Origin of the sequence: Clostridium chrysemydis (assembly GCF_015234215.1) — a bacterium.
Lineage (GTDB): Bacteria > Bacillota > Clostridia > Clostridiales > Clostridiaceae > Clostridium > Clostridium chrysemydis.
Genome location: NZ_JADEKP010000004.1, coordinates 172295 through 229965 on the forward strand (window position 1 = coordinate 172295; position 57671 = coordinate 229965).

The window sequence follows — 57671 nt, forward strand, 5'->3', positions numbered from 1 at the left end:
ATGGAGAATTTTTTACAAAGGAAGAATTTAAAAATAGTGATAAATCAGAGGGAATATATGCTGTTAATTTAGCAGATAAAGAAGAAGTTAAGATTTTAGATGAAGAAATCTCAAAAAGAGGGAAGACTTATGTACCTAATGGTGAAATTATAATTCCTGAGAAACTATTTTATAAAAATTCAAAAGAGAAAGATTTAAAACTTAATAATAGAGAGTATTTAGTTACAATACATGGTAATGAAAAAGAGATAGAAAATGGAGTTAAAGGCTTAGAGAAACTTATAAATAATAAATACAAAGGGACTATTATGGAAGTTGATGGTGCAGTATCTGATGTAAACGGAGAGGAAACAAGATTATTTAAAAATTTAGTTTTTGCAGTTATTGTTATAGTCACTTTAAACTTAGTAGGAACATCATATCTTTTAATTGAAAACAGAAAAAAAGATTTAGTTATAAGAAAGGTATGTGGTGCTACAGATGAAGCTATTTTTAAGTTATACTTTAAATATTTATTTAAAACGACTATGATTTCTTTCCTTATATCGATAGTGATTCAATTTATCATTATAAAAATAACTGGAGGTACTATAGGGGATATAGACATTAGATTTGCTAGTAATACTATACTGTATTCGTTCTTGATTTGTATCGCTTTTATCATTATAAATATACTGCCAGTTTATTCTAAGTTAACTAAGATAGACTTAGTAGAACTTTTAAAGGAGGTATAGGGAATGTATAATGCTTTAAAGTCAATTAAATCTAAAAAGTTTATTATATTTCTTATGGTAGTTCAGTTTGCATACGGTATAACTATCTTAAATGAAATTTATGGATTAGTTAATATAGCAAAGGATAAAAAAGCAAATTTTGAAAAAGTTGTACCTAGTTATAATTCTTATATATTAGGAGTTAAAGGTGGACCTGATATTTATAATTATTATGGTGAACTTGAAAATATGTATAGCAAAATACTTAAGGAGACAGAGAATTCAAGATATATAAATAAAATATATATAGCCCACCCATCTCTTGTTTATAGAGAAAATTATTGGGACGAAGAGATAGGTATGAAGTACGAATCAATAAATCCGTTAGGTATAGATGTATCTGATATAATAATAGATAGGAATTTTTATGAAAAATATGATTTTAAAGTTGTTAAAGGAAGAACTTTAAAAGAGAGCGATTTTGATAAAGATTATAAAAAAGAAAATATACCTATACTTTTAGGAAATGAATATATAGAAAAGATTGATATAGGTCAAGTGCTTGAAAGAAGTAATGTAGCTTGGGTTGATAGAAAGAATTTGAAGGATATAGAAAAAGCTTTAAAAATGGAAAATGTGAAATTTGAGGTTGTTGGGATTTTAGAAAAAAATCCAATTCCTATCCCAACAGAATCTATAAGCAGTATTTCATCAACAGTGTTCTATTCAAATGCAATTTCTGTAATACCATCTGTTAAAGGCTATATGAGTTATAATGCAGGAGAAGGGCTTGGAGGAACAGGCGTATATATTGAAGCTAAGGTTGGTGCAACGGACTCAAATATACAAAAAGAAATAGAGAAAATCATAAATAAGTATCTAAAAGAAAATAAAATTTCAGCTTCATTATCAGTTGAGTTAATAAAAATTGATAAAGCAGGGATAGAGTTAGGATTAGATAAAAATATAAATAATGCTAAAATGCTTGGTGGAGTTATGGTATTACTAAGTTTACTAGGTATAACAATTACTATGGTTGGAGATGTCAAAAAACGTAGGAAAGAGTTTGGAATAAAGATATCTCAAGGTGCTAGTCTTAAAGATTTATGCCTAGAGATTATGTTTGAAATAGGGATACTTATAAGTATCGCGATTATAATATCTTGGGCATTTATAATAAGCAGATATGGAATAGAAGCTATCACAGTGAAAACAGCACAAAATAGTATTTTAGTAATAGTTATATCATCGATAATAACTTCATTACTACCGATATATGAAATGAAAAATTTAGAAGTTAAAGATCTTTTAAGGGGTAAATAATTATGAGTATTATAAACATTAAAGGCGTTAATAAAATTTATGGGAAAGATATATATGAAACTTATGCTTTAAAAAATATTGATTTAAAAGTAGAGAGTGGAGATATGATTGCTATTATGGGAACTTCAGGTTCTGGAAAATCAACTTTACTTAATATAATTGGTATGATAGATAAAGCTACTAAGGGAGAGTATAAGCTTCTTGGTAAAGAGGTTAAAAATCTAAATATAAGAGAAGTACCTAAACTTAGAAATAAAACTATAGGTTTTATATTTCAGGAATTTAATTTACTTAATAATCAAGACATAGTATATAACACTATGATTCCATTACTATATTCAAACAATAAGAAGAAAATGAAAGAAAGATGTATAGAAGCTTTAAATAGCGTAGGCTTATCAAAGCATTTGCATAAAACCCCTAATGAATTATCAGGAGGGCAAAAGCAAAGAGTTGCTATAGCAAGAGCCATTGTAAATAAACCAACAATAATCTTAGCAGATGAACCTACAGGAGCCTTAGATAAAAAAACAAGTGAAGAGATTTTAAATATATTCCAAAATCTAAATAATGAAGGACAAACTATAATAATAGTAACTCATGACATAGATGTAGCTAATAGATGTAAAAGAATAATAAATATAGTTGACGGAGAAATTAAATAAAAATCGGGTAGGAAACTACCCGATTTTTTTTCTTCTCTTTTTGATATTTATTTCTTTATCAGCTGGTACTGTATATAAAAACTTTAAGTATCTTTGAACCGAAGGGTGTGATTTTAATCTTTTAATAGTAAATAATCTTGCAGATAACTCTCTGTTATTAAATAAAGCATGTACCTGTCTGTGGCAAGTTTTACACATATGAGCAGTTTTAAACTCTTTTCCCCCTTTTTCTTTAGGGATAAGGTGATGCTTTGTAATTTCGTTAACTTCTCTTTCGCATAGCTCGCAAATATGAGTTATGTTTTCTTTAAATGTATTATTTATTGAAATCACCTCACAAATCATATCTATACTATTATTATAATATAATTTTATGCTTTAGTTAACTTCCAAATACTACAAATACTAAAAAGAGATTCATAAAATACGCTATTGGTATTTTATGAAATTATAGAATATAAAAATTAATCATTATGATTCAATACAAAATATGGTAAAATTTATAATATAATCAATTTGTTTTGGAGGTAGTATGTTTCATTTTGAAACTCAATTGAGTAAATTAAAGCATGAAGTTCTAGCAGAAGTTGCTAGGTTATCTAAAGATGGAGACCTCACTAAAGAAGAAATAGAAGGAATACCTTATAAGATAATTACAGGGGATAAACCTATTTATAGATGTTGTATCTACAAAGAAAGGGCGATAGTTTTAGAGAGGGCTAAACTTGCAGGAGGATTTATGTCTAACGGTGATGTAGTAGATTGTGAACTTATAGATATAAGTCCTGATGAGCAGATTATTTATATTATTGAAGCAGCTTGCGATAGGTGCCCTATAAATAGGTATTCAGTTACAGATTCTTGTAGAAACTGTATAGCGCACAGATGCAAGGAAGCTTGTAATTTCGGAGCTATTTCAATTGTGAATGGACGAGCTTATATTAATCAAGAGATATGCAAAGAATGCGGAATGTGTAAAAAAGCATGCCCTTATGATGCAATTTCAGAAGTTATGAGACCTTGTAAGAGAGCTTGTCCGACTGGTGCATTAGATATAGGGATTGAAGATAGGAGAGCTGTTATTAAAAGTGACTTGTGTGTAAATTGTGGAGGATGTATGAAAGCTTGTCCTTTTGGTGCAATATCAGATAAGAGTTTTATAGTGCCGGTTTCTAAGATACTATCTAAAAAAGAAGAAGTCTATGCAATAGTAGCGCCAGCTATAACAGGTCAGTTTGGAAACAAAGTAACTTACGGGCAAATAAAAAATGCTATAAAAAAACTAGGGTTTAAAGATATGGTAGAAGCTGCTTGTGGAGCAGATTTAGTTACAAAGGCTGAGTGTAGTGAATTTAAAGAAAGAATGGAAAACGGTGAAAAGTATATGACAAACTCTTGCTGTAGAGCTTTTGTTGAGTATGTGGAAAAGAAATATAACACAGAAAAAGATAAGATATCAAATACAGTTTCACCTATGATAGCTACAGGAAAAGTATTAAAACATAAGTATAAGGAATGTAAAACAGTATTTATAGGACCCTGTACAGCTAAAAAAAGTGAAGGAATAAAGTTTGGGAAAGACTCTATAGATTACGTTATAACTTTTGAAGAGTTATTTGCACTTTTAGATGCATTTGAGATAGATATAGAATCATTAGAAGACGATATAGTAGAAGATGGGACTATATTTGGAAGAAACTTTGGAATGAGCGGAGGGGTGTCTACAGCTATAGAGAATTATATAAAAGAAAATAATTTAGAGATAGATTTTACTCCAGTTAAGGTATCTGGTGGGATAGAACTTAAGAAAACTTTAGCTATGGCTAAGTTAGGAAAGCTTAATGGAAACTTTATTGAAGGAATGATGTGTGAAGGCGGTTGTATTAATGGAGCCGGAGTTATAGTTCCAAGTAATAGAGCTAAAGCTTCTTTTATAAAGTTAAATAAAGTAAATTCTAAAGAAAACGCACTAGAAGTAGAGGGTATAGACTTAGAAAAAGAGAAAGATTAAGGGGAAATTAAGTGGGTGTATTAGGATTAAAAAATAGTGGCGAGAGAAAAGAATTAACAGTAGAACAGATGATAAACTTCTTTTTATATACGTTAATATATTTATTACCCTTTATATATAGCCCTTTTGGAAGTGAGAGCTATTACTTTCCTAAAGCTATATTTCTTTGGATAATAAGTTTAATAATATTAATATTATTACTTAAAGATAGAAAGGTAAAATTAGATACTATAACAAAGATAATTATAATCTTTTTAGGACTTATAGTTATATCAACTATATTTTCTATGGATTTAACTAAATCAATAGTAGGGGGAAGAAGAAGGTATGAAGGGTTACTTAGCTTTATATCTTATGGGGTATTATTTATAGCAGCTAAAAATTACTTGAAGATAACTAAGAGAAGTATAAATATAATGATGATACTAGGTGCAATAATGTCTATCTACGGAGTTTTTCAATTTTACGGGATAGACCCTATTCCTAGAGATTATTTTCATAGTACTTTAATTTAGTGTTACGGGTTTATAGGACACAGAAATTTTTTTAGTAGTTATCTTTTAATATTGCTTGGAATATCTATAAGTGTATTTATTTTTTATGATGTAAAAAAATATCTTTTATATTCTTTAATATTTTTCGCAGCCTTAGTTGGAACTATGACTAGAGGAGGATGGTTAAGTTTAGCGGCATTTTGCTTTATAGGTTTATTTTTTATCCTTAAAAGGAAAAATGCCTTAAAGAGGGCTATAATTATAGTTATATCCTTCATGTGTATATTTTTTGCTATGAATTACTTTAAAGGTGGAGAGATAAAAGATAGATTTGAAACTATAAAAGATGATATTAGTGATGTTACGCATAGTTCTGGATCTGGAAGGGTTGCAATTTATGAAGCTTCTACTTATATTATAAAATCAAAACCGTTACTTGGAACTGGACCTTCAAACTTTTGGGAAGGAATAAAAGAATTTGCACCTAGTTCTGGATTTTGGTGGAACGAGCAACCAAACGTAATAGTAGATAAGGCTCATAATGAATACTTAAACATTGCATCAACTACAGGAATTCCATCCTTAGTTGCATATATTTTGTTAGTTATATTAATACTAAAAAAGGTATTTGAAAATAAAGATGACGATAAATTTAAAGTTTTATTAATAGTTATTTTAGGGTATTTGATACAAGCTTTATTTAATATAAGTGTTGTTAGCGTTGCTCCTATATTTTGGATAATTTTAGGGGTATCATCTAACCCTAAAATTATTAAAGAAATAAAATAAGAGGTAATAAGATTAAGAAATTTAGAGTAATATAGAAATATATTGCTCTAATCTATTGTAATTAGAAATATTATTTAAAAATTTCAAGAAAAAAAGTTTGAAATAAATAAATATTAAATATATCATAATATTAGAGTTTAGCACTCTAAGAGTAAGAGTGCTAATAAAAATAAAGGAGGGGTACTTATGAATATTAAACCTTTAGGTGACAGAGTTGTTATTAAAAAATTAGAAGCAGAAGAAAAAACTAAAAGTGGAATAGTGCTTACAGGAACTGCAAAAGAGAGACCGCAAGAAGCTGAGGTTGTTGCAGTTGGCCCTGGTGCTATAGTTGATGGCAAAAGAATAGAGATGGAAGTTAAAGTTTCAGATAAAGTATTATATTCTAAATACGCAGGAACTGAAGTTAAATATGATGGAGAAGAATATATAATATTAAAGCAAGAAGATATACTTGCAATAGTTTATTAGGAGGTATTTTTTATGGCTAAGATGATTAAATTCGGTGAAGAGTCTAGAAGAGCTATGCAAATAGGTGTAGATAAATTAGCAGATACAGTAAAAGTTACACTTGGACCAAAGGGAAGAAATGTTTTACTTGAGAAAAAGTTTGGAGCACCTCTTATCACTAACGATGGTGTATCAATAGCAAGAGAAATAGAACTTGAAGATCCTTACGAAAATATGGGAGCTCAATTAGTAAAAGAAGTTGCAACTAAAACTAACGACGTTGCAGGTGATGGTACTACTACAGCAACTCTTTTAGCTCAAGCTATAATAAGAGAAGGGCTTAAAAACGTAACAGCAGGAGCTAATCCTATGCTTATAAGAACAGGTATAAATATGGCTGTAGAAGAGGCTGTTAAAAAGATAAAAGAAATATCTAAACCTGTTAATGGGAAAGAAGATATAGCTAGAGTTGCAGCTATTTCAGCGGCAGATGAAAGCGTAGGTAAACTTATAGCTGATGCTATGGAAAAAGTAGGTAATGAAGGAGTTATAACTGTAGAAGAATCAAGGTCTATGGGAACTGAACTTGATGTAGTTGAAGGTATGCAATTTGATAGAGGATATGTATCACCTTATATGGTTACAGATACAGAAAAGATGGAAGCTATTTTAGATAATCCTTTAATACTTATTACAGATAAAAAAATCAATAGCATTCAAGAAATCTTACCTGTACTTGAGCAAATAGTTCAAGCTGGTAAAAAACTTTTAATTATAGCTGACGATATAGAAGGAGAAGCTATGGCTACTCTAGTAGTTAACAAATTAAGAGGAACATTTAACTGCGTTGCTGTTAAAGCCCCAGGTTTTGGAGATAGAAGAAAAGAAATGCTTCAAGATATAGCGATTCTTACTGGAGGTAGTGTAATTTCAGAAGAATTAGGTTATGACTTAAAAGACGTAACTTTAGAGATGCTTGGAACTTCAGAAAGCGTAAAAATCACTAAAGATAACACTACTATTATAAACGGTAAAGGTGATAGTGAAGAAATAAAAGCTAGAGTAAGCTTAATTAAAAATCAATTAGAAGAAAGTACTTCAGAATTCGACAAAGAAAAGCTTCAAGAAAGACTTGCAAAACTTGCAGGTGGAGTTGCTGTAGTTAAAGTAGGTGCAGCCACTGAAACAGAACTTAAAGAAAGAAAGTTAAGAATAGAAGATGCTTTAGCTGCAACAAAAGCTGCTGTAGAAGAAGGTATAGTTCCAGGCGGTGGAACAGCTTACGTTACAGTTTTAAATGATGTATCAAAATTAACATCAGATATATACGAAGTTAAAGTTGGTATTGATATAATTATTAAAGCACTTGAAGAACCTATGAGACAAATTGCAACAAACTCAGGAGTTGAGGCTTCTGTAATAATAGATAGAGTTAGAAATAGTGAAATAGGAATAGGATACGATGCTTTAAGAAATCAATATGTAAATATGATTAAACAAGGTATAGTAGACCCAACTAAAGTTACAAGATCTGCCCTTCAAAATGCAGCATCAGTTTCTGCTACATTCTTAACAACAGAAGCTGCAGTTGTTGATATAAAAGAAAAAAATGCAGCTATGCCAGAGCCTGGAATGGGTATGGATGGAATGTATTAATTAAAAAAATAAAAAAATTTTTATTAAAAAGCTTAGCAAATTTTTTGCTAAGCTTTATTTTTTTTAAAGCTTTCATTAAATAATATAGAAAAAAGCTAATTTATAGTTAAATAAAAGGGTTAATAAAAAGAAAAGTTTATTAACGGTATATGTATATTATAAAAATAAAATAAAAAGTAAAAATATTGTCATATTATATAATAAATACATAAAAGGAAAAACTTTTCAAATAATCAGATGTATTATATAATAACGGTATAGAAAAATGGCAGGTGTGAGGTATGAAAAAGAAAAGGTTAGGGGATATACTAGTTGAATCTGGAAAAATTTCTCACGAAGTTTTAATGGATTCTTTAAAAAAACAAGCTATGACTGGAAAGAGGCTTGGTGAAATATTAGTCGAAACTGGGGTTGTAAAAGAAGAAGATATTTTAAAAGTTTTAGAATTACAACTAGGTATAAAAAGAGTAAGTTTAGAATTCGAAGAAGTTCAAATTGAAGCTATTAGAAGGGTTCCTGAAAGGCTTTCTAGAAAGCATTCTATTATGCCAGTAGAGATAAGAGGAAACAACATAGTTATAGTTACATCAGACCCTTTTAATCTTATGGCAGATGAAGATATAAGGCTTGCATCAGGTATGAATTTAATAAAAGTTTTAGATACTAAAGATTCTATTTTAGATAGTATAAATAAATATTATTCTAAGCAGATGGCAGAAAAGGTTGCAAGTGAATTAGGGGCGGAGGCTAAAGCTTTTGATAAAACTGTAAAAAAGGAAGAAGTCTTAGAGGAAGCTTCAAGTGACGCACCAGTTGTTAAACTTGTTGATACTATAATAACTAATGCAGTTAGGATGGGGGCAAGTGATATACATATCGAGCCTTTCGAAAAAGATATAAGAGTTAGAGTAAGGGTTGATGGTGAACTTCAAAATATACTAACAGTTCCTAAAGAATCACAATCTACTTTAACTACAAGAATTAAGATTTTATCTAATATGAATATAGCTGAAAAGAGAGTTCCGCAAGACGGAAGAATACTAAAGGTTATAGATAATAAAAAAATAGATTTTAGGGTATCTTCTCTTCCAACAGTTAACGGAGAAAAGGTAGTTATAAGAATACTTTCAACTTCTATGGGAGTTATGACTAAAGAAAATTTAGGGATGAGAAAAGACGATATGGAAAAGCTAGTTAAAATAATGCAAAATCCATACGGAATAATCCTAGTAACAGGACCTACAGGGAGTGGTAAATCTACCACACTTTACACAATACTTAGCGAATTAAATACTATAGACAAGAATATAATTACAGTAGAGGACCCGGTTGAATTTATGGTTGAGGGAATTAATCAGGTAAACGTAAACACTAAAGCTGGGATGACATTTGCATCAGGTCTTAGATCAATACTTAGACAAGACCCAGATATTATAATGCTTGGGGAGATTAGAGATAGTGAAACAGCAGAGATTTCTATAAGGGCTGCAATCACAGGACACGTAGTTTTAAGTACTCTTCACACAAACGATGCACCGTCTACTATAGCGAGGCTTTCAGATATGGGAATAGAGCCATACTTAGTTGCAACATCAGTTACAGGAGTAGTAGCACAAAGGCTAGTTAGAAAGGTTTGTACTCATTGTAGTGAAAAGTATGAAGCTAATGACTTTGAAAAGAGAGTCTTAGGAATAGATAGCTTTGAAAGAGTTTACTTAAGCAAAGGAGAGGGTTGCCCTTTATGTAATGGGACAGGCTATAAAGGGAGAATTGGGATTTATGAAATAATGGAAGTTTCAAGAGCTATGAGAGAAGCTGTTACATTAGGTGAAACAGCAGATAAGATTAAAGATATAGCTATAAATGAAGGTATGAAAACTTTAAATAAAGCTTGCAGAGAACACGTAATAGAAGGTGTTACTACTATAGATGAGCTTATGAGGGTTGCATACTTAAGAGAGTAGAGTATGGGAGGAGTTGATATAAAGTGCCAGTTTATAGTTACCAAGCAAGGAATATTCAAGGAACTATTATAAACGGAACTTTAGATGCACAAACGAGAGAAGAAGTAGTAAATAGCCTTAGGCAAAGAGATTATTTTCCTTTGAAAATTGAAGTAGATAAAAAGGAAAGAGATATAAATATAGATTTGTTTAATAAGGTTACTTTAAAGGACTTATCGCTATTTTGTAGGCAGTTTGCCTTTGTTATACAATCAGGAACGCCTATGCTAAGAGCGGTAGAATTATCTATGCAACAAACTGAGAAAAAGAAGATGAAAGAAATCTTAGGAAGAGTTCACGAAAAGATTCAAAGAGGTAGAAGTTTTTCGGATTCTTTAAGGTTTGAAGAAGATATTCCAGATCTTATGATAAATATGATTGAAGCTGGTGAAGCTTCAGGAAAATTAGATTATATAATGAATGAACTCTCAGAGTATTATAAAAAGCAATATAAACAAAAGCAAAAGGTAGCACAATCTACCCTTTATCCTAAAATAGTAATAGTTTTTGCGACTGTTATAGTAGGGTTTTTATTAGTTTATGTAGTGCCGGATTTTGCAAATAACTTAGCAGCAGCTGGAGGAGAGTTACCTATCTTTACAAAGCTTTTAATTTCTTTTGGAAATTTAGTTTCAAAGATTTGGTTATTAATTTTAGCGGCACTTGCAGGATTATATGGATTTAAGAAACTAGTTTTAGATAAAGATTTAAATTACAGAATTAATAGTGGGAAAAGAAGTTTAAGTGGAAGGATGTTTGGAAGTATAAATAGGCAATTAGTTGCAGGGAGATTTGCAAATACTTTTGCAGTTCTTACTTCTTCAGGGGTAAGTGTATTAAGTGCAGTAGAGATAACCTCTAAAGTACTTGAAAATGCTTATATAGAAACTAAACTAGAAAAAGCAAAAGAGGATATTAAAAAGGGTCACCCAATAGGAAAAACTATAGAAGACCTTAATATTTTCCCAGTTATGCTTACTCAAATGATAACAGTAGGTGAAGAAACTGGAGCTTTAGAAGATATTTTAATAAAAACTTCAGAGTATTATGACGGGGAAGTGGAAGCAGCTATAGAAAAGCTAGTTACTTTAATAGAGCCTATATTAATTATGGTTCTTGCAGTAATAGTTCTATTTATAGTAGCAGCATTACTTTTACCTATGTTTAATATGATGGATGCTATAAATGGGATGTAGTATATGAATAAGATAAAGAAAACTAGGGGTTTTACACTTTTAGAATTAGTAGCTGTTATAGCTATTATATTAGTTCTAGTAAGTATATTTATGCCAAAGATTCAAGGGTATTTTTTAGAAGCTAAAAAAGTATTAGTTATAGATCAAGCTAGAAAGATAAGGATGTCAGTTGTTACTTTTGAAGAAAGTAATAGTAAAGAGTTTAAAGACATTTCTGTATCAGGATTTAATAAAAATACAGTCGGAGCAGTTAAAAATTATTATGGGACAAGCAAACTATTAGAAGGCCAAGAGATTGAAAAACTTTCAGATGATATAAGTTTAGATATAATTTATGAAATTGTTGAAAATAGACGGGATTTTAAAGTTAACTCTTCAGGTGAGTTTGTAGAGTTAATTTAAAATAAATAAATTTTTGGAGGTATAATAATGGTTAAGTTAATCAGAAAGGGAAAGAAAAAGAAAGGATTTACACTAATTGAATTAGTAGCAGTAGTTGCAATTATAGGAATACTTGCAGCAATTTTAGTACCAAAGATAACAGGATATATGCAAGAGGCAAAGAAAACAAAAGTAATAGATCAAGCAAGAAAAGTGTTACTTGCAGTAGAAACATATAATATGAAAAATGATACTGCTTTTGCTGGAACAACTGTAAAGAACTCTGTTGATAATGCAAGTATAAGAGAATTTATACAGCCTGGAGCGGCTGATGGAGCAGCTGTAATGGGCAGTACATTAGATAAGCTTACAGATGGTATGACAATTGTTCAATGTAAACAAATTGTTGAAGAGAGAAAAGATTTTAAATTAGGGACTGATGATAAGTTTTCAGCGATGATAGCAACAACTTAATAAATAAAGCTCCTTTAAGGAATTAAAGGAGCTTTTTAAAAAAGAAAGGGATAGATATGGAGTTAATTTTAGGAGTTATAATTTTTTGTTTTGGATGTATTATAGGTAGCTTTTTAAATGTTTGCATTTTTAGGATTCCAAAGGAAGAATCTATTGCATTTCCACCTTCACATTGCGGGTATTGTAAGCATAAGTTAGGTCCTAAAGATTTAGTTCCTATATTTAGCTTTTTATTTTTAAAAGGGAAATGCAGATATTGTAATACGAAGGTATCAAAACAATATCCTTTAGTAGAAGCTTTTACGGGGGTATTATTTTTAGTTTTATTTATTAAATTTGGACTTAGTTTAGAGTTTTTAAAGTTTATTTCTTTAACAGCAATTTTGATTGTTATAGGGATTATAGATTATAAGACTCAATATGTTTATACAAGTAACATAATACTTGGAGTTATATTTGGAGTTTTATTTATTATAATAAAACTTTTTATAGGAGGAGATATAAACCTTATAAATATAGCTTTAGGGGTTATAATTCCAGCGCTTATTCTTTTGATTATAGTTGTTACAACTAACGCTATGGGTATGGGAGATGTAGAAATTATATTTATGGTAGGGTTTTTCTTAAATATGAAGTTAAACTTACTTAATTTATTTTTATCTATAGTACTTGGAGGGATAGCAGCTATTTATCTTATGATAAGTAAAAAGAAAAGTGGAAAAGAAGAAATGGCGTTTGGTCCATACATAGCTATAAGTACCTACATTACTATATTGTTTGGAAATGATATTTTAAACTGGTATTTTGGCACGTTTTTTTAATGTAAAGGGGTGGGAGTAATGTTTGAGAAGGACTTAGTGGCTATAGATATTAATGAAGAAAGAATAGCTATTTTAGTAGGGCAGAAATATAAAATTTTAGACGGTATTATCTTAGAGACACCGAGTGAAGCTTATAGTGAAGATAAAATTTTTAGCGTAGAAAAGCTTACAGAAGTTATTAAGCCTTTTATAGAGAAAAAGGCTAAGGTTAATGATTGTATGTTTGTAGTTCGTGGAAGTGATATTGTATCTAGACATGTAACTATGCCTATGGCAAAAGAAGAGGCGATGAGAGATTCAGTAGAATTTGAACTTAAACAATTCGTAGGTGATAGGATTGAGGAATTTTATTTTGATTATGAAGTCATTCACTACGATAAAAATGAAAATAACGGTAATGCAAATGTTTTAATAGTTGCAGTTTTAAAAGAGAAAATTGATGCTTACATAGATTTGGGAAGAGCTCTTAAATTAAATGTTAAAGCTATAGATATATATGCAAATGCCTGTGCTAGAGTATTTAGGAATCTTAAAAATAATTTTAATAAAAAGATTAAATCATCAGGAGTTTTATGTATAGACGGGCATTCAAATTCAATGATTATAACAGAGTGGAATAAGCTTAATATTGAAAAATATCAAAGCTATGGGTTATATCAATCTACAGATAAATATATAAATAATCTTATAGAGTATAAAGAATATTTAGAATCAATAGATCTTATAGAGGTTCGTGAAGAAGAAGAAAAGTATGATAGATTTTTTAAATCATTAGTAGATCAATACAATTCTCTTATTCAGTTTTACACATCAGGTAAAGTAAAAAAGAATCTAGATAGGATATACGTTTTAGGAAGCTCAACTATGATTAATGGTGTAGAGCAGTTTTTAGAAGTTAGTTTTAATACTAAAGTTTCAGCCCTTCCAAGCTTTAATGATTTGAAATCTAGTGTCAAAGCACCTAAAAAAATCAATTTAAAAGACTATTTTTATGCTTATGGGTTGCTTTTAAGAAAGGAGTAATGTGATATGAGAGAACTTAATTTAGTACCACATACCTATAGTAACCAAAAGAAGCTTATAGATAGAAAAAAACATGTAGCTTTAAGTATAGCTTTAGCTTTAGTAGTAGTGGTTGCGTCTGGTGGATATATTTTTGGTAAAGAGGCACTTCTTAAGATAAAGAGAAATAATCTACAAGAGCAAGTAGACTCTAATAAAGAGCTAGTAGTTAAAAACGAAGCGTTAGTAAGAGATATAAATCTTACTAAGCAGCATATAGAAAAAGCAAAACAATTATCTGTTTTAAAAGGTAAAGATACAGATGGACTTATAGTAGAACTTTCTTCTTTATTCCCAAGTGGAGTTAAGATATCCAATATAACTTTTGCAAAGAGTGGTAATTTAGAGGCTGAAGGCTTAAGTGGAAGTTTAAATTTAACTTGTGAAGCTAAGAGCAAATCAGATGTTTCTCACCTTTGGGCTAACTTAAGAGAAAGTGATAAGTTTAGTAATTCACATATAAGTGGTCTAACAGGAACAGATAAAGTTACATTTAACTTGAAAATAAATACAAAAGGAGTGAATAATGATGTTAAAGCTGAAGACAAGCAGTAGAGAACTAACTAAAAGTGAAAAGATTATTCTAGCTTGTGCAGGGATTTTAGGAACTGTCTTTTTAATAAATACATTCATATTGACTCCTTTAAATAAGAAATTAAAGCCATTAGAAGAGGATATAAAACGTCTTGAAGCTCAAGCAGAAGGACTTCAGACTATAAGTTTAGATATAGCAAAAAATGAAAAAGAATTAACTGATTTAAAAGGAAAGTATGAGGAAGCTTCAAAAACGATTCCTAAAACTGATAGGTATCCAGAAGTCATTGTAGAACTTGAGGATATGGCAATCCAAAGTAAAGTTAAAATTTATAATAGTTCATTTGGTGAAGTGTCAGTAGTTGGAGAAACTAAAGATGAAGAGGAAGAAAAACAAAAGAATGATGATGAAGTTAATACTGAAATTAGTCCAATTAGCGGGTTATCTACATTTACAGTAAACTTAACATTGAATGGTAAATTCAATGATCTTATGGCATTTGTTGATAAATTAGAAAATGATAATAGAATCTTAGAGGTTCAGAATTTTACAAGTAGTAAAGAATATTCAACGTTAGGAATAGTATATTATATTGCAGGTTCTAACGAAAAAGAAGATTATGACTTTAATAATGGAAGCTATGGTAAAGGTAATTTATTTGAATAACCTTCTAGTAATTTTTGGGGGTAAGCTATGAAATATAAGAAAAAGCAAGGCTTTACATTAATCGAAATGATTGCAGGGCTAACTGTATTTATTATAGTTAGTGCAGCTATAATGAGTCTTATACTTACTACCTTTTCATATAATTCATTAAATAAGAAAACCTTTGATTCAAACAGTATGTCAAAAGTTTTTTATGAGGTAGTTAGAGGTAACAGACCAGGGGGAACGCCTTATTTAACGAAGGGTATATATAATGCGCCAGGGGCAAATTATTATATAGCATTTGATAACGAAGAGGAGTTAACTAAAGCTGTTAAAGAAAAGATTTTAAAAGAAGAAGTAATAAAGACAGGAGCACCTCAAGATACATTTACCATAGGAGATTGTTCAGACTCAGATGATTTTAATTCATTAAAAAACAAGGTAGAGGCAATGGATAATTCTTATTTAATGAAGCTTAATATAGTAAATAATCAAAACGAAAAGGTATATGAATTTACTACTACAGTTTGGAGTGTATCAAAAGGAGAGAATAGTTCTGTCCAAAGGAAATCACTTATTTCTACAGTAAGTTAGAGAGGTGAAAATTTTGAAAGTTAAGAAAAAAGGTTTTACTTTAATAGAACTTATAGCAGTTATGTTTATAGGAACTATACTTGGAAGTTTAATAATTTCTCTATACCTTTCATCAAATAGGATGCTAGTTACATCTAGTACTGAGAGTATTCTTCAAGATGAAGGCAGAATAGTTTTAGATGCTATAGAAAATGATTTAAAGGTAGCAAAAAAAGAGACGATTAAAAAGTTACCTAGCGGGGATTTTGGAGTTACATTTCAAGATAGCAGCGGGAATATATTTTCATACGTAGCTGATTTAAGTAATAAGAAATTATCTAAAACTAAAGATAATCCAGGAGTAGAGATAGCAACGCCTACTTCAAATTTAGAAGCGTTTGAATTAAGTAAAGTAGATAATCAGTATAAATTGAAAATAAAACTTAAAAAAGGTGAAGTAGAAGAAGAATTTATATCTATGATTACACCGAGAAACAGTCAGGGAAGTCTTTAAGATACCAAAGATGCTTTAAAAATAAATAAAGCTATTTGGAGTTGTGATTAAATGAAGTATAAGAAGAAGCAAGGATCGAGTTTAGTTTTAGTAATAGGAATAGTAGCAATTGTAGTAGTGCTTTCTGGAATAGTTTCACAAGCAATATTAAGCACAACAAGGTTAAATCAAACGACAAAAGACTCAGAAGATTTAATTTATGCTGCAGAGTCGGGGATAGAAATTGGTGTTTCTAGAATAATAAAAAATAAAAAAATAAATTCAAATTGGGAACCTATAAATGAAAATGATAAAAAGATAATAGTAAGTGAATCTGAATTTAATAGTAATTCAATAAGTATTTATGCAGAAATAGAAATGTTAAAAGATAGTAATGGAAACATAAAACAAAACCATTATTTAATAGAAAGTACAGGAACTAATAGTGATGGAAAATCTAAAACTGTTAAAGCAACCTTTGGTCAAAATTATGGAAGTGAAAGTATATTTAAAAATGTTTTATGCGCTGATACTGTAACTATGAGTGGAGGATCTATAAATGCAGATCCAAGCCCTATAAATATACGAGATAAGGATAATATAACAGGTGGAACAGTTGGAAAAACTGTAACTAACTATGCATTTACTTTACCGGATTTTACATTTGAAAAAATGAAGGATACAGATAAAAATGCTGTAGTTAAAAATGCAAGTGAGATGTTAGCTTATCTTAATAGCAAAATAGGACAAGGGGTAGTGAAAATAGAGCTAGATTTAAGCCACCCTTACTCGGGTAAATATCCTGTTTATTTAGTAAATTCAGATACTATAAACTTTAAATTTAAGGATGCAACAAGCCAAGGTGAAATGTTTATAGTAATGTCAAATGGAGACATAAATTTTGAGTTTGAAAATAGTGGCGCAATAAATTTATCAAGGGCTAGTATAATAGGTAAAAGTCTAAATTTAGGGTCAAATGGTGCAATAACTTTTAACTTTGCACCAGAAGGTCCTAACGATAATCATCCTTTAAAGGAAAGCGATATAAGGAAACTTAATTTAGAGATAGCAAAGCATGCTAGTAATTGGGAAAATAACAGTGATGCTGGAGGAAGTGGTACTGATTATTGGGGTACTATAGAATATGAATATTAAAATTAGGGCTTAGTATTTACTAAGCCCTAAATTAAAAGTAATGGGGTGGATTAATGAGGAAGAAGAGAGGTAGTTCTTTATTATTAGTTTTAGGAATAACATTTATTTTAATAACAGTAGGGGGAATAGTTACAACATCTGTTATGCATACAACAGGTCAACATAATAATGTTAAAGTAGAGAGTGACTTAACTTATGCTGCTGAAAGTGGAATAGAAAGTGCTTATTCAAGAATAAAAAGTGGGGCAATAACTTTAAAAAATGGTGACCCAAAGGAAGAATATGAAATCAATGATATATTTAATAATGAAAATATTGAGGTAAAAATTGAAGTAAGCAGAAATGATGATAAATATTTAGTAGAAAGCGAAGCTACTAAAGGGACTAAAAAAAGTAAGGTAAAAGGGACTTTAAGTGTAAATAAAAACTTTGTAGCTGGGGATAATAGTGTATTTAAATATGTTTTATGTACTAAAAAAGCAGATATAGAGTGTGGTGGAGGATTAGATGGTGTAGTTACTCTTTGGAATGTTAGAGATGTAGACAACAGTAAATTTATCCAAAATGCATATGCTACTCCGTCAAATGTAACTGTAAATATGGCTAAAGAAGATTTTGTAGAACCTAATTTTACTTTCGAGAAGAGAGGTACATTAGAGATTAACAAAATTAGTGATTTAGATAGTTATGCAGATGCAAGTAAGAAACTAGGCGTTAGAAAAATTACTAAAAAGGGGATAAATATATACTTAATTAATTTAAAAGATGATAGTTCATTTTTAAAAATTAAGAGTAGCCCATTGATGATATTAAATACAGTAATAATAACAAATGGCAAAATTAAGGTTGGTAATGATGATTTTGGAATGACTAGTGCGCCAGGACTAACATTATCAAGTTCAACTATCCTTGCTGAAGAAATAGATATGAAAATTTCAACTTTTCACTCAGTTTATAGATTGATAGATAATGATGTTTCGGCGAATGATATTCTTACTGATAATGATATAGTACAAATAAATAATGAATTAGATGGGTTTATAAATAACTGGAATAGTAATACTGGAAGCTCAGATAAAGAAGATATAATTATCGGAGATGTAGAATATATAGAATAAAAATTGCAATTTTGCCTTCAAAGTTATTGACTTTGAAAAATATCTAATTTATAATTAGTTTAATTTAATGATGGATGCACATCGAAACTCGTATATCCCCTGAATACGGCAGGGAGTATCTACCGGGAACCATAAATTTCCGACTATGAGTGAATTTGATATACAGGACAAGTCCTATTTTTTAATAGGACTAGATTTTGCATATTAACTTCACTTATGAGGTTAGTGTGCTTTTTTTATACAAAAAATTAGGTTAAAATTGCAATTATTCTTGCAAAATAAAAATTCTATGCAAGAAATATATTCAAATAGGGAGGATCTACAATGGCAAAAATTTTAAAGCAAGCTTATACTTTTGACGATATGTTATTAGTACCAAACAAATCAGAGATATTACCTCACGAGGTTTCATTAAAAACAAAGTTAACAAAAACAATAACTTTAAACATACCACTATTAAGTGCAAGTATGGACACAGTAACTGAATCAAAAATGGCTATAGCTATGGCTAGAGAAGGTGGAATCGGAATAGTCCACAAAAACATGAGCATAGAAGCACAAGCTAAAGAAGTTGATAAAGTTAAAAGACAAGAAAATGGAGTAATAACTGATCCGATATTCTTAACACCTGATGACACTTTAGAAGATGCAGAAGAATTAATGGGTCAATACAGAATTTCAGGAGTTCCAATAACAGTTGACGGAAAACTAGTTGGAATCTTAACTAATAGAGACGTAACTTTTGAAACAGACTATACTCAAAAGATTCAAGATGTTATGACTAAAGAAAATCTAATAACAGCTCCAGAAGGCACTTCAATAGATGAAGCAAAAGAGATTTTAAGAAAGCATAAAATAGAAAAATTACCATTAGTAGATAGCGAAGGAAATTTAAAAGGGCTAATAACTATAAAAGATATAGAAAAAGCTAGAATTTTCCCAAATGCAGCAAAAGACTCAAAAGGTAGATTACTTTGCGGTGCAGCAGTAGGGGTTACAGGCGATATGATGGAAAGAGTTGATGCTCTTTACAAAGCTAAAGTTGATGTAATCACTATAGATACAGCACACGGTCACTCAAGAGGAGTTCTTGAAGCTGTTAAAAAAGTAAAAGATAAATACCCTGATTTACAAATTATAGCTGGTAACGTAGCAACTCCAGAAGCAGTTGAAGATTTAATAAAAGCTGGAGCAGATTGCGTTAAAGTTGGTATAGGACCTGGATCTATCTGTACAACTAGAGTTGTAGCAGGAGTTGGAGTCCCTCAACTAACAGCAGTAATGGATTGTGCAGAAGCTGGTAAAAAACACGGAGTTCCTGTAATTGCTGATGGAGGAATCAAATATTCAGGAGATATAGTTAAAGCTTTAGCAGCTGGTGCTTGCGCAGCTATGATGGGATCATTATTTGCAGGTTGCGAAGAGTCACCAGGAGAAATCGAAATGTATCAAGGAAGAAGCTACAAAGTTTATAGAGGAATGGGTTCTTTAGGTGCTATGGCAGCTGGTTCTAAGGATAGATACTTCCAAAGTGGAAATAAGAAATTAGTTCCTGAAGGAGTAGAAGGAAGAATACCATTTAAGGGTTCTGTAACTGATACTATATTCCAAATACTTGGTGGATTAAAATCAGGTATGGGATATTTAGGATCTAAAGATTTAGATACATTATACGAAACAGCAACTTTTGTAATTCAAACATCAGCAGGATTTAGAGAAAGTCATCCTCACGATATAAATATAACAAAAGAAGCACCGAACTATAGCGTAACTCATTAATAAAATATTCGGAATTTGAAGATTTATAATGAAAAATATGTTATAATCATCTAGTAATATTGACGAAAAACATAAAATAAACGAAAAATCTAGGAGGAAGCCATGAAAAAAGATTTAGTTTTAATAGTTGATTTTGGTGGACAATACAATCAGCTTATAGCAAGAAGAGTAAGAGAGTGTGGAGTTTATTGTGAAATTATTTCATATAAACGTACTATAGAAGAAATTAAAGAAAAAAATCCTAAAGGAATAATATTCACAGGAGGACCAAATAGCGTTTACGGTGAAGATTCTCCAAAAGTATCAGAAGAAATATTTGAATTAGGTGTTCCAGTACTTGGAATATGCTATGGGGACCAATTAATGGCTCACACTTTAGGAGGAAAAGTTTCTACAGCTCCAGTTAGAGAGTACGGAAAGACTTCTATAAACCTTGATAATACTTCAAAACTATTTAAAGGAATAAAAGAAGAAGACATTTGCTGGATGAGTCACACTGACTACATTTCAGATGCTCCAAAAGGATTCAAAATCATAGCTCACACAGAAGTGTGTCCAATAGCAGCTATGGAAAACGAAGAAAGAAACCTTTACGGGGTTCAATTCCACCCAGAAGTTGAACATACACCATTTGGTCAAAAAATGCTTCAAAACTTCTTATATGAAATATGTAACTTAGGTAAATCATGGACTATGGCTTCATTTGCTGAAGATAAAATAAAAGAAATAAAAGAATTAGTTGGAGATAGAAAAGTTTTATGTGCTTTATCAGGTGGAGTTGATTCATCAGTTGCAGCTATGATAGTTCATAAAGCTATAGGACACAACTTAACTTGTATCTTTGTAGACCACGGTTTACTTAGAAAAGACGAAGGGGATACTGTTGAGAGAGTATTCAAAAAAGAATTTGATATGAATATCATAAGAGTAAATGCTGAGGATAGATTCCTTGGAAAACTTAAAGGTGTTTCAGACCCTGAAACTAAGAGAAAAATAATCGGAGAAGAATTTATAAGAGTATTCGAAGAAGAAGCTAAAAAAGTTGGAGAAATAGACTACTTAGTACAAGGAACTATTTACCCTGACATAGTTGAAAGTGGAACTGAAACTTCAGCTGTTATAAAATCTCACCACAACGTAGGTGGACTTCCAGAAGATATGGAATTTGATTTAATAGAACCTTTAAGAGAATTATTTAAAGATGAGGTTAGAGCTGTAGGTGAAGAGCTTGGAATCCCTCATAAATTAGTATGGAGACAGCCTTTCCCAGGTCCAGGACTTGCAATAAGAGTTCTAGGAGACATAACTGAAGAAAAGCTTGAAATCGTAAGAGAAGCAGATGCAATCTTTAGAGAAGAAATAGCAAACGCTAACTTAGATGAAGCTATATGGCAATACTTTGCTTGTCTTCCAAACATAAAATCAGTTGGAGTTATGGGAGATGAAAGAACTTACTGTCACACAATAGCTTTAAGAGCTGTTACTTCAAGTGATGCTATGACTTCAGAGTGGGCTAGAATCCCTTACGAGTTATTAGATTTAGTAAGTAGAAGAATTGTAAATGAAGTTAAAGGAGTAAACAGAATTGTTTATGATATAACTTCTAAGCCACCAGCAACTATTGAGTGGGAATAAAATAAAAGATTATAAAAAATCTATGATATATTTAAAATATATCATAGATTTTTTTTTGCTTAATTACTAACTATTTTTACTATATATGGTACAATGATTTAGAAATTAAGGAGGTTATATGGATTTAGATAGTAGATTGATTAGTTTTAAAAATGGTAATTTAGATGAATTTGAAGAAATATATAATTCTTATTATAAAAGAATATATTTTTTATGTTTTAAGATTTTAAAAAATGAACATGATAGCATAGATGCAACACAAGAAGTTTTTATTCAGGTTTATAAGTCTATAGATACATTAAAAGATATAAGTAAATTCAATTTTTGGATAAATAAAATAGCGATTTCAAAATGTAGTAATATTATAAAAAAGAATAAAAATATAGTGCTAGATGGGGAACGTTTAGATAAGCAAACAGATTATGCAGATGAAGAGAATCCAGAATTAATAGTTTGTGTGGATGAGAATAGGAAAATAATATTAGGAATGATTAATAAGCTTCCAGTAAAGAAAAGGACTGTAGTTCTTTTATATTACTATAGTGAATTAAAGATAGAGGAAATCTCACGTATTATAAAATGTCCTATAGGAACTGTTAAGAGTAGGCTAAATAGTGCTAAAAAAGAACTTAAAATATATTATGATGAATATAAAAGTAACAATAAATTGTATGGAATATCACTACCAGCATTATTACTATTACTTAAGTATAATAGTAAAGATATAATTAATATTTCCGGTGAAAATCAAGTACATGAAATAAAAGAAAAGATAGAATATAATAAGAATAGTTTGGGTAATGGAAAGTTTATTGAGGTGTTAAAGGAAATTGATATATATAAAGTGTTAGGAATAATTTTAATATCAGTTATGCCATCAATGATTGCTTATAATTTTATACAAAATAATATAAGAGAAAAAACAGTAATTGATGAAAAATATAATTACTCAGAAAAAAATATTAAAAAAGAATCAGAAATGATAAGCAAAGAGGAAACTTTAAATAAAGCACCTAAAATAATAGGGGCAAATAACATTAAAGTTAAGTTGGGAGACACCTTTGATAAGCAGAAGGATGTTTACGTCAAAGATCAAAATAATGATATTAATATTACTAGTATAAATGGATATGTTGATACTAATAAAGTTGGAAATTATACAATAAATTATACGGCAGAAGATTATAAGGGAAATAAAACAGCAATAAATAGAATAATAACTGTAGAGAAATAGCAAAAAAAGGTTCATAAAAATGAACCTTTTTTTATTTTCATACGTCTATACTATATAAAATATATTTTTACAAATAATATACATGAAAGTATAATGAATATTATTTAATAATGTATATCACAATAGGAGAGAAGGCGAATGAAAAAGAAAAAAATAATATCAGTTATAATATTAATCTTAATTAGCACAACAATAATGGAACCTGTAATGGTATATTCTTATGAAAAAAACATGGAATATAAGGATATAGCAAAAGTAAGTAAAAACTCATGGATAGAAGAGGAAATGGATAATAATGAAGCTTTTATTAGAGCTATAGAAGAGGCAACAAATAAAAAGAGGAGTGAGATTACCAAAAAAGATCTAGAGAAAATAGTTAAGTTAACTGGATCAGGAGCGAGTGAAATACCTAGAAAAATTGATGATATAGTAAATCTTGTTGAACTAGACTTTGCAGGTGGAAAGATTGAATCAGTACCTGAGAGTATTAGAAATTTAAAAAAATTGAAAAAGATTAATTTAAATCAGAATAACCTTCAAGAGTTTCCAAATGCTGTTCTAGATTTACCTAATTTAAGAGATTTACATATAAATAAGGGAAACATAAAAGAAATTCCAGTTGAAATAGAAAAACTAAAAAATACGCTAGTGAGATTTGATATAAGATTTCAGAATTTGGTTGAGATACCTAATGTTTTGCTAGAAGCAGATAATTGGATAGCGGCTTCAAAAGAAACTCATGGAAAAGGATTAATACTAGATATTACAGACAACCAAATTTCACAACCATATAATAATGAGGTTAATATACCATTTTCAATGGGAGGAAATTTACTTGGGGAAAGTAAATATGAAAAACCTTCTTATGGAATAAAACAAGATCAATTAATATATATAGGAGACGAAATAGAAGTTCCTATAGGAACAGATGTAAGAAATATTGAAATTGATACAAAAAATTTAGGGCTTTCTTCGGGCAAAGATTTGTTTAAGGGTCATACTTTTGAGGTCGGTGTAGATGGAAAATCGGACTATAATAGCTTATTTGTAGATGGTATAGCAAAAGTTAAGGGTAAAACAAATATTTTTATTAAAACTACTCAATCTAGTGCAGATAATATGAAAGCAAGAGCAGTGGTACCAGTAGAAGTAGTTAGTTATAGTAAACCGATAATAAACGGTGTAAATAATTTAAATATAATAGAAGGAAATGAATTTGATCCTATGTATGGAGTAACGGCAGAAGATGCAGAGGATGGAGATTTAACAAAAGATATAAAAGTAAGTGGTGAAGTCAATACTAAGAAACCGGGAAGCTACGAAATAATATACGAAGTAACAGACTCAGACGGTAACAAGACTACAGTTAAAAGAAGAGTTAAAGTAATACAAAAACTAGTTCAAATAAATAATGCACCTATAATATATGCAAAGTATAAAGTATTAAAGTTAGGTGATAAATTTAATGAAATGGATGGAGTTACAGCTTTTGACAGAGAAGATGGTGATATAACTAAAAATATAAAAGTTATAGAAAATACGGTAGATACAAGTAAGGCGGGAAAATATAAAATTGTTTATGAAGTTAGTGATTCTAAAGGGGTTAAAACTATTAAAGAAGTAAGTATTGTAATAAAGGATAATGATTATATAAATAATAATAAGCTACCTAAAACAGGATATTCATCATTAATGGTACTACTTGGAACAATAACAACAGGATTAGGAATAGTATTTTTAAGTAAGAAAAAGTAACTTATAAATAAAAATATTATAATTAATCAAATTTTTAATTTAATATAGAAAAAAATGCAATATTTTTAAAATAATTTAAAAAATAAAAAAGCTTGTAAGCAATTAAAAAATATGTTATACTAAATTAGTAGCGAAAAGCTAACAAAAAAGTTTCATTTAGGTAAATAGTTCTCATAATTAGAGATTATATATCAATTTAGAATCTTTAATTTTAGGAGGAATGTTTATGTCAGATAAAACATTAAATTGCAGAGATTGCGGAAGTGAATTCATATTTTCAGTAGGAGAACAAGAATTCTACAAAGAAAAAGGATTTGAAAATGAGCCAACAAGATGTGTATCTTGTAGAAGAGCTAAGAAAGAACAAAATAGAAGATAATTTTAGATTGTTATAGGTTGTAGTTTAAACTACAACCTTTTTTTATATAAAAAAATAACTATTAGATAATTCAAGATATATATATTTAATGTGTAGATGTAACAAAATTATATTATTATCGTATATTTTAATTATAATAATAAATTTAAGGGTAGATATGAGAAATATATTAAAAGGATTAAAAAGATTCAAAAGAAATAGATTTGAAGCTAAAAAAGTACCTAAAATAAATGAAGTTAATTATAAGTGGGCAAAACCTTTAACGTATACTTTAAAACCGACGACTATAATATATCATCATATAGCAGACGATAATATTACACCTGAAAAAATACATCAGCTACATTTAGATAGAGGGTGGGCTGGAATAGGATATCATTTTTATATAAGAAAGGATGGTACTATATATAGGGGAAGACCGGAAAATGCAGTTGGATCACATGCTCCTGGATATAACTCAAAAGCTTTTGGTATAGCTTTAGAAGGGAATTTTAATAATCAAAAACCTACAGAAAAGCAAATTCAAAGCTTGATTGATTTATCTAATTACTTAATAGATAAATATAATATAAAAGAAATTAAAAGACATAAAGATGTTAAAAACACAGAATGTCCAGGTAGTAAATTTCCATTTGAGGAAATTAAAGCGAAACTTAATATATGAAATAATTTTACCTAAAGTACTCGATAAGTTATATCGAGTACTTTTTTTATTTTGTAAATATACTCTAAAAATTTAAGTCTATTCTTTGAGAAAAATAAGTATTATTGCAGTTTATTAGAAAATAAAGGCGAATCAAATAGAAGAAAGTATAAATGAATAAAGTTACAAATTTATAATATAATGGTAAAATATTAACATAATTAATTAAATCATTTGTATTTTCTGTTTCTTCTTCATCTTCCTTTTTTTCTTCTTTTTCTGCATTGTTTAACTCTATATTTAAAGTATCCTTTATTAAAGAAGATTTAACTATGATTTGATCTTCTTTGTTTCTTTTAAATTTGGTTGTGAAATTAGGTAGCCTTAAACCGTTTATTTCTTCTGTTTCTAAGGGGATTATTTTATCATTTATATTAATAAAAGGTGATGTAAAATCAATTTTTATTATGTTATCTGAAAACTTATATTCTACAGTATCTTTAGAAGAGTTTGTTATAGTTCCTTCTTTTGAAGTTGTAAGTTTTGAAAGTGAAATATAACCTGAATCTTCCTCATTAGGAGTAGCATTTGCAGGGATAGTTACCGTTCCAATAATAAAAGAAAAACAAACTAAAGAAGACAGTATTAATTTTTTTGTATTCATAATTAACCTCCAATTTTAATATTCTATAGTTTCTGAGATTCTAAATATATTAGGGTTACTTGAAGCTATACCGTAAGTAAGGTTTTCTAGGTTTGTAGTAAGTATTACGTTTTTAACTTTTGGGTTTCCATCTTTTATTATCTTACTTAATAAATGTAGCTCTTCATTAAGATTATTTTCGTTTAAATCTTTTGGAGATAATTTTTTTAAAATAGTCTTCTAATTTATAGTCTTTAAATGCATTAAAATAAAGATTTATATCATTGTTAAATAATATTGATGTTTCACCAAATGAGATATGTAAATATGCATTGCAACATGGGTATAGGACTTAGAATGGAGGAACAAGTTCGAATTTATTTAGCGGAGCAAGTTATGATTCATTAAATACAAGATATAATTTAAATTACAAATCAATAGGTAATATAAATCATGTGAAAAATATACTTTCAGATAATAAACATTTAGGTATAGCAAGCAAGTATGGGGCCGGGGCATGTAACGAGACTTGGACATTATATAGTTTTAGCAGGATATCAAAAAATAAATGGGAAAATATTTTTTAAGGTCTATGATCCACTCAGAGGGAATGAATATTATAAGTATGATGGAGAAATAATTGATACAGTAAAAGATGATGGTTTTATATTATTGAGTGAAAGAGCTATAGTAAATGAAGCAAATTCATATCATGCTTTTTCTAATAGAAGAGGATCAACATTAAAAGATACTTCTAATCATAAAGAGTCGGATTCAAAAAAAGGAAAAGAAAAATTATGATACTATAAAAATATTTAAAAATGTTAAGTTAAATATAAATAATTACGAGATAGAATGTAATTGGCAATTAGTAAAAGGACTATATCATTTGATGCCAGTATTTGAAAAAAGGAACTTAGAAAAATATCATCATGCATTTGCGCTACAAGTTACACAAAGTGAACTTATATCAATGATAATTTCTGTATCACCAGCAGATATAGCTAAAGATTTCTTTGATTTTGTATATGGAAAAGATATAATAACAAAAGAAGAAATCAATAGAGGAGTATTATTTGCATGTATATTTTCACCTGAAGTTGCAGATATATGTGTAAAAAAAGGATTAAAAAATTCAGATGAATTAGTTAATTTATTTAAAGGTGGACGATTAGAAAAAATTATAAGAATATAATTAAAGGAGTAGATTCTGCTGAAATAAAAGCTTTAAAATCAAGAAATTTAAAATTTAAGGCTGATGAAGCTAATATTCATTTTAAAAAACATGGAAAAGAAATGATGGAGGCACTAGGAAAAAGTGAATATGGAATAAAAAATTATATTGATGATGCAAATTATGTAGTTAAAAATGGAAAATACGTACCTGAATTAAATGGATTTATTAAATAATAAGGAGGATAATATGATTACAATAAAAAATATAAATATGATTTCAGAAAGTGCATTAGAAGCAGAAGTTTCAATTACAGACGGGGTTAATGAGTTAATATGTTTTTCTCAGCCATGTAATTTAGCTGTAAATCAGGTAATAACAGGGCCTGTGTATTGTTTTAATAATAGAAATGTAATTAAATCCGATAAAGAAAATTTCTATATAGAAAAGCAAAAAGAAGAGTTATCTTATAATATAATTGCTAAACTAATAGATAAAAAAAATAATTTAGCTAAGGTAGGTGAAATAGTACTACAACTAGAAGATGGTACTATTCCTATAGATATTTTAGAAGGTGAATATATAAGTTTTTATTGTCAAAGGATAGATATTTATTAAAATGAGTAAAATATTTGTAAGTATTTTGACATATAAGTATTTATGCAAATTAAATATATATAAATAATTTATTGAAAGTATTAAGTAATGAATCAGTTAAAATTCAAGGAATCATACAAGTGGAATAAAATATAGGGTTGAATATATTAAAGATTTTCTATTTTTTAAGGATACCTATAAATACTTAAATTTTACTTTTAAACTTTGAAAATTAAATTTTATATGCAGTTAAACAAGGAAAAAATAGAGGTGCTGAGAGAATAGTAATTGGAGATAATGGATCAGTTTGGTATACAAAAGATCATTACTTTACATTTACAAGAATAGAATAAGGACGGTGATATTCAGATGTATATGGAGTTAATTAATAAGTTAAAGCATAAAGGAATAGAATTTGAAATTGGATTATCAAATGATGAGATTAAAAGAATAGAAGAAGTTTTTAATATAGAATTTCCTAAAGACTTAAAAGAGTTATATAAAATAGCATTACCTATATCAAAAGGATTTTATAATTGGAGAAATTTTAATGATGAAAATGTAACGTTTATAAATGAAGTTATAAAAAGACCAATAAAAGATATATATGAATTAGCAGATGGAGTATATTGGTGTGATGAGTGGGGGGAAGAGCCTAATAATGAATTAGAAAAAGTCGAAATTATTAGAAGTTTATTAAAAAAAGCTCCTAAATTAATACCCATATATGCTCATAGATATATGCCACAAGTTAATAGGATAAATACGCCAATATTTTCAATACATGATACTGATATAATTTGCTATGGAGAAAATCTAACTTCATATTTAGAAATAGAATTTGGGACTGAAAAACAAAGTGATATAAATTATGAAAAATTAACTTATATTCCTTTTTGGAGTGATCTCTTATAAATAGTAAAAAGAGCAAAGAATTAAAACTTTGCTCTTTTTGTTATCATTAATTAGAATTATCTTGGGTTTGAGTTTCTTGCTCTGGAGATGTGTTTGAAGAGCCTGAATCACTTCCGTTTGAATTGTTATCTCCACCAGTATCAGGTTTAGAGGCATTATTATCCTCGTTTGAATTATCGTTACTATTATCGTTTTCATTAGAGTTATTATCGTTAGATCCATTATTATCATCTGTTACAGGTGGTTTTACAGGTTTAGTTGGTTTGTTATTGTTAGATGAGTTATTACCGTTTGAATTATTATTACTAGACCCTGTATTTCCGCTAGGGCGATTAGGCCTATTATTAGGTCTAGTTTGTGTAGTGTTGTTATCTTGGTTTGGTCTTGTATTTGTAGTTACGGTTTGGTTTGTATTTTCTTCTTGATTTTGGTTAGTTAAATCATTTGTATTTTCTGTTTCTTCTTCATCTTCCTTTTTTTCTTCTTTTTCTGCAGTGTTTAACTCTATATTTAAAGTATCCTTTATTAAAGAAGACTTAACTAGAATTTGATTTTCTTCGTTTCTTTTAAATTTCGCTTTGAAATTAGGTAGCTTTAAACCGTTTATTTCTTCCGTTTCTAAGGGGATTATTTTATCATTTATATTTATAAAAGGTGATGTAAAATCAATTTTTATTATGTTATCTGAAAACTTATATTCTACAGTATCTTTAGAAGGGTTTGTTATAGTTCCTTCTTTTGAAGTTGTAAGTTTTGAAAGTGAAATATAATCTGAATCTTCCTCATTAGGAGTAGCATTTGCAGGGATAGTTACCATTCCAATAATAAAAGAAAAACAAACTAAAGAAGACAGTATTAATTTTTTTGTATTCATAATTAACCTCCAATTTTAATATTCTATAGTTTCTGAGATTCTAACTATATTAGGGTTACTTGAAGCTATACCGTAAGTAAGGTTTTCTAGGTTTGTAGTAAGTATTACGTTTTTAACTTTGGGATTTTCATCTTTTATTATCTTACTTAATAAATGTAGCTCTTCATTAATATTATTTTCGTTTAAATCCTTTGAAGAGACTGAAACTTCCGAGATATCGCCTGTATTCGTTACATTTTTATATTCTATATCTTTTAAAGATAAATTCTTAAAAGAGTCGTCTAATTTATCTTCTTTAAATTCATTAAAATAAAGCTTTCTATCATCTTTATTTATTTCTACTTCGTTAGTCATTCCTTCAGTATAAAAGCCATTTGAATCATCTGAAGGGTTATCTTTATAATAAGAAATCTTCACTTTTTTGCTTTCTAATTCGTTATTTATTCTCTTAGCTAAAATTATAGAATTATGTTTATCTAAATCAGCTTTTATATTAAGTGTAGTAGTTCCATCTATTGTATTTAAATTGATTATTTCGTAAGGCTTGTCCATAAGAGAACTTAATTTTTTTATTTCATTTTTAGTTGAATTTTTATTTAAGAAAAGATAAGTGCCTAAAGAAAGGCAAATAATTAAAATAATTGCTATTGGTATAATAATTTTCTTTTTACTCATGATTACTCCTTTTTATATTAAATTTAGTTAAATTATACCATATATCTAATTTATTTTTAATTGTTCAAATAGAATTATAATTATATAAAAATCTAAATTTAAGATAATTTGTAATTTAGACAAGCTTTAAGTAAATATATTAAAAGCTTCCTAAAAATTATTAGGAAGCTTTATCTTATTCAAATGATTTTATAACATTTAATCTATCTTTTAACTTTTCAGAAGGTGATTTTGAGTAATCATAACTATAAATAGCACCTTCAAAATCTCCGTATGCTGAATTAGGAAGTACTATATACTTAGTTCCAAAGTTATCTTTTTCTTTAGAAACTATTTCATTTCTTTTTTCGTTTGATTGTTTATCATATCCGTTTGGGAAGTCCCCTAAATTATCTCCGCAATAGATAGCTAAGTTATATTTTTCTTTAATTTTATCCCATCTTCCCTTTTTGTTGTTTGTATCAGTTTTTAAAAGGATGTGATCTTTATCAGAATCTACAAACCCTAAGTCTTTCATATTTTTAATAGTAGAGTCTAATTCAGTTTTTTCATCTCTATTAGAAACATAAAATACTTCAAAGCCCTTACTTTTTGCAAAGTCTGTGAAAGCTTTAGAGCCAGCTATAGCTTTTGCACTAGCTTTTTCAACCCATTTATGAAAGTTTTCAGGAGTGTAAGAAACACCGTTTTTAATTTGATAACCTGCGTGTGGTGAGTTATCTAAGATAGTTTCATCTATATCTAAAGTTACAGCATAAGGCTTGTCACTTTTTTCTTTAGATAATTTAGATACATAATCTTTACCAGAGTTATAAGCTTCATATCTTAAAGCATTAATCTCTCCAGAGTTTTGCTGCCAATCAACGGCTAATATATTTCCGTTTATTAGTGATGCCATATCTTCTGCAGTTTGAATAGTTTCGATATCGTCTTTATAGACCTCTTTTTGAACGATGTAAGTAGAACCAGCACCAACAGAAATTCCTATAATAAGTGATATTATTATTCCTTTAACTTTTGTGTTTTTCATAAAATCTCCCCTTTTGTTTAAAATAAAGTCAGTTATATTTTATTTTAAAAATATAGATATTATATTGATTATATATTAAGAAAAAGAAAATTAGTAAACGTTACCAGTTAAATTTTCAAATTGATTAAAATTTTAAGAAATGGTAAACAGTTTATAGCTATAATTAAAATATGTTTAACAAATTTGATATTTATTGTACAATGTAAAGGTAATAGATTAAAACGTTATTTATATTAATTTCAAGTTATAAATATACTACATAAAGCATAATATACATTTATGTAGATTAATATTTTTAGGGAGGCAACTATTATGACTAAAAGACTATCATTAGATTTATCTAAAGTAGCTCCATATCTTCAAATGGAAGAAATAGAATATATGAGCGACTTAGTTGAATCATCACACAAAAAGTTACACGAAAAAACAGGAGCAGGAAGTGATTTCTTAGGATGGATCGACCTACCTGTAGATTACGACAAAGAAGAGTTTGCAAGAATCAAAGGCGCAGCTAAAAAGATTCAAGAAAACGCTGATGTTTTAATAGTTATCGGAATAGGTGGATCATACCTAGGAGCTAGAGCAGCTATAGAAATGTTAACTAACAATTTCTACAACGTATTAAATAAAGAAGATAGAAAAACTCCACAAATCTTCTACGTAGGAAACAACATAAGTTCAACATATATGGCTCAATTATTAAAAGCTGTAGAAGGAAAAGATATTGCAGTTAACGTAATATCAAAATCAGGAACTACAACTGAACCTGCAATAGCATTTAGAATCTTCAAAGACCTATTAGAAAAGAAATATGGTAAAGAAGAAGCTAAAAATAGAATTTTTGCTACAACAGACAAAGCTAAAGGAGCTCTTAAAACTTTAGCAGACGCTGAAGGATACGAAACTTTCGTAATCCCAGATGATGTTGGTGGAAGATTCTCAGTATTAACACCAGTTGGATTACTTCCAATTGCAGTAGCTGGAATTAATATAGATGAAATGATGCAAGGTGCAGCTGATGCAAGAGAAGAGTTTAGTAACCCTTCTATAAAAGAAAATGCATGCTACAGATATGCAGCTGTAAGAAATGCTCTTTACAACAAAGGTAAAACTATCGAGTTATTAGTTAACTACGAACCATCATTACACTACTTAAACGAATGGTGGAAACAATTATATGGAGAATCAGAAGGAAAAGATAACAAAGGTATATTCCCAGCAGCTGTTGATTTCTCAACAGACCTACACTCAATGGGACAATACATCCAAGAAGGAAGAAGAGATCTTTTTGAAACTGTTATAAACGTAGAAAGTCCTGAAGAATCAGTGACTATCGAAGCTACAGAAGATGATTTAGACGGATTAAACTTCTTAGCTGGAAAAGACATGAACTTCGTAAACCAAAAAGCTTTCCAAGGAACTTTACTTGCACACAACGATGGAGGAGTACCAAACATGGTTCTTAACGTACCAGAATTAACTCCTTACTACTTCGGTCAAATAGTATACTTCTTCGAAAAAGCTTGCGGAATTAGCGGATATCTTTTAGGAGTAAATCCATTTAACCAACCAGGAGTTGAAGCTTACAAGAAAAACATGTTTGCTTTACTTGGAAAACCAGGTTATGAAGATATAAAAGCTGAATTAGAAAAGAGATTATAATCTTAGGATTTATGAAAATTTTAATTGATGGAGATGCTTGTCCTAGCATCTCCAAAATTGAATCATTAGGAAAAGAGTATTCTATAGAAGTAGAAATCTATTGTGATATAAACCACTACATAAGAAGTGATTACGCAAAAGTAATAATTGTAGATTCAGGTTTTCAAAGTGCAGATATGTTTATAATGAATAATGTTAAAAATAAAGATATAGTTATAACCCAAGATTACGGAGTTGCAGCTATATGTTTACCTAAGGGTGCAACGGTTTTAAGCCCTAAAGGATATATTTATTCAGAAGATAATATAGACTCTATGCTTTCACAAAGACATATACATTCTAAGCTTAGAAAAGCAGGTGTAAGAACTAAAGGTCCTAAAAAAAGAAGTGTAGAAGATGAAAATAGATTAATTAAAAACTTAAGAGTTTCAATAGAAAAGAATTTAGAAAGTTAGTATTTATGTTTTTGCATATAATATTAGCTTTTTTTATTATAAAAAATTCAAAATTAAAGTTATAATAATAATTACATAAAAGAAATATTGTATAATAATAGAATAATCTACCTTTAAAATATTTACAAAAAATGGTATAATTTAAAATAGAATTTAGAGGATCTATTTAAAAGGGGGATTTTTTAGAAAATGAATATTTTGCTTAATAAAAGAAGTCCGCAGTCAGTAGGTAGTAATATAAAAGTAGATATAGATTGTGATGATATAATTGATTATAAAGTTCTTATAGGAAATTTAGGTCTTTGGAGCACTATAAAAGAATTTAACGAAAGTGGACAAGGGCTTTGGGTGCCGGAAGAGCCAGGAGAATATATGATTATGGTTCAAGGTAAGAAGAGAAATTCAAAGAAGCCTTTTGATTTATTAGCAAAAGAAGAGTTTGAAATATTTGCCAAGGAAGAGGAATGTAAATTGATTAAAGATATAATTGTAGAGAAAAAAGAATTTATTGAAGGCGAAAAAATAAATATAAAAGTAATTACTGATGAAAAAGAAGTGCTTTTTAGATTTTCTAAAAAAATCAATGACGAGTGGGAAGTTGTACGTGATTATTCAGGAGAAGATACTATTTCATATTCAGCACACGGTAATGGGGAAGAAGAAGTTTTAGTTGAATGTAAGAAAATAGATTCAGCTAAAAATGTAGATGATTTTAAAACTCTAAAGTTTAATATAAAAGAAAAAAATAAAGGTGAAATAACAGATTTTAAATGTTTAACTGAATCATTATTAGTAAATGAAGAGTTAGTTTTTAAAGTTTTTGCAAATCTTGATGAGACTAGACCACTTCTTTTTAAATTTATCAAAATTGATGAAGATGGAAGAAGCACAGTAGTTCAAGATTTCTCTTCAAGAAGAGTAGTAAGTTTTTCAGAAACAACAGAAGGAAGATATAAACTTCTTTGTTATATGAGAGATATCTTTTCAAATAAAGAATTTGATGATAGAGCCCTTATGGTTTATGATGTATCTTTATATGAACCTATCAAAATCAGAAGCTTTTCAGCAGATTTAAAATCACCACAAGTATCAGGAAGTAAAATTAATTTTAAAGTTAATGCAGAAGGTGGTCGAGAATTAGTATATAGATATATAGTAGATGGACCTATTTCTGATGATTCTTGTTATACTAGAAATTCAGAATTTACTTGGGAAACTTCAAAAGAAGGTGAATACAGAATAACTGTTTATGCAAAAGATGCTTCTTTTAATGGAGACTTCGAGGTAAAGAAAACGATACTTTTTGATGTAGATAAAAAGGCAGCTAAACCAGTTAGGATAGTTGATGTTATAGGAGATCAAAAGGGAGAAGTTTTAATTGGAAAACCTGTTAATGTTAAGATAATTGCAGAAGGCGGAACTTATCTGTCTTATTCATTTATTATATTAAATAATGGTGTTGAACTTGAAAGAATAGATTTTAATGAAGCTAATTGGATAAACTTTACTCCAAAAGAAAAGGGTGAGTATGAAGTTCAAGTAGAGGTTAAGGATAAATATTCTAAAGAATCTTATGATGCTAAGATGAGTTATTTTGTAAAAGCTCGTGATTATTTGCCAGCAAAGATTGAACACATATTATTCCCTCACAAAAGCATTTATTTAATAGGTGACCCTATAGAAATAGAAACTATAGTTAAGCAAACTAAAAATGTTCTAATAAATTATATAACTAAGATAAATGGACATGTAGTCGAAGAAACAGGCTACATAACTAATAAAAAGTTAAAGTTTGTTCCAAAGGTTTCAGGAAAATATACTTTTGAAGTTTTTTCAAAACATATAAGGTGCCAAGAGGAATTTGATTCTAGAAAAGAATTAAGTTTTTATGTTCACGAAGCAACACCTGTAACTGATACTAAAATTAGTATAGATAAAAAGGTTATTGAAATAGGAAAAGAAGTAACTTTTAAGGTAAGTAGTAATGGCGGAAAAGATGTCTGCTATGAGTTTTATATTATGGAAAAAGGGAATTGGATAAAAGCGCAAAGTTATAGTAAGAAAAAATATTATACATTTATGCCTTTTTCAAAGGGATATTATAGAATGATTGTACTTTCTAAGAGTTATTATAAGAGAGTAAATTATGAGGATTACTCAGAAATAGAATTTGAAGTTTAAAGTTAACTTAGGAGGATTAGGATGGAATTAAACAAAATCAGTAATGATATGATGGTTAAGATGGGCCTTATGAGTAAAGTTTTAAAAAGTGCAGCTGGGGACGGAATGCAGTTTGATGTTCTTTACCAATCGCTTTTAAAGGCTGTATCTCAAAACGAAGATTCACAAAAGTTAAGTGATAATATAATGAGCAGTACCCCAGGACAAAACTTACAAGCTATGGATATGTTAATTGGTCAAGCTGATTATAAAAACCAATATGCAAGTGAAAATCTAAGTGCGAGTGCTAGTAATATTAAAGGTCAAGAACTAAGTAATATTAAAGAAGTAAAGCCTGTTACAGAGGATGCTAAGATGAAACAAATCTATGCATCAGTAAATAAATATTCAAAACAATATGGGGTGGACCCAAACTTCGTGCTTGGAATAATTAAAGCAGAATCAAACTTTAATCCTAAAGATACTTCACCAGTTGGTGCTATGGGGCTTATGCAACTTATGCCTGAAACTGCAAGTTATTTAGGAGTTAAAAATCCTTACGATATAGATGATAATATAAAAGGCGGAGTTAAATATATAAGCCAAAAAATAAAGCAGTATAATGGAAGTAAAGAGATGGCACTTATGGCTTATAACGCAGGTTCTGGAACAATGCAAAGAAGAGGCGTAAGTTCAACGAGTGACCTTTATAAAATGCCAAGTGAAACTAGAAATTATGTCCCAAAGGTTATGGGATACTATAGAGACTTTGGTGCTAAAAGTATTTAATAAAAAGATGTTGGATTTAGATCCAACATTTTTTTTGATTATAGAAAAGTATAAAATTAAGTAAAGGTACTTTTATTTGACCATAATAACAATAAGTAATAGAATAGATAAGAGATTTAGAAAGTATGAGGTGTTTCTATTGGAAAGATTAGATAAAATTATTTCTAACTTAGGATACGGAAGTAGAAAAGAAGTTAAAGATCTTTTAAAGAAAAAGTTAGTAGAAGTTGATGGCGAGATAGTTAAAGACAACAAAATGAAAATAGATCCTGAAAATTCAGTTATAAAAATTAATGGGGAAGAATTATTTTATAGAAAGCACATCTATCTTATGATGAATAAACCAGATGGAGTGGTTTCAGCAACTCACGATAGTAGAGATGAAACTGTAATTGATTTATTATACGTAGATCATCAAGCTTTTGATCCATTCCCAGTAGGTCGATTAGATAAAGATACTGTAGGTCTTTTATTTTTAACGAATGACGGTGAATTAAATCACAGACTTATATCACCAAAATGGGGGGTAGACAAAGTTTACTTTGCAAAAATAGATAAAAAAGTAACGGAATCAGATATAGAAAAATTCAAAAATGGTATAACTTTAGATGATGGTTATCTTTGCAAGGAAGCGAAGCTTGAAGTTCTAAATTCTTCAGATGAAGGTTCAGAAATTCACATAACTATACACGAAGGAAAGTTCCACCAAGTTAAAAGAATGTTTGAGGCTGTAGGTAAGTCTGTTACATACTTACAAAGAATCGAATTTGGCGGTCTAAAGCTAGATACAGAGCTAGAAGAAGGCGAATATAGAGAGCTTACAGATGAGGAAATAGCACATTTAAAGAGCTTTTAACGAAAGTTCTTTAATTATGCAAGAAAAACATTCATAATTTACCAAAAGTTGAATATATTTTACAAAAATACTTGCATTTGATTAGTGATTAACATATAATATTTGTTGCAAGGATAAATAAAAGGATATATAGCCCCCTTTTTATTTATTGCTTATTGATTGAACGTAACCCGGCCCCAAGGGTTACGTTTTTGTTTTGCGCAAAAGAAAAAGTTTACATTAAACGTCTTTTGTTAATTTTGTAAAAAAGTGATATTATATTAATAAATTATCAATGAAAGTTATCTTGCAAAAAAATATTTATACGAGAATTACCTTGCAGATATTAAATCGACAAATTACGATAAAAATTAAAGAAGAAGTATATTATATTTACAACTACTTATAATATATGTATAATTATATGAGTTAAAAGAATAAATTTTGCATTGATTAAGAAGAGTATATGTTACTTCATTTAAAAGCGAGTTAGGGGTGGTTAGAGCCTAATATTTGAAAGCATAGAAGGAAGCTTAGGAGCATAAAACTGAAAGATAATTTCGTAGTAAGTTTTGGGATTTACCTCACCTTAAAGAGGTCTTAAGAGAGTTAGCTTAAGCTAACTAAATTAGGTGGTACCGCGTAAAGTGTAGCTTTTCGTCCTATTTTTTTTGGATGATAGGCTTTTTTTTATAAACTTTTATAGAAAGAGGGAGATAAGATGAGTAGAGAACAATTAGCTAATTTAATCTTTAAAGATGAATTAAAAACACCAAACGATTATTTAGAAATGTATCCAAAGAGAGATATTAAAGAAGGAGCGCACGTAGTAAGATATGCTCCAAGTCCTACAGGATTCCAACATATAGGAGGAGTATATGCTGCTCTTATAAACGAAAGATTAGCTCACCAAAGTGAAGGTATCTTTTATTTAAGAATAGAAGATACAGACCAAAAAAGAGAAGTTGAAGGAGCAATCCAAGATACTATAGAAACTATGCATAACTTTGGTATGGAATTTGACGAAGGTCAAACTGGAGAAGAAACTTCAAAAGGTAACTATGGTCCATACAGACAAAGTAAAAGAAAAGAAATTTATCACGCATTTGCAAAAGATTTAGTAAAAAGAGGTTTAGCGTACCCTTGCTTCTGTACTCCAGAAGAATTAAATGATATAAGAGAAAAGCAAATGGCAGAAAAAATAACTCCAGGATACTACGGAGAGTATGCTGTTTATAGAAATCTTCCAGTAGAAGAAGCTATCAAAAGAATTGAAAGTGGAGAAGAATATATCTTAAGATTAAAATCTCCTGGAAAAGAAGAAAACAGAGTAGAATTCCACGATTTAATAAAAGGAGATATATCTTTCCCAGAGAACGTTCAAGATATAGTTATAATTAAATCAGATGGACTTCCAACTTACCATTTTGCACACGCTATAGATGATGCTTTAATGCATACAACTGACGTTATAAGAGGAGAAGAGTGGTTATCATCATTACCTATCCACCTTCAATTATTCCAAGTTTTAGGATTTGAAACTCCAAACTACGCTCACGTTCCAACTATAATGAAATCAGAAAACGGATCAAAAAGAAAACTTTCAAAAAGAAAAGATCCAGAAAGTGCTGTAAGTTACTACAGAGAAGAAGGATATCCAGCTGAATCAGTTATAGAATACCTTCTAAACATCATAAATTCAAGCTACGAAGAGTGGAGAACTGAAAATCCAGATGCTGATTACCACGACTTCAAAGTAGAACTTGACCACATGAGTAAATCAGGAGCTTTATTTGATATAGTTAAATTACACGACGTTTCTAAAAACGTAATCTGTAAGATGAAAGCTGAAAATGTTTATGATAAGTATACTACTTGGGCAAAAGACTTCGATAAAGAAATGTATGATTTAGTAGTAGAAAACGAGGCTATGATTAAAGCTGCATTTAACATAGAAAAAGACGGCCCAAAACCTAGAAAAGACTTTGGAAAATGGAATGAAGTTAAAGAAAAAATATTCTTCTACTTTGACGAGTTATTCGATAAAGAAAAAGCTGAAGAAATAGAACTTCCTAAAACTTGCGATTTAGCATTAGCTAAAGAGGTAGTAGAAGGATACAAAAAAGCTTATAATTTCAACACTGATAAAGACACGTGGTTTGAAGAATTAAAAGCTGTAGCAATTGACCTTGGCTTTGCTACAAACAGAAAAGAATTTAAAAGAGAACCAGAAAAGTTTAAAGGGATGGTTTCAGATGTTGCAGGTTCAGTTAGAGCTGCAATTACTCACAGAACTAATACTCCAGACCTTTACATCATAATGCAAATTATGGGAGAAGAAAAAGTAAGAGAAAGATTCGATAAATTCTTAAGCTTATAAAATATATTTATTAATAAAGGGATATTAGACTGATTTTAGTTTAATATCCCTTTTAATCATTAAAAAATTATAAGTATTTTTAATGGGACATGTTTATGATATACTATTGATTAATTGACTAGGGGAAGTCTTTTAAGGAGGAATAATAATGCAGACAAATTTAAATAGCAGGCAAATTAAAGCTATAGAAACTAAGAAGAAAATATATGACACAGCAATTGAATTAATGGAGACTATAGGTTTTGAAAATATTACTATAAATAAGATTTGTAAGGGAGCAAATGTAGCAGTTGGAACTTTTTATTATTACTATAAATCTTTAGATTTTATAATAGTTGAATCTTATAAGGAATTAGATTATTATTTTGAAAAATTAGAAAAAGAGGGTTACTTCGAAGGAAACTATAAGGAAAAAATATTCAAAATAGTTTCAGAACAGATAAGTTATCCTATAAGAAAAGGTATTAAAATAACAACTCAGTTTTATAAAAGTCAGTTAACTAGTGAAAATGAGTATTTTACATCAAGTGAGAGAAAATCACCTATGCTTTTAAGAATTGCAATTGAAGAAGGACAAGATTTAGGAAAGATAACTAAAGATATAAGTAGTTCAACCATAAGAAATGATATATCTAATATAATAAGAGGAACTATTTATTCTTGGTGTTTAAGAAATGGAGATTTTGATCCTATAAAAGAAGGACTTGGAACTCTAGAAAGATACTTTAAGGGAATAGAAATTTAGATATAAAAAAAGGCTTTGAAATTTCAAAGCCTTTTTTATTATAATTTGAATGATGATTTTAAAGGTACTATTCTGTTGAAAACTAATTTGTCAGAAGTAGTAAGTTTGTTATCTACTGAGAAGAATCCGTTTCTAACCATTTGAACTTTGTCTAATGGTTCTAATCCTTTAATTCCTTCAGGTTCTACAAAACCTTCTAAAACTTCTAAAGAATTAGGGTTTATTTGTTCTAAGAAATGTTTTCCTTCGTTTTCAGGTTCATCATCTAATATTAAAGGTTCAAATAATCTAAATTCACAAGAAACAGCAGTACTAGCTTCAACCCAGTGGATTGTTCCTTTTACTTTTCTTCCTGTAAATCCTGAACCACTCTTAGTTTCAGGGTCGTAAGTACAGTGAATTTCTTTTATTTCACCATTTTCATCTTTAATTACTTCAGTGCATTTTACGAAATAAGCACCTCTAAGTCTAACTTCGTTACCAGGGAATAGTCTGAAATATTTCTTTGGAGGATTTTCCATAAAGTCATCCTTTTCGATATATATTTCTCTTGAGAATGGAACCATTCTTTTTCCCATAGTTTCGTCTTTTGGGTGGTTAGACATTTCAAGCATCTCTACTTGACCTTCAGGGTAGTTAGTTATAACTACTTTAATAGGATTAGTTACTCCCATTATAGCGTGAGCTTTAGGTTGAAGGTCTTCTCTTAAGAAGTAATCAAGCATTTGAGAATCAACTGTTGAGTTGTTTTTTGCAACACCTATAGCTGTGCAGAAGTTTCTAATTGATTCTGGAGTGTAACCTCTTCTTCTAAGGCCTGATATAGTAGGCATTCTAGGGTCATCCCAACCGTCAACTACAGCTTCATCAACTAATTGTTTAAGTTTTCTCTTACTCATAACTGTGTTAGTCATGTTAAGTCTAGCAAACTCTATTTGTCTAGGTACTGATTCCATTTCACATTCTTTTACTACCCAATCGTATAAAGGTCTGTGATCTTCGAATTCAAGAGTACAGATAGAGTGAGTTATGTTTTCTATAGCATCTTCTAAAGGATGAGCAAAGTCATACATAGGGTAGATGCACCATTTATCACCTGTGTTATGGTGAACTGAATGAGAAATTCTATAGATTATAGGGTCTCTCATATTAAGGTTTGGTGAAGACATATCTATTTTAGCTCTTAAAACTTTAGAACCGTCTTCAAACTCACCGTTTTTCATTCTTTCAAGAAGGTCTAAGTTTTCTTCTACACTTCTATCTCTATAAGGACTGTTCTTACCAGGTTCAGTAAGAGTTCCTCTGTATTCTTTCATTTCTTCAGGACTTAAGTCACAAACATAAGCTAAACCTTTTTTTATAAGAAGCTGGGCTTTTTCATACATAGTCTCAAAGTAGTTTGAAGCAAAATGAAGTTCATTCCAGTTACAACCTAGCCATTTAACATCCTCTTCTATAGATTTAACATATTCAGTATCTTCTTTTAATGGGTTTGTGTCATCAAATCTTAAATTAGTTCTACCTTGGAATTCTTTTGAAAGTCCAAAGTTTAATAATATAGATTTAGCGTGACCTATATGTAGGTAACCGTTAGGTTCTGGTGGGAATCTAGTAATAATACTATCGTGCTTACCAGTTTCTAAATCTTCTACGATTATGTTTCTAATAAAGTTTGATGAGATATTCTCATTTGACATAAAAGTATACCCCTCCTGTAATTTATTTGATAGAGTTAAAAAAACTCTAAGTTCATGTCTTTATATTATACATTTACCTTTAATTTTAATCCAATATAGACAAAAAATAAAGTGAAAGTTTTCCTTTAGTACCCCATTTTATACAGATTTCCTATAAGACGCAGGGGAACTTCCCGTAAATGATTTAAAAATCTTTATAAAATACGAAACATCGGAAAATCCTGTCTCAAAACCTATGTCTGTTATAGAAAGATTTGTAGACTTTAATAGATTTATAGCTTTTTCTATTCGTATCGAATTTATAAAGTTTGTAGCTGTTTTTCCTGTTTGATTTTTGAAAAATCTTATAAAATAATATTCGCTATAGCCTGAGATTTTAGCTAAGTCTTTTATTTTAATAGGGTTATTGTAATTATTTTTAATATACATAATTACAGATTTAATTTTTTCTAATTTCTCATTATTAATAACAGAACTTTTATTATTTGAAATTATATTATCTTCAAATAAAATAGAAAATAATAAAAAGAAATAGCCTTTAATTTTAAGCTGATAAGAGTAGTCTTTAGATTTAAATTCAGAAGATATCTTTAAAATATATTCTAAAAGTAAATTGTAGTTTTTAAAATTATCACTATTAATTATCGGGCATAATATCTTATCATTTATAAGCGATTTAATAAAAATAGAAGAAGATGAGTCTAATTTAGAACTTAAAAACATACTTAAATCAAAAACTATAGCCTCGTATTTTAATTCTTCTGTGCTAGAACTACTCATATAGTGAAGGGAAGTCGGGCTTATAAATATTAAATCTTTAGGCTTTACGTAATACTCTTTTAAATCTACGTGGATTTTCCCAGTACCAGAACGTATATAAACTATCTCCATTTCATCATGCCAGTGAAGGTAGTTATCCTTTGCAGAAACTGAAACCCCCTCATAAATATCCATAAATATATCAAAGTCGCCGTGAGTTTTCTTTTCTTTTAAATCTACATATTTTGAATTTTTCAAAGCAAACACTCCCTTATAGCAATATAGTTATATTGATTAGCATAAATGTTCGAGAAATAATATTTAGATGTCATTATAATACTATAATAGCAGAAGAAAAAGGGAAGGGGGATAAAATTTTGTTAGATAAAAAAATAACTACTAATTTAAAAGATATAACTTGGCCGATTTTCATAGAAACACTTCTTATGTCGCTGCTTGGAAGTATGGATACCTTAATGCTTGGAAGGTATTCAGATTCAGCTGTTGCAGCTGTAGGTATAACAAATCAGATTATTTGGCTAATTAATTTAATGTTTGGAATTATAACAGCAGGAACTGCAATACTTTTAACTCAAAATATAGGAGCGAAAAGCTCAAAAAAAGATATCTTAAATATAAGTGGGATTTCTATAGGAGTTAACTTTATTTTAGGTGCAATTATAAGTATTTTATTATTTTTAGGAGGAAGAGAACTTTTAAAATTATTAAATAGCCCAGATGAACTTATAACTTTAGGGACTCAATATATTGATATAGTTGGAGGGTTCACTTTCGTTCAAGCAATTCTTATGACTTTAACTGCTATTTTAAGGTCTCACAGTTTAACTAAGGTTTGTATGAAGATAACATTTATAATGAATATAATAAATGTTGTTTTAAATTATATATTTATTTTTGGAAAGTTTGGCTTCCCATCACTTGGAGTAAGCGGGGCAGCCCTTGGAACTACAATAAGTAGGATAATAGGATTAATAATAGCTTTTATAGTTTGTTATAAATACATCCTAAAAGATTTTAAATTTAAAAATCTACTTCCTTTTCCAAAGTTGCATTTAATAAATATATTTAAAATTGGGATACCATCAGCTGGAGAGCAGATATCTTATAGCCTTTCTCAACTTGTTATAACTGGATTTATAAATACTATAGGGGTAGAGAGTGTAGCTACAAAAAGTTATATATCAACTCTATCTACATTTGCCTTTGTTTTTGCGGTAGCTATGGGACAAGGTAGCAGTATTATAGTTGGGAAGTTAGTTGGGGAAAGAGAAAATGATACAGCATATAAAGTCTATCTCTATGCTTTAAAGAAGTCTTTAATAGTAACTATAATAATAAGTGGAGCTTTAGCTATATTTAGTCATCCTTTATTAGAAATACTTACAGATAGCCCTGAAATAGTTATATTAGGAGGCTATATTCTAATTGTAGACTTTATATTAGAACAAGGAAGAACTATGAATATAGTAGGGATAAATGCACTTCGTGCTACAGGTGATGTTAAATTCCCAGTTTATATTGGAATATTTTCTATGTGGTTTTTTGCTGTAGGACTTGGATATATCTTAGGGATAAAACTTGGGCTGGGTCTTGTAGGGATGTGGATTGCATTTACTATAGATGAATGCTTTAGAGGTGTTTTAGTTTTCTTTAGGTGGAAAAATAGAAAGTGGGAAAATAAAAGCTTTATTAAGTATTAAAATAAAAATAGGTCTATAACACTAGAATAAACAGTGTTATAGACCTAAATTTTTAATTATAATCTTGTAGCAAGGTCGAATCTTTCTGATACTATATTCCAATTTATTATATCGAAAAAGTTATCTAAGTATTCTGCACGCTTGTTTTGATATTTTAAGTAATAAGCATGTTCCCAAACGTCTACAGTTAAAAGTGGAACTTCATCTGTAGATAAAGGGCAGTTTTGGTTTGGAGTTTTAATTATTTTTAGTGAATTAGTTTCATCTAAAATTAACCAAGCCCAACCTGAACCAAATTGAGTAAGTCCTGCATCTTTAAATTCTTTTTTAAACCCTTCAAAAGATCCAAAAGATTTTTCGATAGCGATTCTTAAAGAACCAGTTGGTTCTTCTTTAGAAGGTGCGCTTAAACCTTCCCAGTAGAATTCGTGATTATAAACTCCACCAGCGTTATTAATAACTGCTGCATTTATATCATCTGGAACCTTATCTAAATTTTTTAATAATTCACCTAAGCTATAATTAAAAAGGTCTGGATGTTTTTTTAATGCGTTGTTTAAGTTATCAACGTAAGTTTGTTGATGCTTGTCGTGGTGTATAGTAACAGTTGCTTTATCTATTACAGGTTCTAAAGCATCGTATTCAAATGGTAATGGTTTTAAAGTAAATTCGTTTGTCATAAATCTCACCTCATTATTATTATTATTAATTTATAATTAAAAATACATTAATTATCTAATCCTTGAAAGTTAAATGATGGTACATATTCAGTAGAACTAGATTCACTATCTTGTATAAAAGCGTTTTTAATCCCAAGTGATGCGGCATAATCAATTAAGGTATCGTAAACCTTAGGAGTTAAAGGTTTAGAAATTTCTTTATATGAAAATGCGTTATACATAGGGGTGTATTGGCTCATTATACTAATATATACATCATCTTTAAACATGCTATAAATAGTATCTATTATTTTTTTTGAATCAAATAAAAGCCCAGGAAGCATTAAATGTCTTATAACCATCCCTTTTATCATTCTTCCATCTTCATCGAATTGATTTTTAGAAACTTGTCTAAACATCTCTTTAAGTATTTCGATAACGTTGTCTTTATAACCTTTTACTTTTGAGTATTTAATTGCAAACTTTTCGTTAAAATACTTAAAATCTGGAAGGTAGATATCTATAAATCCATCTAAAGCTTTTATAGTTTCTAAAGAATCATAGCTATTTGTGTTATAGAGTATAGGTAAATTTAAACCTTTAGATTTTGCGATTTTTAAGGCTTCTATTATTTGAGGAACATAATGAGTTGGTGTAACTAAGTTTATATTACTTGCACCTTTTTCTTGAAGATTTAAAAATATATTTGATAAATCCTCTATAGAAATTTCTTTTCCTTTATGTTCTTGACTTATTTCGTGGTTTTGACAAAACACACATTTTAAATTGCAGTTTGAAAAGAACACAGTTCCAGAACCTTTTCCAAAAGATATAGGAGGCTCTTCAAAAAGGTGAAGCTCTGCTCTTGCTGCCATTATTTTATCAGAAGAGTTACATACTCCAAGTTTTTTAGATGTTCTATCTACATTACAATTTCTTATACATAAATTACAGTTTTTTAATGAATCTAACATATTTATCCCTCTTAAAAAATAAGTTTGTTTTAAGTAGATTATATTCCTATAAAATTATATAATCAAACTAATATAGAGATAATACATATAATTAAATTATGTTATGAAAGGGAGTTTAAAATTATGGAGGAAAATTTCTTTGAGTTTGAATATGAAGGCGAAGAGTTTAAAAGGGTTGAGGGAAGAAATAAAAATATTATAGATAGAGTATTTGAAAATTGCATTTTTAGAAATTGCGATTTTTCTTCAGCAGATTTTAGAGAGACTACTTTTGATAACTCTGAATTTATAGAATGTAATTTGAGTTTAACTAAATTTAATGATTCGAAATTAAGAGGAGTACTTTTTAAAGACTGTAAGCTTGTAGGAATTGATTTTACTAAATGTGATAGATTTATTTTAGATTTTGAATTTTCAAAGTGTTTAATACAAAACTGCAGCTTTGCTGATTTAAAAGTTCCAAAGATAAGATTTATAGAGTGTAATGTGTTTGGAACTGATTTTATAAATGCGGATATGAGAGAAGCAAATTTTAACAAATCCAGTTTAGAAGAGAGCATTTTTGAAAATACTAATTTATGTAAGGCAAACTTTACGGAGAGCTTTAATTATAGAATTAATCCAGTTAGAAATAATATAAAGAAAGCAAAGTTTAGTATGCCTGATGTTTTAAGTCTTCTAGATGATTTTGATATAATCATAAAATAAAAGACAGGAGATTATATAAATGGGAAGAATAGAAAAAATAATTAAAGAAACTAAAGTGCCAAGTACTAGAAAATCGTTAAGAGAAGAATTTATAAATATGGGACTTAAAAAAGGTGATACAGTTTTAGTTCACTCATCACTAAGTTCTATAGGGTATGTGCTTGGTGGAGGAGATACTGTAATTAGAGCTCTTATAGATGTAATTACAGAAGAAGGAACTATAGTTATGCCAACTCACTCAGGAGATTTATGTGACCCTGTATTTTGGAGTAACCCAGAAGTTCCAAAAGAATGGTTTGAATTAATTAGAGAAGAACTACCAGCTTTTGACCCTAAAACTACTAAAACTTTCGGGATGGGAGAAATCGTTGAGTGTTTTAGAAACTTTGAAGGTGTAAAGAGAAGTTATCACCCTACTGTTTCTTTTGCAGCCTACGGTAAAAACAAAGATTTCGTAACAGATAATCACAGTTTAGATTATTCCCTTTCTGATACTTCACCTTTAGGTAGGGTATATGATTTAGACGGGAAAATACTTTTAATCGGTGTAGATATGGAGAGAAATACGTCTTGCCATTTAGGAGAGTATAGAGCAGGGAACTTTGAAAAGTCAAAAAACGCTGCACCTGTAATTATTGATGGAAAAAGAGAATTTAAAGTTTTTGATGATATAGATTTTAGAACAGAGATGTTTTACTTTATAGGAGAAGGTTTAGAAGAAAAAGGTAAGATAAAAGAATATAAGCTTGGAAACTCAAAAACTCTTGTGATGAGTCAAAGAGATTGTGTTGATTTTTCAGAGGAATTTTTTAGAAATAGAGAGTATTAATTAAATTAATTAAAAATCGATAATTATATAAGATGTAATCTTAGAAAATAAGGGGGAATCTAATATGATGACGATTGATAAAATAAATAATATTTACAAAGGGGAAGTAAATACATTAAATAATTCTGATAATATAAATAGAATAAGTATACCTAAAGGCGAAGATTCTTTATTAAAAAAAGAAGAGTCAGGAGATTCTATCGATATATCAAACAAAGGGAAAAAGATTTTAAATATAAGTGGAAAACTAAATCAGCACGTTCCTATAAACTCAACTGTGTACGTTGATACAGGTACTATATTAAAAATTATGGACTTTTCAACAAACAACAAAGAATACCAGTGGAGTGAGATGGGAAAAGATACAGAAAAACGCTGGGTAGTTATTAACGGACAAAGGTTTGAATCACCCCTTAGTGAAGAGGAAAAAAGGCTTATGAGAAATGCTTCTAAAACTATGTTAGATTATATAAAAGAAGCAGAAGATGAGAGATTAGAAAGAGATAGAAAAAGAGGAATAAAAACTAACCTTTCATTAGGAGAAGACGGCAAATTAAACACTTCAGATAATATAGACGATCCTAATATAAAAAATCTTATGAATAATGAAGTTGTTTGCAATATGCTTTCTGAAATGATTGGTAAAGGAATATTAAGTAATATAAGTATATCAGTATAAAAAAGATGCCTATTTTAAGGCATCTTTATTATTTTTAGCGAGTTCCTGTATCTTTGGTGAGTTTATATAAAGTTCTTGGATTTTATGTTCTTTATCGTCATCTTTAAAAGTAACTGAAATCATAACAGGCTCTTTTTCAGAAGAAAAATTAGCTTCGTAAAGCATGCTTATATAATCCTTTTTCTTCATAGATTCAACAAACTTTAAACTTCCAGCTTCGTAATCACCTATCTTGCCTTTTATAGGCATCATTAAAGAAATAAAACTTTCTTTATCTTTCATCATTTCAAGCATTTCTTTTGATAGTTTATCTTTTAAAGAATCGTAATCTAAACTGTCAACCGATTCTAAAACATTCTCTACAATAGGAGTTGAATATTTTAAAACTTCGTCAGTATTTTCTTTAGAATTTGTGCATCCTACAAAGGAAAACAAGCTTAATAAAATAAATAAAATAGGTATGATTTTTCTAAGTTTCATTTAAATCCTCCAAGATAATTAATATGTACAAGTTTACAGATAAATTATATCATAAGACTTTATTATTTAATTAATATGTATGATATAATATTTTAATAATCAAGAAAGGAGGAAATGGTTTGGATTTAAAATCATTATTAAATAAAGAACAATATGAGGGTGCAACAACTGTTGATGGGCAAGTACTGATTCTTGCAGGTGCAGGTTCAGGAAAGACAAGAGTTTTAACATATAGAATGGCTCATATGATAGAAGACCTTGGGATTTTCCCGTGGAAAATATTAGCCATAACATTTACAAATAAAGCAGCAAAAGAGATGAGGGATAGGGTTAGGTCTATAGTCGGTGAAAAAGCTGATGATATGTGGATTTCAACTTTCCACTCAACTTGTGTAAAAATACTTAGAAGAGATATTGATAAATTAGGATATAAAACTAGCTTTACAATATACGATACATCAGACCAAAAGGTTTTATATAAAGAATGTATGAAAGCTCTTCAAATAAACGATAAAGATATAACTCTTCAAGAGATTATGGGTAAGGTTGGAAGAGCTAAAGATAGCATGATTTCACCAGCTGCATTTAAAAGAGAACACGAGTCTAATTTTAGAGAAAATAAAATTGCAGATGTATACGAAATGTATCAAAAGAGACTTAAAGAAAACAATGCTTTAGATTTTGATGACCTTATAGGAAAAACAGTAGAGTTATTTAAAAAGAACCCTGATGTTTTAGAATTTTATCAAAATAAATTCAAATATATTATGGTTGATGAGTATCAAGATACAAACGGTGCTCAATACGAATTAGTAAGACTTTTAGCAGAAAGAAATAAAAACATTTGCGTTGTGGGCGATGACGACCAATGTATTTACCAATGGAGAGGCGCTGATATAACTAACATATTAGAGTTTGAAAAAGACTATCCAAACTGTAAAGTTATAAAGCTTGAGCAAAACTATAGATCAAAGGGAAATATACTAGATGCAGCAAATGTTGTTATAGTTAATAACTCAAGAAGAAAATCAAAAGCTCTTAGAACAGTTCAAGAACCAGGAAGCAAAGTTAAGATTTATAGAGCTTATTCAGATAGAGAAGAAGGAGACTTTGCAGGTAGAGAGATTCAAAACATAAGAGCTAGAGAAAGTGATAGAAACTACAACGATTTTGCAGTTCTTTACAGAACTAATGCTCAGTCACGTATATTTGAGGAAGGGTTTAGAAGAAGAGGTATACCTTATAAGATAATCGGAGGAACTAAGTTCTACGATAGAAAAGAAATTAAGGATATCTTAGCTTACCTTAAAATATTAGTTAACCCTCAAGATGATATAAGTATAAAAAGAGTTATAAACGTACCAAAGAGAAGTATAGGTGATGCAACTGTTAATAAGGTTTCAGAATTTGCAGAGATGTACGAATTAAACCTTTGGGATGCACTTACAGAAGCTAGAACTATTCCAACTCTTACTCCTAGAAACTGCGGTTCTATTGAAAAGTTCACAAGTGTTATGGAAAACTTAATGATAATGGCAGAAACTATGACGCCATCTATGATTATAGAAACTATTTTAAAAGACACTGGATATTTAGAAGAGCTTAAAAAATCTCAAGAGATAGAAGATAAAGCTAGGATAGAAAACTTAGAAGAACTAGTTTCAGATGCTGTTGATTTTGAAAAAGGAAATGACGAAGATAAATCACTAGCTGCATATTTAGAAAAAGTATCGTTAGTTCAAGATACAGATAAAATCGAAGAGGAAGAAGATGCTGTAGTTATGATGACTATCCATAGTGCTAAAGGATTAGAGTTCCCGTATGTATTTATGGTAGGAATGGAAAATGGCTTATTCCCAAGTAAAGGCGATATTGAAAGGGAAGAGCAGATGGAAGAGTCTAGAAGACTTTGTTACGTTGGAATTACAAGGGCAAAAGAAGTTCTTTATATGACATCAGCAGAAGTTAGAAGGGTGTTTGGTAGAACAGTTTCATACAGCCAATCAGATTTTATAAATGAGATTAGAACTGACTTAAAAGAATATATAAACGAAAGAAGCACAAATGGAGCTTCAAGAGAAGGGTTCTTTGGATCACCAGAAAAACCTATGCATGGAAACCCTCACGGATTAAGAAGTGGCTTTAAGAAGAATACTTCAAGTCTTTATGGAAATACTTCTAATAGTGCACCTTCTAATGGTGGAGATTTAGATAGTAGCAATTTAAGCCTTGGAAAAAAAGTTAAGCACGAAAAATTCGGTGTTGGAACTATAGTTTCAATAACTCCTTCAGGAGATGATAAAAAGCTTACTATAGCCTTCGATAAACAAGGTGTTAAGATGCTCATGTTATCAATGGCAAAACTTGAATTAATTTAATATAAGGGGAATCGAAAATGGATAATATGGATAAACAAAAAAGAATGGAAGCTCTTATAGAAGAGTTAAATAGATATTCATATGAGTACTATACATTAGATAATCCAACAGTTACAGATAAAGAATACGACGTAAAATACGATGAATTAAAATTATTAGAAAAAGAATTAGGTTTAGTTTTACCTTATTCACCAACAGTTAGAGTTGGGGATACTGTTTTGGAAGGCTTTGTAAAATACACTCACAAAGGAAGACTTTGGAGCTTAGATAAGGCTCAATCTATAGAAGAGATTAAAGAGTGGCATAACAGAAACCTTAAATTCCTTAAGGAAATGAGAGAAAGAGGGCATAACCTTCCAGACCTTAAATATATAGCTACTAAAAAGTTTGATGGACTTACAATCAACTTAACTTATAACGAAGATGGGATTTTAGAAACTGGTGCTACTCGTGGAACTGGAGAAATCGGTGAAAATGTTACGGCGCAAGTTAAAACTATAAAATCTATCCCGCTTAGAGTAGATTACGACCATGTATTTGAAGTTCACGGCGAAGCTATTATGACAACAGAAGCTTTTAAAAAATATAACGAAGAATCAGAAACTCCTCTTAAAAACTTAAGAAACGGAGCAGCTGGGGCTTTAAGAAACTTAAATGTTAAAGAAACAGCTAAAAGAAACCTTTCTGCATTTTTCTATGACGTAGGGTATGATGAAGGAAAAGGATTTAAAACTTACACAGAAATGCTTGAATTTATAAAAGAAAAAGGTTTCCCTGTAGATAGTTATATAAAAGAATGCAAAACTATAGAAGATATAGAAAAAGAAATAGATTATATAGAAAATATAAGATTTGATTTAAATTACGATATAGACGGATTAGTTTTAGCTATAGACGATATGGAAACTCGTGAACTTTTAGGGTACACAGTTAAGTTCCCTAAATGGGCTATAGCTTACAAATTCGAAGCACAAGAAGCTACAACAACTCTTTTAGATGTAGAGTGGAACGTTGGAAGAAGTGGAAGAGTAGCACCAACAGCTCTTTTAGATCCAGTTGAATTAGCTGGAGTTACTGTAAAGAGAGCAACTTTAAATAATATGGACGATATTAAAAGAAAAGGCGTTAAAATCGGTGGAGAAGTATTTGTTAGACGTTCAAATGACGTTATTCCTGAAATAATGGGAATGGTTAATAAAGATCAAGAAAATACTAAAGAAATAACACCGCCAGAAAACTGCCCAGCTTGTGGAAGTCACTTAATAGAAGAGGGAGCGCATATCTTCTGTGAAAACACTTTATCTTGTAAGCCACAGTTAGTAAAAACTATAGTTCATTACGCTTCTAGAGAAGCTATGAATATAGCAGGTTTTTCAGAAAGAACAGCAGAGCAGCTTTTTGAAAAGTTAAATATAAAATCAATCTGTGATTTATATAAATTAAACAAAGAAGATTTAATAGATCTTGAAAAGTTTGGTCCTAAAAAGGCTCAAAACCTTTTAGATTCTATAGAAAATAGCAAAGACTGCACTTTAGAGGCATTTGTTTATGCTTTAGGAATAAAAAATGTAGGATATAAAACTGCTAAAGACTTAGTTAAAACTTTCAAGAGCTTAGAAGGTTTAAAAGAAGCAAAATTCGAAGAACTAGTTGCAATCCCTGATGTTGGAGATATAGTAGCTAACTGTATAGTAGAATTTTTTAGTGCTGAAGAAGTATTAAAAACTATAGATGAACTTTTAGAACTTGGAGTTAAACCTAAGTACACAGAAAAAGAGATTATAGAAAGTGTATTTGCTTCAAAAACTTGCGTTGTAACTGGTACTATGGAGAAATACTCAAGAAAAGAAATAAAAGAAAAACTTGAGAGTTTAGGTGCTAAAGTTTCAGGAAGTGTAAGTAAGAAGACAGATTACGTTATAGCAGGAAAAGAAGCAGGTTCAAAACTTACTAAGGCAGAAGAACTTGGAGTAACTGTACTTAGTGAAGATGATTTTGAAAAGATGATAGGTGAGTAATAATGAATAAAAAAGTTATTAATACACTTACCATAATATCAAGTATAATAGCTTGCATAACTATAATCTGTACATTTTTAACATCATACAAGTTCATATATATAGGAGATATATTTAATTCATACTTAGGAGTTCAAATAGTTTTAGCTATAACTATGATAATTTGGGCTATAAGATTTTGGTATGAAGAACACGGTAATAAAAGATATATTTACACTGGATTTTGTTTAATAATTTCAGTTGCATCTATGTTTTTTATTGCAAGTTTTATAAGATAAAAAAAGCGGGTAGATTAATTTCTACTCGCTTTCTTTATCTAAATGTTTATTATCTTTTTCTGCATTATAAGAATCTTCGAATTTAGTGCTGTTATTAAGATGAAAATCACCAGTTAAGATGTTTTGAATATAATCTTCTTCATCTTCTTCACTTTTAAACTTTAAGTCTGTGATTTTACTTCTTTTTGCGATAATACTAAGGTTTTGGTTTATCTTTTCTAAAATATAGTTTTTATATCTTATTTGGCTAAAAGTTTTTAAAGCTATTATAAATAACCATATTCCGATAAACATAAAAGTTAGCATAAAAATTATTCCGATGATTGAAGTTGCACCTATTATAAAACTCATTAGTAATACCTCCTAAAATATATCATTATTATATCACACCTACTTATTAATTTTAACTAAGGCATAGAAAAATATTCAGCTTATGATTAAGCTTATAAAATTTGGTTAATAATTAAATATAAGAAAAAGGAGGCGTTTTATGAAGAGGATAATTTTATCTGCAGTTATAACTTTAATTATTTTAATTACCGGTTTAAGTTTTATAGATATAGAAAAAAATACTGTAGTAAAAGAAGAAAATTCAATAATATATGCTTTAGATAAGATTCCAACTACTATAAAAAATGTCAGCGCCTTGACTGTACGAGAAAAGGATATAATCTGTGCAACTAGTAAGGGGCTAGTTCAAAAGACAGAAGAAGGAAAGATAGAACCGTCTTTATCTAGTGAGATTAATATTCGAGATAAGGGAATCGAATACGAGTTTAAAATTAGAGATGACGTTTATTGGAACGATGGAAGAAAGATTACTCCAAGCGAAGTTGTAGACTTCTTTAGAGAACTTTTAAAAGAGGAAAGTGATTCGAATATAGAAGCTTTACTTAACGTTTATGGAGCTAAAGAATATAGAAAAGGTACTGTTGATTTTGAAAATGGTGTTGCTATTAATAGCACTGAAAACAGTGTAATTATAAGGCTTAATAAAAAAGATGATAAATTCCTAGAAGAACTTACAAAACCTGAATACAGGGTTAGAAAGTTTTTAGTTATGTGGGAAGATTTAAATAACAACTACTCTAACATACCTTATACTGGAGACTTTTATATCTCTAATATAAGAGATGGAAATATGGAACTTAAGTCAAACGAGCACAACTTTAAAAACAGCAGCATCTCTAAAATAGAGTTAGTTGAAGACAAGAACGTAGAACTTGCTATGGCAGCGTATGAGATAGGGGAGAGGGATATAGTAGTAGATCCTCCAAAGAGTCAGTTAAACAGACTAGCTAGCGAAAATAAGCTTATAACATCACCTTCAAACAAAGGTAAGTATCTTTGGATAAATAACGAAAGTGAAGAATTACCTTTAAGTTCTAGAAGAACTTTATATAGCAATATTTACGAAGCGCTATCAGAGTATAGTACTTCTAACTCGCACTTTGCAGAAGCTTCAGAGGGAAGTTATTTTAGAGAAGATAAGGATGATTTAACTAAGCTTCAAGCAAGAAAGGTTATGAGTAACAAAGATAAGGGAAGTTTACCAGACGTAGTTACAATGCTTGCAGAAGACACTATAGAAAATAGAGTTATATTAAAAAGTATTCAAGATTGGTATAAAGTGAATTCTAGTATAAGTTTTAGATACTCTCTAGTCTCTAAGGAAGAGTTTAAGAGCAGCGATCTAAGAAAGAGGTATGATATGGCTATAGTGGATGCAAAAGCGGATTCTAAGGACAGAGAAGCCTATTATAGTTCGATAAAAGAATGGTTTACTAAAGATCAATTAAAATTATCAGAAAAAGAGAAGTTTAATGAACTTGAAGAAAGCCTTTTTTCAAATTATACTTTGATGCCTCTTATTTTTGAAAATAGAAATATAGCAATCTCAGGAGATATAAAGAATCTTAAATTCGATTTTTATGGAAACTTAGATTTTTCAAAGCTTAAAAATAAAGAATAAAAAATAAGCCTTACTTAGCGGACTTTAATCCACTAAATAAGGCAAATTTTTTTAAAAAAGTTTTATTTATTTTTATCATTAACTTTATCTTCTTCATTTTGATTACCGCTAAGTTCTATTTCTAAAGGAGTATAAGATTTTTTAGTAATCTTATCTTTAATGTTAAATTCATCATAATATTCGTCTTTTAAAGTATGAATCATCAAAAAGAAAATAAGCATATTTCTTCCGCTATCAAAAGTTCTTCTTGAAGAAGAAAATTCATCTTTCTTTATAGAATAAGATATTTCCTTCAAAAATGAAGGTGAAACTCCTGAAGATTCAGGTGAAGGAAGGTTTGGCATCCTAAAGAAAGTTTCGTCTAACATATCTTTTGATAGAAGTGAGAAATTCCTATATCTTTCATTGCTATCTAAGTTTGGTGCTTCAGGCCAACTTGTAATTATATTAGAATTTAAAATAAATTTTTTATAAATACTAGATATCATAGGCTTAAATTCAGACTCACTATTAGTCTTTTTTGAGTAAAGAAGTATTGATAAAAAGTAAAAGCAAATATCAAAAGAAGAATATTTAAGTTCTTTTTTTGTATTTAGTTTTTCTATTAAACCATTATCTTCATCATAAAGAGATATTAATTTATCAGATATCTCAGTATATTTTTCTTTAAACATCAAAATATTAGTGTGTTCAAAGGAGTACATTAGATTTATTGAAAGCAAAGCACAATAATCTAAAGACTCTTCAAAATAATCTTTTTCACTAAATTTATCGCACAAGAATTCGCTTAAGTCTGTAATTAAAGGAAGTACGTCCTCGCGGTTTGAATAATCATAAAAAACATTAAAAGCAAGTAATGTTTTTAACCCTTCTTCAAAAGATAAATTATATAAAGCATCCTTATAATCTAAAAACATTTGTAAAATTTGAAGAGAGAAGCTTTTAAATTCAGATTCCAATTCAGGGTCGTCAGCATATGTTGAATACAGATAATAAGCATTCATCATAAAAGCTTGGTCGCTAAAGATAAATTTTCTATTTTTATCTACAAGGCTCATAACTTTTGATGAATTATTTATATTATTTTTTTTAGTAACAAAGATACCTTCAGAGTTTCTTAGATTTTCATAGTAGAAATCTAATTGCTCTTTAGAAAGTTCTCTATAGCCTAAACAGTATTCATTTTCTAAAGAATTATCATTAAAAGCAGAGTAGAAATCACTAAGTTCTAATAACGATAATGTCATTAGTGCATTGGTATAGGGAATTAATTCACGTTTAAAAGAAGATGAATCAAAACCGTTAGAAATTTTACCATGCACAAATTCAGGAGTAGCTTTTTTGTATAGGCATAATAGTGGTGAAAATTTACTTAATATGCTAATATCTTTGTTAGATGAAGTTTTTTTCGTATTTCTTGAAGAGTAGATAAAACCGCATTTTGAATTCAAAACTAAAGTTTTAACTGCTTCTTTAGAGAAATAAAAAAGCTGACCGCAGATTTCCTTTTGTGAAAGGCTATTCATACGGAAAAAAGGACCTATATATCTCAAAAAATATCACCTCAATATAATTTCTCATATTAATTAATATGAGTCGG

General features: G+C 29.3%; 58 protein-coding genes, 1 riboswitch and 1 other annotated feature (1 of these 60 cut by a window edge). Of the genes, 46 read left to right on the forward strand and 12 right to left on the reverse strand.

Going from position 1 to position 57671, the window contains the following annotated elements; translation table 11 throughout:
* The 3 genes in view from INR60_RS12170 to INR60_RS12180 are tightly spaced (at most 8 nt apart) and all read left to right on the forward strand, a layout consistent with a single transcriptional unit that may run on beyond the window.
* On the forward strand, positions 1-734 hold the 3' portion of the coding sequence (locus INR60_RS12170; protein WP_194191811.1) for an FtsX-like permease family protein. 307 nt of this gene lie to the left of the window's left edge; 734 of the gene's 1041 nt are visible here — the last part of the coding sequence; its start codon lies off the left edge, out of view; the stop codon is at positions 732-734.
* Between the two features lie 3 nt (positions 735-737).
* Entirely contained in the window at positions 738-2036 is a 1299-nt protein-coding gene (locus INR60_RS12175; RefSeq protein ID WP_194191812.1) for an ABC transporter permease, read from the forward strand.
* 8 nt (positions 2037-2044) lie between these two features.
* Positions 2045-2701: an ABC transporter ATP-binding protein gene (locus tag INR60_RS12180; RefSeq protein ID WP_476578650.1), complete on the forward strand. Its 657-nt coding sequence runs from the start codon at positions 2045-2047 to the stop codon at positions 2699-2701.
* A 15-nt stretch (positions 2702-2716) separates the two neighbouring features.
* On the opposite strand, the gene INR60_RS12185 is transcribed toward INR60_RS12180, so the two are convergent.
* Positions 2717-3034, reverse strand: coding sequence for an HNH endonuclease (locus tag INR60_RS12185; protein ID WP_238480445.1), 318 nt, complete (start codon positions 3032-3034; stop codon positions 2717-2719).
* Between the two features lie 199 nt (positions 3035-3233).
* On the opposite strand from INR60_RS12185, the gene INR60_RS12190 reads away from it, so the two are divergent.
* The 23 genes from INR60_RS12190 (at position 3234) to INR60_RS12300 (ending at position 26006) form a co-directional block, all read left to right on the forward strand.
* Positions 3234-4712 carry a 4Fe-4S dicluster domain-containing protein gene (locus tag INR60_RS12190; RefSeq protein ID WP_194191815.1) on the forward strand — a complete coding sequence of 493 codons (1479 nt, stop codon included), beginning with the start codon at positions 3234-3236 and terminating at the stop codon, positions 4710-4712.
* Positions 4713-4723: 11 nt separating this feature from the next.
* Positions 4724-5227, forward strand: a complete 504-nt coding sequence (locus INR60_RS12195) for a hypothetical protein (protein WP_194191816.1) — start codon at positions 4724-4726, stop codon at positions 5225-5227.
* Positions 5228-5278: 51 nt separating this feature from the next.
* Positions 5279-5995 (forward strand): O-antigen ligase family protein, encoded by a 717-nt coding sequence (locus tag INR60_RS12200; RefSeq protein WP_194191817.1) that lies wholly within the window; start codon positions 5279-5281, stop codon positions 5993-5995.
* A 186-nt stretch (positions 5996-6181) separates the two neighbouring features.
* Entirely contained in the window at positions 6182-6466 is a 285-nt protein-coding gene (gene groES, locus INR60_RS12205; RefSeq protein WP_194191818.1) for a co-chaperone GroES, read from the forward strand.
* 12 nt (positions 6467-6478) lie between these two features.
* Positions 6479-8101, forward strand: coding sequence for a chaperonin GroEL (gene groL / locus INR60_RS12210; protein WP_194191819.1), 1623 nt, complete (start codon positions 6479-6481; stop codon positions 8099-8101).
* 281 nt (positions 8102-8382) lie between these two features.
* The gene (locus INR60_RS12215; protein ID WP_194191820.1) at positions 8383-10065 is read left to right on the forward strand and encodes a GspE/PulE family protein; all 1683 of its coding nucleotides are present in this window, start codon (positions 8383-8385) and stop codon (positions 10063-10065) included.
* Positions 10066-10088: 23 nt separating this feature from the next.
* Positions 10089-11300: a type II secretion system F family protein gene (locus INR60_RS12220; RefSeq protein ID WP_194191821.1), complete on the forward strand. Its 1212-nt coding sequence runs from the start codon at positions 10089-10091 to the stop codon at positions 11298-11300.
* A 3-nt stretch (positions 11301-11303) separates the two neighbouring features.
* A complete protein-coding gene (locus INR60_RS12225) occupies positions 11304-11702 on the forward strand; it encodes a type II secretion system protein (RefSeq protein ID WP_194191822.1) in 399 nt (132 codons plus the stop codon).
* A gap of 27 nt (positions 11703-11729) precedes the next feature.
* A complete protein-coding gene (locus INR60_RS17570; RefSeq protein ID WP_194191823.1) occupies positions 11730-12155 on the forward strand; it encodes a type II secretion system protein in 426 nt (141 codons plus the stop codon).
* Between the two features lie 56 nt (positions 12156-12211).
* On the forward strand, positions 12212-12976 hold the full coding sequence (locus tag INR60_RS12235; protein WP_194191824.1) for a prepilin peptidase: 765 nt from the start codon (positions 12212-12214) through the stop codon (positions 12974-12976).
* A gap of 18 nt (positions 12977-12994) precedes the next feature.
* Positions 12995-13999 (forward strand): pilus assembly protein PilM, encoded by a 1005-nt coding sequence (pilM, locus tag INR60_RS12240; RefSeq protein ID WP_194191825.1) that lies wholly within the window; start codon positions 12995-12997, stop codon positions 13997-13999.
* 6 nt (positions 14000-14005) lie between these two features.
* Complete coding sequence (locus tag INR60_RS12245) at positions 14006-14593, forward strand: PilN domain-containing protein (protein WP_194191826.1); 588 nt, start codon at positions 14006-14008, stop codon at positions 14591-14593.
* Entirely contained in the window at positions 14568-15239 is a 672-nt protein-coding gene (locus INR60_RS12250) for a hypothetical protein (protein ID WP_194191827.1), read from the forward strand. The genes INR60_RS12245 and INR60_RS12250 overlap by 26 nt, the downstream gene beginning before the upstream one ends.
* Before the next feature lie 27 nt (positions 15240-15266).
* Positions 15267-15815 carry a type II secretion system protein gene (locus tag INR60_RS12255; protein WP_194191828.1) on the forward strand — a complete coding sequence of 183 codons (549 nt, stop codon included), beginning with the start codon at positions 15267-15269 and terminating at the stop codon, positions 15813-15815.
* Positions 15816-15828: 13 nt separating this feature from the next.
* Complete coding sequence (locus INR60_RS12260) at positions 15829-16308, forward strand: prepilin-type N-terminal cleavage/methylation domain-containing protein (RefSeq protein ID WP_194191829.1); 480 nt, start codon at positions 15829-15831, stop codon at positions 16306-16308.
* Positions 16309-16359: 51 nt separating this feature from the next.
* A complete protein-coding gene (locus tag INR60_RS12265; protein WP_194191830.1) occupies positions 16360-17442 on the forward strand; it encodes a hypothetical protein in 1083 nt (360 codons plus the stop codon).
* Between the two features lie 53 nt (positions 17443-17495).
* Positions 17496-18560: a hypothetical protein gene (locus INR60_RS12270; protein ID WP_194191831.1), complete on the forward strand. Its 1065-nt coding sequence runs from the start codon at positions 17496-17498 to the stop codon at positions 18558-18560.
* A 68-nt stretch (positions 18561-18628) separates the two neighbouring features.
* A riboswitch (purine riboswitch) is annotated at positions 18629-18726 on the forward strand.
* Positions 18727-18884: 158 nt separating this feature from the next.
* Entirely contained in the window at positions 18885-20339 is a 1455-nt protein-coding gene (guaB, locus tag INR60_RS12275; protein ID WP_194191832.1) for an IMP dehydrogenase, read from the forward strand.
* Between the two features lie 102 nt (positions 20340-20441).
* Positions 20442-21974, forward strand: coding sequence for a glutamine-hydrolyzing GMP synthase (guaA, locus tag INR60_RS12280; protein WP_194191833.1), 1533 nt, complete (start codon positions 20442-20444; stop codon positions 21972-21974).
* 118 nt (positions 21975-22092) lie between these two features.
* Complete coding sequence (locus INR60_RS12285) at positions 22093-23208, forward strand: sigma-70 family RNA polymerase sigma factor (RefSeq protein ID WP_194191834.1); 1116 nt, start codon at positions 22093-22095, stop codon at positions 23206-23208.
* A 138-nt stretch (positions 23209-23346) separates the two neighbouring features.
* Positions 23347-24963: an immunoglobulin-like domain-containing protein gene (locus INR60_RS12290; protein WP_194191835.1), complete on the forward strand. Its 1617-nt coding sequence runs from the start codon at positions 23347-23349 to the stop codon at positions 24961-24963.
* 226 nt (positions 24964-25189) lie between these two features.
* A complete protein-coding gene (locus INR60_RS12295; protein ID WP_194191836.1) occupies positions 25190-25342 on the forward strand; it encodes a zinc-ribbon domain-containing protein in 153 nt (50 codons plus the stop codon).
* A gap of 157 nt (positions 25343-25499) precedes the next feature.
* Complete coding sequence (locus INR60_RS12300; protein ID WP_194191837.1) at positions 25500-26006, forward strand: peptidoglycan recognition protein family protein; 507 nt, start codon at positions 25500-25502, stop codon at positions 26004-26006.
* Between the two features lie 64 nt (positions 26007-26070).
* Here INR60_RS12300 and INR60_RS12305 read toward each other — a convergent pair whose 3' ends face one another.
* Positions 26071-26649, reverse strand: a complete 579-nt coding sequence (locus INR60_RS12305; protein WP_194191838.1) for a hypothetical protein — start codon at positions 26647-26649, stop codon at positions 26071-26073.
* 483 nt (positions 26650-27132) lie between these two features.
* Between INR60_RS12305 and INR60_RS12310 the strand changes: the two genes are divergently transcribed.
* The 5 genes from INR60_RS12310 to INR60_RS12330 all read left to right on the forward strand — a co-directional run bounded on the left by INR60_RS12310 (position 27133) and on the right by INR60_RS12330 (position 29314).
* Positions 27133-27429 carry a hypothetical protein gene (locus INR60_RS12310; RefSeq protein ID WP_194191839.1) on the forward strand — a complete coding sequence of 99 codons (297 nt, stop codon included), beginning with the start codon at positions 27133-27135 and terminating at the stop codon, positions 27427-27429.
* Positions 27430-27520: 91 nt separating this feature from the next.
* Positions 27521-27823 carry a hypothetical protein gene (locus INR60_RS12315; protein ID WP_194191840.1) on the forward strand — a complete coding sequence of 101 codons (303 nt, stop codon included), beginning with the start codon at positions 27521-27523 and terminating at the stop codon, positions 27821-27823.
* A gap of 228 nt (positions 27824-28051) precedes the next feature.
* The gene (locus INR60_RS12320; protein ID WP_194191841.1) at positions 28052-28420 is read left to right on the forward strand and encodes a hypothetical protein; all 369 of its coding nucleotides are present in this window, start codon (positions 28052-28054) and stop codon (positions 28418-28420) included.
* A 215-nt stretch (positions 28421-28635) separates the two neighbouring features.
* Positions 28636-28752 carry a ribonuclease domain-containing protein gene (locus INR60_RS17730; RefSeq protein ID WP_194191879.1) on the forward strand — a complete coding sequence of 39 codons (117 nt, stop codon included), beginning with the start codon at positions 28636-28638 and terminating at the stop codon, positions 28750-28752.
* A 16-nt stretch (positions 28753-28768) separates the two neighbouring features.
* On the forward strand, positions 28769-29314 hold the full coding sequence (locus tag INR60_RS12330) for an SMI1/KNR4 family protein (RefSeq protein WP_194191842.1): 546 nt from the start codon (positions 28769-28771) through the stop codon (positions 29312-29314).
* Between the two features lie 46 nt (positions 29315-29360).
* Here INR60_RS12330 and INR60_RS12335 read toward each other — a convergent pair whose 3' ends face one another.
* From INR60_RS12335 to INR60_RS12345, 3 genes are all read right to left on the reverse strand, one after another.
* Positions 29361-30188: a hypothetical protein gene (locus INR60_RS12335; RefSeq protein WP_194191843.1), complete on the reverse strand. Its 828-nt coding sequence runs from the start codon at positions 30186-30188 to the stop codon at positions 29361-29363.
* Between the two features lie 15 nt (positions 30189-30203).
* A complete protein-coding gene (locus INR60_RS12340) occupies positions 30204-30863 on the reverse strand; it encodes a hypothetical protein (RefSeq protein WP_194191844.1) in 660 nt (219 codons plus the stop codon).
* A 175-nt stretch (positions 30864-31038) separates the two neighbouring features.
* Positions 31039-31893 carry a 5'-nucleotidase, lipoprotein e(P4) family gene (locus INR60_RS12345; RefSeq protein ID WP_194191845.1) on the reverse strand — a complete coding sequence of 285 codons (855 nt, stop codon included), beginning with the start codon at positions 31891-31893 and terminating at the stop codon, positions 31039-31041.
* Positions 31894-32205: 312 nt separating this feature from the next.
* Between INR60_RS12345 and INR60_RS12350 the strand changes: the two genes are divergently transcribed.
* The 7 genes from INR60_RS12350 (at position 32206) to INR60_RS12380 (ending at position 40919) form a co-directional block, all read left to right on the forward strand.
* Entirely contained in the window at positions 32206-33555 is a 1350-nt protein-coding gene (locus INR60_RS12350) for a glucose-6-phosphate isomerase (protein WP_194191846.1), read from the forward strand.
* Positions 33556-33566: 11 nt separating this feature from the next.
* Positions 33567-34010: a YaiI/YqxD family protein gene (locus INR60_RS12355; protein ID WP_194191847.1), complete on the forward strand. Its 444-nt coding sequence runs from the start codon at positions 33567-33569 to the stop codon at positions 34008-34010.
* A gap of 189 nt (positions 34011-34199) precedes the next feature.
* Positions 34200-36191: a triple tyrosine motif-containing protein gene (locus INR60_RS12360; protein ID WP_194191848.1), complete on the forward strand. Its 1992-nt coding sequence runs from the start codon at positions 34200-34202 to the stop codon at positions 36189-36191.
* Between the two features lie 21 nt (positions 36192-36212).
* The gene (locus tag INR60_RS12365) at positions 36213-36959 is read left to right on the forward strand and encodes a lytic transglycosylase domain-containing protein (RefSeq protein ID WP_194191849.1); all 747 of its coding nucleotides are present in this window, start codon (positions 36213-36215) and stop codon (positions 36957-36959) included.
* Between the two features lie 139 nt (positions 36960-37098).
* Entirely contained in the window at positions 37099-37815 is a 717-nt protein-coding gene (locus tag INR60_RS12370; protein WP_194191850.1) for a pseudouridine synthase, read from the forward strand.
* A gap of 419 nt (positions 37816-38234) precedes the next feature.
* Positions 38235-38462, forward strand: a binding site (T-box leader).
* Positions 38463-38515: 53 nt separating this feature from the next.
* Positions 38516-40174, forward strand: coding sequence for a glutamate--tRNA ligase (gene gltX / locus INR60_RS12375; RefSeq protein ID WP_194191851.1), 1659 nt, complete (start codon positions 38516-38518; stop codon positions 40172-40174).
* Between the two features lie 148 nt (positions 40175-40322).
* Positions 40323-40919 carry a TetR/AcrR family transcriptional regulator gene (locus INR60_RS12380; protein WP_194191852.1) on the forward strand — a complete coding sequence of 199 codons (597 nt, stop codon included), beginning with the start codon at positions 40323-40325 and terminating at the stop codon, positions 40917-40919.
* A 38-nt stretch (positions 40920-40957) separates the two neighbouring features.
* Here INR60_RS12380 and INR60_RS12385 read toward each other — a convergent pair whose 3' ends face one another.
* Both INR60_RS12385 and INR60_RS12390 read right to left on the reverse strand, forming a co-directional pair.
* Positions 40958-42616 carry a glutamine--tRNA ligase/YqeY domain fusion protein gene (locus INR60_RS12385; RefSeq protein WP_194191853.1) on the reverse strand — a complete coding sequence of 553 codons (1659 nt, stop codon included), beginning with the start codon at positions 42614-42616 and terminating at the stop codon, positions 40958-40960.
* A gap of 138 nt (positions 42617-42754) precedes the next feature.
* On the reverse strand, positions 42755-43633 hold the full coding sequence (locus INR60_RS12390; protein WP_194191854.1) for an AraC family transcriptional regulator: 879 nt from the start codon (positions 43631-43633) through the stop codon (positions 42755-42757).
* A 119-nt stretch (positions 43634-43752) separates the two neighbouring features.
* Here INR60_RS12390 and INR60_RS12395 point away from each other — a divergent pair, with 119 nt between their 5' ends.
* The gene (locus INR60_RS12395; protein ID WP_194191855.1) at positions 43753-45096 is read left to right on the forward strand and encodes an MATE family efflux transporter; all 1344 of its coding nucleotides are present in this window, start codon (positions 43753-43755) and stop codon (positions 45094-45096) included.
* Positions 45097-45152: 56 nt separating this feature from the next.
* On the opposite strand, the gene INR60_RS12400 is transcribed toward INR60_RS12395, so the two are convergent.
* Together INR60_RS12400 and INR60_RS12405 are read right to left on the reverse strand one after the other, a co-directional pair.
* A complete protein-coding gene (locus tag INR60_RS12400) occupies positions 45153-45776 on the reverse strand; it encodes a superoxide dismutase (RefSeq protein ID WP_194191856.1) in 624 nt (207 codons plus the stop codon).
* 47 nt (positions 45777-45823) lie between these two features.
* Positions 45824-46729: a radical SAM protein gene (locus INR60_RS12405; protein ID WP_207729571.1), complete on the reverse strand. Its 906-nt coding sequence runs from the start codon at positions 46727-46729 to the stop codon at positions 45824-45826.
* A 123-nt stretch (positions 46730-46852) separates the two neighbouring features.
* On the opposite strand from INR60_RS12405, the gene INR60_RS12410 reads away from it, so the two are divergent.
* The 3 genes from INR60_RS12410 to INR60_RS12420 all read left to right on the forward strand — a co-directional run bounded on the left by INR60_RS12410 (position 46853) and on the right by INR60_RS12420 (position 48945).
* A complete protein-coding gene (locus tag INR60_RS12410; protein WP_194191857.1) occupies positions 46853-47437 on the forward strand; it encodes a pentapeptide repeat-containing protein in 585 nt (194 codons plus the stop codon).
* A gap of 19 nt (positions 47438-47456) precedes the next feature.
* Positions 47457-48266 carry an AAC(3) family N-acetyltransferase gene (locus tag INR60_RS12415; RefSeq protein WP_207729572.1) on the forward strand — a complete coding sequence of 270 codons (810 nt, stop codon included), beginning with the start codon at positions 47457-47459 and terminating at the stop codon, positions 48264-48266.
* 64 nt (positions 48267-48330) lie between these two features.
* On the forward strand, positions 48331-48945 hold the full coding sequence (locus INR60_RS12420; RefSeq protein ID WP_194191858.1) for a hypothetical protein: 615 nt from the start codon (positions 48331-48333) through the stop codon (positions 48943-48945).
* A gap of 9 nt (positions 48946-48954) precedes the next feature.
* On the opposite strand, the gene INR60_RS12425 is transcribed toward INR60_RS12420, so the two are convergent.
* On the reverse strand, positions 48955-49425 hold the full coding sequence (locus INR60_RS12425; protein ID WP_194191859.1) for a hypothetical protein: 471 nt from the start codon (positions 49423-49425) through the stop codon (positions 48955-48957).
* 119 nt (positions 49426-49544) lie between these two features.
* Between INR60_RS12425 and pcrA the strand changes: the two genes are divergently transcribed.
* From pcrA to INR60_RS12440, 3 genes are read left to right on the forward strand one after another with little or no spacing between them, the layout of a single operon-like run.
* Positions 49545-51803: a DNA helicase PcrA gene (pcrA, locus tag INR60_RS12430; RefSeq protein WP_194191860.1), complete on the forward strand. Its 2259-nt coding sequence runs from the start codon at positions 49545-49547 to the stop codon at positions 51801-51803.
* A 26-nt stretch (positions 51804-51829) separates the two neighbouring features.
* Positions 51830-53821, forward strand: a complete 1992-nt coding sequence (ligA, locus tag INR60_RS12435) for an NAD-dependent DNA ligase LigA (RefSeq protein ID WP_194191882.1) — start codon at positions 51830-51832, stop codon at positions 53819-53821.
* Positions 53822-53823: 2 nt separating this feature from the next.
* Positions 53824-54099, forward strand: a complete 276-nt coding sequence (locus tag INR60_RS12440) for a hypothetical protein (protein ID WP_194191861.1) — start codon at positions 53824-53826, stop codon at positions 54097-54099.
* 21 nt (positions 54100-54120) lie between these two features.
* Here the strand turns inward: INR60_RS12440 and INR60_RS12445 are convergent, their stop codons facing one another.
* Entirely contained in the window at positions 54121-54450 is a 330-nt protein-coding gene (locus INR60_RS12445) for a hypothetical protein (RefSeq protein ID WP_194191862.1), read from the reverse strand.
* Between the two features lie 139 nt (positions 54451-54589).
* Between INR60_RS12445 and INR60_RS12450 the strand changes: the two genes are divergently transcribed.
* Complete coding sequence (locus INR60_RS12450; protein WP_194191863.1) at positions 54590-56071, forward strand: ABC transporter substrate-binding protein; 1482 nt, start codon at positions 54590-54592, stop codon at positions 56069-56071.
* 62 nt (positions 56072-56133) lie between these two features.
* Here INR60_RS12450 and INR60_RS12455 read toward each other — a convergent pair whose 3' ends face one another.
* Complete coding sequence (locus INR60_RS12455) at positions 56134-57597, reverse strand: hypothetical protein (RefSeq protein WP_238480446.1); 1464 nt, start codon at positions 57595-57597, stop codon at positions 56134-56136.
* Between the last annotated feature and the right edge of the window lie 74 nt (positions 57598-57671).

Bases quoted from the DNA above. Each gene is read 5' to 3' on its own strand.
- INR60_RS12425 (WP_194191859.1), bottom strand. From the start codon at position 49,425: ATGAAACTTAGAAAAATCATACCTATTTTATTTATTTTATTAAGCTTG.
- INR60_RS12350 (WP_194191846.1), top strand. From the start codon at position 32,206: ATGACTAAAAGACTATCATTAGATTTATCTAAAGTAGCTCCATATCTT.
- INR60_RS12235 (WP_194191824.1), top strand. From the start codon at position 12,212: ATGGAGTTAATTTTAGGAGTTATAATTTTTTGTTTTGGATGTATTATA.
- INR60_RS12385 (WP_194191853.1), bottom strand. From the start codon at position 42,616: ATGTCAAATGAGAATATCTCATCAAACTTTATTAGAAACATAATCGTA.
- groES (WP_194191818.1), top strand. From the start codon at position 6,182: ATGAATATTAAACCTTTAGGTGACAGAGTTGTTATTAAAAAATTAGAA.
- INR60_RS12335 (WP_194191843.1), bottom strand. From the start codon at position 30,188: ATGAATACAAAAAAATTAATACTGTCTTCTTTAGTTTGTTTTTCTTTT.
- INR60_RS12420 (WP_194191858.1), top strand. From the start codon at position 48,331: ATGATGACGATTGATAAAATAAATAATATTTACAAAGGGGAAGTAAAT.
- INR60_RS12360 (WP_194191848.1), top strand. From the start codon at position 34,200: ATGAATATTTTGCTTAATAAAAGAAGTCCGCAGTCAGTAGGTAGTAAT.
- groL (WP_194191819.1), top strand. From the start codon at position 6,479: ATGGCTAAGATGATTAAATTCGGTGAAGAGTCTAGAAGAGCTATGCAA.
- pilM (WP_194191825.1), top strand. From the start codon at position 12,995: ATGTTTGAGAAGGACTTAGTGGCTATAGATATTAATGAAGAAAGAATA.
- INR60_RS12410 (WP_194191857.1), top strand. From the start codon at position 46,853: ATGGAGGAAAATTTCTTTGAGTTTGAATATGAAGGCGAAGAGTTTAAA.
- INR60_RS12250 (WP_194191827.1), top strand. From the start codon at position 14,568: ATGTTAAAGCTGAAGACAAGCAGTAGAGAACTAACTAAAAGTGAAAAG.
- guaB (WP_194191832.1), top strand. From the start codon at position 18,885: ATGGCAAAAATTTTAAAGCAAGCTTATACTTTTGACGATATGTTATTA.
- guaA (WP_194191833.1), top strand. From the start codon at position 20,442: ATGAAAAAAGATTTAGTTTTAATAGTTGATTTTGGTGGACAATACAAT.
- INR60_RS12445 (WP_194191862.1), bottom strand. From the start codon at position 54,450: ATGAGTTTTATAATAGGTGCAACTTCAATCATCGGAATAATTTTTATG.
- gltX (WP_194191851.1), top strand. From the start codon at position 38,516: ATGAGTAGAGAACAATTAGCTAATTTAATCTTTAAAGATGAATTAAAA.
- INR60_RS12440 (WP_194191861.1), top strand. From the start codon at position 53,824: ATGAATAAAAAAGTTATTAATACACTTACCATAATATCAAGTATAATA.
- ligA (WP_194191882.1), top strand. From the start codon at position 51,830: ATGGATAAACAAAAAAGAATGGAAGCTCTTATAGAAGAGTTAAATAGA.
- INR60_RS12400 (WP_194191856.1), bottom strand. From the start codon at position 45,776: ATGACAAACGAATTTACTTTAAAACCATTACCATTTGAATACGATGCT.
- INR60_RS12380 (WP_194191852.1), top strand. From the start codon at position 40,323: ATGCAGACAAATTTAAATAGCAGGCAAATTAAAGCTATAGAAACTAAG.
- INR60_RS12175 (WP_194191812.1), top strand. From the start codon at position 738: ATGTATAATGCTTTAAAGTCAATTAAATCTAAAAAGTTTATTATATTT.
- INR60_RS12265 (WP_194191830.1), top strand. From the start codon at position 16,360: ATGAAGTATAAGAAGAAGCAAGGATCGAGTTTAGTTTTAGTAATAGGA.
- INR60_RS12305 (WP_194191838.1), bottom strand. From the start codon at position 26,649: ATGAATACAAAAAAATTAATACTGTCTTCTTTAGTTTGTTTTTCTTTT.
- INR60_RS12255 (WP_194191828.1), top strand. From the start codon at position 15,267: ATGAAATATAAGAAAAAGCAAGGCTTTACATTAATCGAAATGATTGCA.
- INR60_RS12365 (WP_194191849.1), top strand. From the start codon at position 36,213: ATGGAATTAAACAAAATCAGTAATGATATGATGGTTAAGATGGGCCTT.
- INR60_RS12405 (WP_207729571.1), bottom strand. From the start codon at position 46,729: ATGTTAGATTCATTAAAAAACTGTAATTTATGTATAAGAAATTGTAAT.
- INR60_RS12290 (WP_194191835.1), top strand. From the start codon at position 23,347: ATGAAAAAGAAAAAAATAATATCAGTTATAATATTAATCTTAATTAGC.
- INR60_RS12355 (WP_194191847.1), top strand. From the start codon at position 33,567: ATGAAAATTTTAATTGATGGAGATGCTTGTCCTAGCATCTCCAAAATT.
- INR60_RS12345 (WP_194191845.1), bottom strand. From the start codon at position 31,893: ATGAAAAACACAAAAGTTAAAGGAATAATAATATCACTTATTATAGGA.
- INR60_RS12310 (WP_194191839.1), top strand. From the start codon at position 27,133: ATGGGGCCGGGGCATGTAACGAGACTTGGACATTATATAGTTTTAGCA.
- INR60_RS17570 (WP_194191823.1), top strand. From the start codon at position 11,730: ATGGTTAAGTTAATCAGAAAGGGAAAGAAAAAGAAAGGATTTACACTA.
- INR60_RS12320 (WP_194191841.1), top strand. From the start codon at position 28,052: ATGATTACAATAAAAAATATAAATATGATTTCAGAAAGTGCATTAGAA.
- INR60_RS12455 (WP_238480446.1), bottom strand. From the start codon at position 57,597: ATGAATAGCCTTTCACAAAAGGAAATCTGCGGTCAGCTTTTTTATTTC.
- INR60_RS12330 (WP_194191842.1), top strand. From the start codon at position 28,769: ATGTATATGGAGTTAATTAATAAGTTAAAGCATAAAGGAATAGAATTT.
- INR60_RS12190 (WP_194191815.1), top strand. From the start codon at position 3,234: ATGTTTCATTTTGAAACTCAATTGAGTAAATTAAAGCATGAAGTTCTA.
- INR60_RS12415 (WP_207729572.1), top strand. From the start codon at position 47,457: ATGGGAAGAATAGAAAAAATAATTAAAGAAACTAAAGTGCCAAGTACT.
- INR60_RS12270 (WP_194191831.1), top strand. From the start codon at position 17,496: ATGAGGAAGAAGAGAGGTAGTTCTTTATTATTAGTTTTAGGAATAACA.
- INR60_RS12245 (WP_194191826.1), top strand. From the start codon at position 14,006: ATGAGAGAACTTAATTTAGTACCACATACCTATAGTAACCAAAAGAAG.
- INR60_RS12450 (WP_194191863.1), top strand. From the start codon at position 54,590: ATGAAGAGGATAATTTTATCTGCAGTTATAACTTTAATTATTTTAATT.
- INR60_RS12340 (WP_194191844.1), bottom strand. From the start codon at position 30,863: ATGAGTAAAAAGAAAATTATTATACCAATAGCAATTATTTTAATTATT.
- INR60_RS12300 (WP_194191837.1), top strand. From the start codon at position 25,500: ATGAGAAATATATTAAAAGGATTAAAAAGATTCAAAAGAAATAGATTT.
- INR60_RS12295 (WP_194191836.1), top strand. From the start codon at position 25,190: ATGTCAGATAAAACATTAAATTGCAGAGATTGCGGAAGTGAATTCATA.
- INR60_RS12315 (WP_194191840.1), top strand. From the start codon at position 27,521: ATGCCAGTATTTGAAAAAAGGAACTTAGAAAAATATCATCATGCATTT.
- INR60_RS12225 (WP_194191822.1), top strand. From the start codon at position 11,304: ATGAATAAGATAAAGAAAACTAGGGGTTTTACACTTTTAGAATTAGTA.
- INR60_RS12215 (WP_194191820.1), top strand. From the start codon at position 8,383: ATGAAAAAGAAAAGGTTAGGGGATATACTAGTTGAATCTGGAAAAATT.
- INR60_RS12285 (WP_194191834.1), top strand. From the start codon at position 22,093: ATGGATTTAGATAGTAGATTGATTAGTTTTAAAAATGGTAATTTAGAT.